General features: G+C 64.8%; 50 protein-coding genes and 3 pseudogenes. 19 read left to right on the forward strand and 34 right to left on the reverse strand.

Annotation, left to right across the window (positions count from 1 at the left end; translation table 11 throughout):
* Nucleotides 1-307: 307 nt before the first annotated feature.
* Genes VJ811_RS17280 through VJ811_RS17325 form a run of 10 tightly spaced genes read right to left on the reverse strand, consistent with a single transcriptional unit; the run spans nucleotide 308 to nucleotide 10,942 of the window.
* Nucleotides 308-1,957, reverse strand: a complete 1,650-nt coding sequence (locus VJ811_RS17280) for an AMP-binding protein (RefSeq protein WP_324074661.1) — start codon at nucleotides 1,955-1,957, stop codon at nucleotides 308-310.
* On the reverse strand, nucleotides 1,954-3,546 hold the full coding sequence (locus tag VJ811_RS17285) for an AMP-binding protein (RefSeq protein WP_324074663.1): 1,593 nt from the start codon (nucleotides 3,544-3,546) through the stop codon (nucleotides 1,954-1,956). Before VJ811_RS17285 ends, VJ811_RS17280 begins: the two co-directional genes overlap by 4 nt.
* A complete protein-coding gene (locus VJ811_RS17290; protein WP_324074665.1) occupies nucleotides 3,543-4,952 on the reverse strand; it encodes an aldehyde dehydrogenase family protein in 1,410 nt (469 codons plus the stop codon). Before VJ811_RS17290 ends, VJ811_RS17285 begins: the two co-directional genes overlap by 4 nt.
* Nucleotides 4,953-4,964: 12 nt before the next feature.
* Nucleotides 4,965-7,193 carry a TonB-dependent receptor gene (locus VJ811_RS17295; protein ID WP_324074668.1) on the reverse strand — a complete coding sequence of 743 codons (2,229 nt, stop codon included), beginning with the start codon at nucleotides 7,191-7,193 and terminating at the stop codon, nucleotides 4,965-4,967.
* A gap of 18 nt (nucleotides 7,194-7,211) precedes the next feature.
* On the reverse strand, nucleotides 7,212-7,679 hold the full coding sequence (locus VJ811_RS17300; protein WP_324074670.1) for a cytochrome C: 468 nt from the start codon (nucleotides 7,677-7,679) through the stop codon (nucleotides 7,212-7,214).
* Complete coding sequence (locus VJ811_RS17305; protein ID WP_324074672.1) at nucleotides 7,676-8,122, reverse strand: cytochrome c; 447 nt, start codon at nucleotides 8,120-8,122, stop codon at nucleotides 7,676-7,678. Before VJ811_RS17305 ends, VJ811_RS17300 begins: the two co-directional genes overlap by 4 nt.
* Nucleotides 8,119-8,679: a methylamine dehydrogenase light chain gene (locus VJ811_RS17310; RefSeq protein WP_324074673.1), complete on the reverse strand. Its 561-nt coding sequence runs from the start codon at nucleotides 8,677-8,679 to the stop codon at nucleotides 8,119-8,121. Before VJ811_RS17310 ends, VJ811_RS17305 begins: the two co-directional genes overlap by 4 nt.
* Before the next feature lie 30 nt (nucleotides 8,680-8,709).
* Nucleotides 8,710-9,300 (reverse strand): redoxin family protein, encoded by a 591-nt coding sequence (locus VJ811_RS17315; protein WP_324074674.1) that lies wholly within the window; start codon nucleotides 9,298-9,300, stop codon nucleotides 8,710-8,712.
* Nucleotides 9,297-9,815 carry a MauE/DoxX family redox-associated membrane protein gene (locus VJ811_RS17320; RefSeq protein WP_324074675.1) on the reverse strand — a complete coding sequence of 173 codons (519 nt, stop codon included), beginning with the start codon at nucleotides 9,813-9,815 and terminating at the stop codon, nucleotides 9,297-9,299. Before VJ811_RS17320 ends, VJ811_RS17315 begins: the two co-directional genes overlap by 4 nt.
* Entirely contained in the window at nucleotides 9,815-10,942 is a 1,128-nt protein-coding gene (locus tag VJ811_RS17325) for an amine dehydrogenase large subunit (protein ID WP_324074677.1), read from the reverse strand. The genes VJ811_RS17320 and VJ811_RS17325 overlap by 1 nt, the downstream gene beginning before the upstream one ends.
* A 188-nt stretch (nucleotides 10,943-11,130) precedes the next feature.
* On the opposite strand from VJ811_RS17325, the gene VJ811_RS17330 reads away from it, so the two are divergent.
* From VJ811_RS17330 to VJ811_RS17345, 4 genes and pseudogenes are all read left to right on the forward strand, one after another.
* Nucleotides 11,131-11,799 (forward strand): TetR/AcrR family transcriptional regulator, encoded by a 669-nt coding sequence (locus tag VJ811_RS17330; protein WP_324074679.1) that lies wholly within the window; start codon nucleotides 11,131-11,133, stop codon nucleotides 11,797-11,799.
* 43 nt (nucleotides 11,800-11,842) lie between these two features.
* Nucleotides 11,843-11,917: pseudogene (locus VJ811_RS17335) on the forward strand (transcriptional regulator); the annotation flags it as partial.
* Between the two features lie 10 nt (nucleotides 11,918-11,927).
* On the forward strand, nucleotides 11,928-12,356 hold the full coding sequence (gene arsC / locus VJ811_RS17340) for an arsenate reductase (glutaredoxin) (RefSeq protein WP_324074681.1): 429 nt from the start codon (nucleotides 11,928-11,930) through the stop codon (nucleotides 12,354-12,356).
* Between the two features lie 3 nt (nucleotides 12,357-12,359).
* A pseudogene (locus tag VJ811_RS17345) lies at nucleotides 12,360-12,995 on the forward strand (arsenic resistance protein); the annotation flags it as partial.
* Here the strand turns inward: VJ811_RS17345 and hemA are convergent.
* The 11 genes and pseudogenes from hemA to ccoN all read right to left on the reverse strand — a co-directional run.
* Nucleotides 12,994-13,754: pseudogene (gene hemA, locus VJ811_RS17350) on the reverse strand (5-aminolevulinate synthase); the annotation flags it as partial. The pseudogenes VJ811_RS17345 and hemA overlap by 2 nt on opposite strands.
* Nucleotides 13,755-13,880: 126 nt before the next feature.
* On the reverse strand, nucleotides 13,881-15,236 hold the full coding sequence (locus VJ811_RS17355; RefSeq protein ID WP_324074683.1) for a radical SAM protein: 1,356 nt from the start codon (nucleotides 15,234-15,236) through the stop codon (nucleotides 13,881-13,883).
* Nucleotides 15,237-15,295: 59 nt separating this feature from the next.
* The gene (locus tag VJ811_RS17360) at nucleotides 15,296-15,529 is read right to left on the reverse strand and encodes a hypothetical protein (protein ID WP_324074685.1); all 234 of its coding nucleotides are present in this window, start codon (nucleotides 15,527-15,529) and stop codon (nucleotides 15,296-15,298) included.
* Nucleotides 15,526-15,681, reverse strand: coding sequence for a cbb3-type cytochrome oxidase assembly protein CcoS (ccoS, locus tag VJ811_RS17365; RefSeq protein ID WP_056369349.1), 156 nt, complete (start codon nucleotides 15,679-15,681; stop codon nucleotides 15,526-15,528). The genes VJ811_RS17360 and ccoS overlap by 4 nt, the downstream gene beginning before the upstream one ends.
* Nucleotides 15,678-17,792, reverse strand: a complete 2,115-nt coding sequence (locus VJ811_RS17370) for a heavy metal translocating P-type ATPase (RefSeq protein WP_324074689.1) — start codon at nucleotides 17,790-17,792, stop codon at nucleotides 15,678-15,680. Before VJ811_RS17370 ends, ccoS begins: the two co-directional genes overlap by 4 nt.
* Nucleotides 17,789-18,259, reverse strand: coding sequence for a FixH family protein (locus VJ811_RS17375; protein ID WP_324074691.1), 471 nt, complete (start codon nucleotides 18,257-18,259; stop codon nucleotides 17,789-17,791). The genes VJ811_RS17370 and VJ811_RS17375 overlap by 4 nt, the downstream gene beginning before the upstream one ends.
* On the reverse strand, nucleotides 18,256-19,713 hold the full coding sequence (gene ccoG / locus VJ811_RS17380; protein WP_324074693.1) for a cytochrome c oxidase accessory protein CcoG: 1,458 nt from the start codon (nucleotides 19,711-19,713) through the stop codon (nucleotides 18,256-18,258). The genes VJ811_RS17375 and ccoG overlap by 4 nt, the downstream gene beginning before the upstream one ends.
* Nucleotides 19,700-20,623: a cytochrome-c oxidase, cbb3-type subunit III gene (gene ccoP, locus VJ811_RS17385; RefSeq protein ID WP_324074694.1), complete on the reverse strand. Its 924-nt coding sequence runs from the start codon at nucleotides 20,621-20,623 to the stop codon at nucleotides 19,700-19,702. Before ccoP ends, ccoG begins: the two co-directional genes overlap by 14 nt.
* Nucleotides 20,616-20,774, reverse strand: coding sequence for a cbb3-type cytochrome c oxidase subunit 3 (locus VJ811_RS17390; protein ID WP_324074697.1), 159 nt, complete (start codon nucleotides 20,772-20,774; stop codon nucleotides 20,616-20,618). Before VJ811_RS17390 ends, ccoP begins: the two co-directional genes overlap by 8 nt.
* Complete coding sequence (ccoO, locus tag VJ811_RS17395; RefSeq protein ID WP_324074698.1) at nucleotides 20,771-21,535, reverse strand: cytochrome-c oxidase, cbb3-type subunit II; 765 nt, start codon at nucleotides 21,533-21,535, stop codon at nucleotides 20,771-20,773. The genes VJ811_RS17390 and ccoO overlap by 4 nt, the downstream gene beginning before the upstream one ends.
* Nucleotides 21,536-21,545: 10 nt before the next feature.
* The gene (ccoN, locus tag VJ811_RS17400) at nucleotides 21,546-23,204 is read right to left on the reverse strand and encodes a cytochrome-c oxidase, cbb3-type subunit I (RefSeq protein WP_324074700.1); all 1,659 of its coding nucleotides are present in this window, start codon (nucleotides 23,202-23,204) and stop codon (nucleotides 21,546-21,548) included.
* 171 nt (nucleotides 23,205-23,375) lie between these two features.
* Between ccoN and VJ811_RS17405 the strand changes: the two genes are divergently transcribed.
* Nucleotides 23,376-24,047, forward strand: a complete 672-nt coding sequence (locus tag VJ811_RS17405; RefSeq protein ID WP_324074703.1) for an OmpW/AlkL family protein — start codon at nucleotides 23,376-23,378, stop codon at nucleotides 24,045-24,047.
* An 18-nt stretch (nucleotides 24,048-24,065) separates the two neighbouring features.
* Here the strand turns inward: VJ811_RS17405 and VJ811_RS17410 are convergent, their stop codons facing one another.
* Both VJ811_RS17410 and VJ811_RS17415 read right to left on the reverse strand, forming a co-directional pair.
* A complete protein-coding gene (locus VJ811_RS17410) occupies nucleotides 24,066-24,755 on the reverse strand; it encodes a Crp/Fnr family transcriptional regulator (protein WP_324074705.1) in 690 nt (229 codons plus the stop codon).
* A gap of 31 nt (nucleotides 24,756-24,786) precedes the next feature.
* Nucleotides 24,787-25,596, reverse strand: a complete 810-nt coding sequence (locus VJ811_RS17415) for a universal stress protein (RefSeq protein WP_324074707.1) — start codon at nucleotides 25,594-25,596, stop codon at nucleotides 24,787-24,789.
* A gap of 346 nt (nucleotides 25,597-25,942) precedes the next feature.
* On the opposite strand from VJ811_RS17415, the gene VJ811_RS17420 reads away from it, so the two are divergent.
* Nucleotides 25,943-26,488: a GNAT family N-acetyltransferase gene (locus VJ811_RS17420; RefSeq protein ID WP_324074711.1), complete on the forward strand. Its 546-nt coding sequence runs from the start codon at nucleotides 25,943-25,945 to the stop codon at nucleotides 26,486-26,488.
* A 52-nt stretch (nucleotides 26,489-26,540) separates the two neighbouring features.
* Nucleotides 26,541-27,149: an alcohol dehydrogenase catalytic domain-containing protein gene (locus tag VJ811_RS17425; RefSeq protein WP_324074713.1), complete on the forward strand. Its 609-nt coding sequence runs from the start codon at nucleotides 26,541-26,543 to the stop codon at nucleotides 27,147-27,149.
* On the opposite strand, the gene VJ811_RS17430 is transcribed toward VJ811_RS17425, so the two are convergent.
* The 4 genes from VJ811_RS17430 to VJ811_RS17445 all read right to left on the reverse strand — a co-directional run bounded on the left by VJ811_RS17430 (nucleotide 27,121) and on the right by VJ811_RS17445 (nucleotide 30,392).
* A complete protein-coding gene (locus VJ811_RS17430) occupies nucleotides 27,121-27,528 on the reverse strand; it encodes a response regulator (protein WP_324074714.1) in 408 nt (135 codons plus the stop codon). The two genes, VJ811_RS17425 and VJ811_RS17430, sit on opposite strands and share 29 nt — an antisense overlap.
* Nucleotides 27,529-27,664: 136 nt before the next feature.
* A complete protein-coding gene (locus VJ811_RS17435) occupies nucleotides 27,665-28,459 on the reverse strand; it encodes a universal stress protein (RefSeq protein ID WP_324074716.1) in 795 nt (264 codons plus the stop codon).
* Between the two features lie 267 nt (nucleotides 28,460-28,726).
* Nucleotides 28,727-29,704 carry a L,D-transpeptidase gene (locus VJ811_RS17440; protein WP_324074718.1) on the reverse strand — a complete coding sequence of 326 codons (978 nt, stop codon included), beginning with the start codon at nucleotides 29,702-29,704 and terminating at the stop codon, nucleotides 28,727-28,729.
* Between the two features lie 4 nt (nucleotides 29,705-29,708).
* Nucleotides 29,709-30,392, reverse strand: coding sequence for a Crp/Fnr family transcriptional regulator (locus VJ811_RS17445; RefSeq protein WP_324074720.1), 684 nt, complete (start codon nucleotides 30,390-30,392; stop codon nucleotides 29,709-29,711).
* Between the two features lie 279 nt (nucleotides 30,393-30,671).
* Between VJ811_RS17445 and VJ811_RS17450 the strand changes: the two genes are divergently transcribed.
* The 3 genes from VJ811_RS17450 to VJ811_RS17460 are packed head-to-tail and all read left to right on the forward strand — an operon-like array spanning nucleotide 30,672 to nucleotide 32,549.
* A complete protein-coding gene (locus VJ811_RS17450) occupies nucleotides 30,672-30,920 on the forward strand; it encodes a YdcH family protein (protein ID WP_324074722.1) in 249 nt (82 codons plus the stop codon).
* Nucleotides 30,920-31,249 (forward strand): TraR/DksA family transcriptional regulator, encoded by a 330-nt coding sequence (locus VJ811_RS17455; protein ID WP_324074724.1) that lies wholly within the window; start codon nucleotides 30,920-30,922, stop codon nucleotides 31,247-31,249. The genes VJ811_RS17450 and VJ811_RS17455 overlap by 1 nt, the downstream gene beginning before the upstream one ends.
* A gap of 22 nt (nucleotides 31,250-31,271) precedes the next feature.
* Nucleotides 31,272-32,549 carry a DUF4010 domain-containing protein gene (locus VJ811_RS17460; protein WP_324074726.1) on the forward strand — a complete coding sequence of 426 codons (1,278 nt, stop codon included), beginning with the start codon at nucleotides 31,272-31,274 and terminating at the stop codon, nucleotides 32,547-32,549.
* A 109-nt stretch (nucleotides 32,550-32,658) separates the two neighbouring features.
* On the opposite strand, the gene VJ811_RS17465 is transcribed toward VJ811_RS17460, so the two are convergent.
* The 3 genes from VJ811_RS17465 to VJ811_RS17475 form a co-directional block, all read right to left on the reverse strand.
* On the reverse strand, nucleotides 32,659-32,982 hold the full coding sequence (locus VJ811_RS17465) for a response regulator transcription factor (RefSeq protein WP_324074728.1): 324 nt from the start codon (nucleotides 32,980-32,982) through the stop codon (nucleotides 32,659-32,661).
* Nucleotides 32,983-33,055: 73 nt separating this feature from the next.
* Nucleotides 33,056-33,670 carry a response regulator transcription factor gene (locus VJ811_RS17470; RefSeq protein WP_324074755.1) on the reverse strand — a complete coding sequence of 205 codons (615 nt, stop codon included), beginning with the start codon at nucleotides 33,668-33,670 and terminating at the stop codon, nucleotides 33,056-33,058.
* Nucleotides 33,660-35,528 carry a PAS domain-containing sensor histidine kinase gene (locus tag VJ811_RS17475; protein WP_414711970.1) on the reverse strand — a complete coding sequence of 623 codons (1,869 nt, stop codon included), beginning with the start codon at nucleotides 35,526-35,528 and terminating at the stop codon, nucleotides 33,660-33,662. The genes VJ811_RS17470 and VJ811_RS17475 overlap by 11 nt, the downstream gene beginning before the upstream one ends.
* Nucleotides 35,529-35,856: 328 nt before the next feature.
* Here VJ811_RS17475 and VJ811_RS17480 point away from each other — a divergent pair, with 328 nt between their 5' ends.
* The 7 genes from VJ811_RS17480 (at nucleotide 35,857) to VJ811_RS17510 (ending at nucleotide 40,912) form a co-directional block, all read left to right on the forward strand.
* Entirely contained in the window at nucleotides 35,857-36,441 is a 585-nt protein-coding gene (locus tag VJ811_RS17480; RefSeq protein WP_324074730.1) for an NAD(P)H-dependent oxidoreductase, read from the forward strand.
* Nucleotides 36,442-36,493: 52 nt separating this feature from the next.
* Nucleotides 36,494-38,110, forward strand: coding sequence for an MBL fold metallo-hydrolase (locus VJ811_RS17485; RefSeq protein WP_324074733.1), 1,617 nt, complete (start codon nucleotides 36,494-36,496; stop codon nucleotides 38,108-38,110).
* A gap of 93 nt (nucleotides 38,111-38,203) precedes the next feature.
* A complete protein-coding gene (locus tag VJ811_RS19425) occupies nucleotides 38,204-38,383 on the forward strand; it encodes a hypothetical protein (RefSeq protein ID WP_414711971.1) in 180 nt (59 codons plus the stop codon).
* Between the two features lie 4 nt (nucleotides 38,384-38,387).
* Nucleotides 38,388-39,269 (forward strand): zinc-binding dehydrogenase, encoded by an 882-nt coding sequence (locus tag VJ811_RS19430; RefSeq protein ID WP_414711972.1) that lies wholly within the window; start codon nucleotides 38,388-38,390, stop codon nucleotides 39,267-39,269.
* Nucleotides 39,266-39,919, forward strand: a complete 654-nt coding sequence (locus VJ811_RS17500) for a hypothetical protein (RefSeq protein WP_324074736.1) — start codon at nucleotides 39,266-39,268, stop codon at nucleotides 39,917-39,919. The genes VJ811_RS19430 and VJ811_RS17500 overlap by 4 nt, the downstream gene beginning before the upstream one ends.
* 73 nt (nucleotides 39,920-39,992) lie before the next feature.
* Entirely contained in the window at nucleotides 39,993-40,550 is a 558-nt protein-coding gene (locus VJ811_RS17505) for a hypothetical protein (RefSeq protein ID WP_324074737.1), read from the forward strand.
* On the forward strand, nucleotides 40,538-40,912 hold the full coding sequence (locus VJ811_RS17510) for an STAS/SEC14 domain-containing protein (RefSeq protein WP_324074739.1): 375 nt from the start codon (nucleotides 40,538-40,540) through the stop codon (nucleotides 40,910-40,912). The genes VJ811_RS17505 and VJ811_RS17510 overlap by 13 nt, the downstream gene beginning before the upstream one ends.
* A gap of 95 nt (nucleotides 40,913-41,007) precedes the next feature.
* Here the strand turns inward: VJ811_RS17510 and VJ811_RS17515 are convergent, their stop codons facing one another.
* The 4 genes from VJ811_RS17515 to VJ811_RS17530 form a co-directional block, all read right to left on the reverse strand.
* Entirely contained in the window at nucleotides 41,008-41,376 is a 369-nt protein-coding gene (locus VJ811_RS17515; protein WP_324074741.1) for a hypothetical protein, read from the reverse strand.
* Between the two features lie 70 nt (nucleotides 41,377-41,446).
* Nucleotides 41,447-42,562 (reverse strand): O-antigen ligase family protein, encoded by a 1,116-nt coding sequence (locus VJ811_RS17520; RefSeq protein ID WP_324074743.1) that lies wholly within the window; start codon nucleotides 42,560-42,562, stop codon nucleotides 41,447-41,449.
* Between the two features lie 62 nt (nucleotides 42,563-42,624).
* On the reverse strand, nucleotides 42,625-43,659 hold the full coding sequence (locus VJ811_RS17525; RefSeq protein WP_324074745.1) for a phosphatase PAP2 family protein: 1,035 nt from the start codon (nucleotides 43,657-43,659) through the stop codon (nucleotides 42,625-42,627).
* A 53-nt stretch (nucleotides 43,660-43,712) separates the two neighbouring features.
* Complete coding sequence (locus VJ811_RS17530; RefSeq protein WP_324074747.1) at nucleotides 43,713-44,507, reverse strand: DUF2569 domain-containing protein; 795 nt, start codon at nucleotides 44,505-44,507, stop codon at nucleotides 43,713-43,715.
* Nucleotides 44,508-45,041: 534 nt separating this feature from the next.
* On the opposite strand from VJ811_RS17530, the gene VJ811_RS17535 reads away from it, so the two are divergent.
* Both VJ811_RS17535 and cpaB read left to right on the forward strand, forming a co-directional pair.
* A complete protein-coding gene (locus VJ811_RS17535) occupies nucleotides 45,042-45,239 on the forward strand; it encodes a Flp family type IVb pilin (protein ID WP_324074749.1) in 198 nt (65 codons plus the stop codon).
* Between the two features lie 127 nt (nucleotides 45,240-45,366).
* On the forward strand, nucleotides 45,367-46,238 hold an 872-nt coding region (gene cpaB, locus VJ811_RS17540; RefSeq protein WP_324074751.1), incomplete at its 3' end, for a Flp pilus assembly protein CpaB.

Consider the following 46,238-nt stretch of genomic DNA (forward strand, 5'->3'; position numbering starts at 1 on the left):
CGCGCACGTCTGCTTTTGGGCAGCACCTGGCTTCCCCACCATCAGCGCAAAACAGCTTTCCCCATAGCCCAGCCCATGACCACCGCGGTTCGGGCACCGAAGACTTTCCGACGCCTATCGGCGTCCGAAACTCTCAACGATAGCGGCCGGTCAGCTTTGGTGCGGTCGAAGGCGTAAAGCGTACGTCGGACTGCCACAGACAGATTAGGCACGCGACGAGGAGCAACCCACGTTCAGCCGGTCGGCATGACAATAAAATTTCGGTTTCATCGCCTAGCGCGGCTACAGGGCGCAGCTGCTCGATGGTTCAGCCCTTGAGCAATTCCAACGTGCGCTCGCGCATCGCGAATTTCTGGACCTTTCCGGTCACCGTCATCGGAAAGGCATCAACGAACAAGATGTGCCGCGGGATCTTGTAGTGCGCGATCCGCCCCCGGCAATGCGCCCGCACCTCATCCTCGCTCAGCGTGACGCCGGCGCGGGCGATGATCCAAACACACAATTCCTCGCCATATTTCGCGTCGGGAATGCCGACTCCCTGGACATCGGCGATGCCGGGGTGAGTCATCAGATATTCCTCGATCTCGCGCGGGTAGATATTCTCGCCGCCGCGGATCACCATATCCTTGATCCGGCCGACTATCTGGCAATAACCATCCTCGTCGATCGCCGCGAGGTCGCCGGTGTGCATCCAGCCGTCGGCATCCAATGCCTCTGCGGTGCGGTCGGGATCATCCCAATAGCCGAGCATAACTGAATAACCACGCGTGCAAAGCTCGCCGGTCTGGCCGCGCGGCACAACTTCGCCGGCGAGGTCGATCAGCTTGACCTCGAGATGCGGCTGGACGCGTCCCACCGTCGATACGCGCAGATCGAGCGGATCGTCGGTATCGCTCTGGAAACTCACGGGGCTGGTTTCGGTCATGCCATAGGCGATCGTGACCTCGTCCATATGCATCCGTTCGATCACCTGGCGCATCACCGCCATCGGGCACGGTGACCCCGCCATGATCCCGGTGCGCAGCGACGACAGGTCAAAGCGCGCGAAGTCTTGATGGGCGAGCGCGGCGATGAACATCGTCGGCACGCCGTACAGCGCAGTGCAGCGCTCGGCCTCGACCGTCTCCAGCACCGCCTGTGGGTCGAAGGCTTCGGCGGGATAGACCATCGTCGCGCCGTGCACCGCGCAGGCGAGATTGCCCATCACCATGCCGAAGCAATGATAGAGCGGCACCGGAATGCACAGCCGGTCCATCGCGGTCAGCCCGATGCGCGCGCCGACGAAAGCGCCGTTGTTGAGGATGTTGCGATGCGACAGCGTCGCGCCCTTGGGAAAGCCCGTCGTGCCGCTGGTGAACTGGATGTTCACCGGCATGTCGGGATCGAGCCGGATGTCGGCAAGCCCGCTTGTGTCATCGCTCGCTAGTGCCGCGAACGGCAGGCAGCCGGGATGCGCGCGTTCGCCGAGCACGACGACGAGCCGCAGATCGGGCAAGCGTGCCGCACGCAGCATGCCGGGCGCCGCGGTCGCGAGTTCGGGCGCCAGTTCGCCGATCATCGCGACATAGTCGCTGCTCTTGTGCGACGGCGCGAGGATAAGCGCGGTGCAGCCGACCTTGCCCAGCGCATATTCGAGTTCGGCGATGCGATAGGCGGGGTTGATGTTGACGAGGATCAACCCCGCCTTCGCGGTTGCGAACTGGGTCACGACCCATTCGGCGCAATTGGGGGCCCATATCCCGACGCGGTCGCCGGGTTTCAGCCCGCGCGCGAGCAGCCCCGCCGCCGCCGCATCGACCCGCGCCTTGAGCTCGCGCCAGCTCCAGCGCACGTCCTGATGCCGCACGACGAGAGCATCGCCATCGGGGTGGCTCCGCACCGTCTGGTCGAACCGCTCGCCGATCGTCATCTCGATCAGCGGGGCACGCGTGTCACCGCGAACGATGCTGTCGGTCATGCGTCGGCTTTCCTGAACTCGTTATCGCGCAATTCCTTGCGCCGGATCTTGCCGCTGACCGTCTTGGGCAGGCTGCCTACGAACTCGATGCGGCGCGGATATTTATAGGGCGCGGTCGTCCGCTTCACATGATCCTGCAAAGCCGCCGCGAGCTCGTCGGAGGGGCTGTGACCCGCCGCCAGCACGACGAACGCCTTCACCACTTCGCCGCGCGTCGGATCGGGGCTGGCGACGACGGCGCTTTCGGCGACCGCCTCATGTTCGAAGAGCACGCTCTCAACCTCGAACGGCCCGATGCGATAACCTGACGAGAGGATCACGTCGTCAGCGCGGCCGACGAACCAGAAAAAGCCGTCGGCATCGACAGTGGCGCGGTCGCCGGTCAGGTACCAGCCGTCGCGATACACGCTGGCGGTGCGGTCGGGATCGCCGCGGTAGCCGAGGAACAGGCCCGGCGGCCGGCCGTCGCCGACACGCAGCGCGATATCCCCCTCCTCGCCCGGCGGCAGGATGGCGCCGTCATGGCTGATCACTGCGAGCTCGATGCCCGGCGCCGGACGCCCCATCGCGCCCTGCCGCGCCGCGCCCGCGCGGTTGCAGCACAGCAGCACGGTCTCGGTCTGGCCATAACCGTCGTGGATGTCGAGGCCTGTGGCTTTCCGCCACAGGTCGATGACCTCGGGATTCAGTGGTTCGCCGGCGCTGACGCAGTGGCGCAGGTGTGGAAAGGCGCGCCCATCCAGATCGGCACGCACGAACATGCGATAGGCGGTCGGCGGCGCGCACAAGGTCGTCACCGGATGGTGTTCGAGCAGATCCATCGAGGCGTCCGGATCGAACCCCTGCGCATGATTGACGAAGATGGCCGCACCCATCAGCCAGGGCGCGAACAGGCTGCTCCACGCCGCCTTCGCCCAGCCGGTGTCTGACATGTTCCAATGAAGGTCGCCTGGGCCGAGGTTGAGCCAGAAGCGGCCGGTGATTTCGTGCGCGAGCGGATAACCCGCGCCATGGATCGTCATCTTGGGTTGGCCGGTCGTGCCGCTGGTGAAATAGCAGAGCGCGGGATCGTCGAACGCGGTGTCGGCGATATCGGCGAGCGGCGATGCTGTCGCCTTGGCCGCACCATAATCGGTCCATCCGGCGCGCGGTCCGCCGATATGGATGCGCGTGACTGCTTCGCCCGCCAGCGCATCATCGACGCGCGGCGCGACGTCAGAGCCCGCAATCACGCAGCGTGCCTCGGCAGCGCTTCGGCGATAGGCGATATCCTTGGGAGTCAGTTGCACCGTGCCGGGCGAAGCGATCGCGCCGAGCCGCAGGCAGGCGAGCATCAGCTCCCACCATTCGATTTCGCGTGACAGCAGGATCAGGACCGTGTCGCCCGGACCGACGCCCGCCGCCTGCAACACGGCGGCAGCGCGCGCGGCGTAGTCTGACAATTCGGCAAAGCTACGGTCGATCACCGCTCCCGATCCGTCGGTCCACAACAGCGCGCGCGCGTCGGGCGTTTCCGCTGCCCGCCGATCGATCGCGTCGCGCGCGAAATTATAATGCGTCGGGGGATTCCAGTCGAAAGTCTCGCTCATCCGCCGCGCGCCACGTTGATCACCGACAATTGCGTATATTCGGCCAGCCCCTCATCGGATTGCTCGACCCCGAGGCCGGAAGATTTAACCCCAGCCATCGGGATGTGCGGGCCGATCGCGATATGCTGGTTCACCCAGACCGATCCGCTTTCGATCCGGTCGGCGACCGCGATCGCCCGGTCCACGTCACATGACCACACCGACGCACCGAGGCCGTAGGGCGAGGCGTTGGCGCGCGCGACGACATCGTTGACGTCCGAAAAGCGGATGACGGGAAGGATCGGCCCGAACTGTTCCTCGTCGACGATCTGGTCGCCGTCGGTGACATCGCGCACGATCGTCGGCCGCAGGAAATAGCCGGCGCGGTCGATAATCTCGCCGCCCGCGATGATCGTCCCGTCGGTCGCTGCGCGTTCGAGGAAGCCTTTCAGTTTTTCATATTGCGCCTTGTTCTGAATCGGCCCGATCTGCGCGCCCTGCGCCAGCCCGTCGTCAACCACCGCAGCCTTCGCGAGGCGCGCGAGTTCGTCGCACATCGCGTCGTAGATGCTGTCATGGACATAGGCGCGCTTGATCGCGAGACACACCTGCCCGCAATTGAGGAAGGCCGCGTTGAAGATGCCCTGCGCGGTTTCGCGTACGTCGACATCGTCGAGCACGATCCCTGGATCGTTGCCGCCAAGCTCGAGCGTGAGCCGCTTGAGCCCGTCGGCGGCATTCGCGATGATCTTCTTGCCGGTCGCGGTCGACCCGGTGAAGCCGACCTTGGCGATCCGCGGATCGGCGGTCAAATAGCCGCCTAGATCGTTAGCGTCGGTGATGATATTTACCACCCCCGCTGGGAAGATGTCGCGGCATAACTCACCGAGCATCAGCGCCGTCACCGGCGTCGTCGGCGCGGGCTTGAGCACGATCGTGTTGCCGGCGATCACCGCCGGGCCGATCTTCCAGCACGCGACGAGCAGCGGAAAATTCCACGCAATGATACCCGCGACGACCCCCAGCGGCTTACGCCGGACCTGGATCAGCCCGTTCGCGTCGTCTTGGATCGTCCGCTCGGCGATTTCGAGCGTGGTATAGTGACGCAGATAACCCTCGGCCCACGCGATCTCGCCCTGCGCCTCGGCGAGCGGCTTGCCCTGTTCCTGCGTCAGCGCGCGCGCGAGCTTGTCGGCATTCGCCACGATCGCATCGGCGAGCGCGCTGACCTTCGCCTGTCGCTCAGCCATCGGGGTTTCGGCCCATGGCGGGAAAGCGGTGGCAGCGGCCTCGATCGCCTCGTCGGCCTGTTGTTTGGACGCGCGGGCGACGGTCGCGAAGACCTCCTCGGTTGCGGGGTTGATGACGTCCATCCGGTGGTCGCCGTCGACCAGCCGTCCGCCGATCAGCATTTTATAGTCAGACATGCCTCTCTCCGATCAGAATTTCGTGCCCACAGTCACGCCGTAGGTTCGCGGAGTCCCGACATGGTTATAGTCGAAACCGAAGCCCGCGAGCAGGTCGACGCGCGAGGTGAAGTAGAATTTATTAGTGAGATTCTTGCCCCACACCGACGCGTTCCAGCGGCCGTCGGCTGATTCCCAGTCGATATGCCCCGCGAGCAGGACATAGCTGTCCTGCCGCAGCCGGGGGATGTTGAGCACTTCGAAATATTGGCTGGACGAATAGTTGATGTCGCCGTGCAGGCTGAGCTTGCCGCTGGCGTTATCCATCACCGTCGCGTCGACCCCGCCGGTGAAGGTGAATTTGGGTGCGTTCGACAGATTGTTTCCGCTGACATCGACGCCGCTGACGATCCCGCGCTTGATCTTGGTGTCGAGCAGGCCGACGCCAGCGCGCAGCGTAATCATGTCGGTCGCGCGGACGGTGAGTTCGGCCTCGCCGCCCAGAATACGCGAGCGCGGGATGTTGAGCAGGGTCTGCGCCGCGGTCGCGGGATCGATGTTGATGAATTGCTGGTTGCTGTAGCTATAGTGGAACGCCGCCAGGTTGAGTGTTACGCGGCGGTCGGCAAACTGGCTTTTCAGACCCAGCTCGAAAGCCTCGATCTTTTCGGCTTTTGCCACCGACAGCTCGGACGGATCGAAAAAGGCCTGCGCGTTGAAACTCGGCGCGCGATAGCCGCGGCTGTAATTGCCATAAACCATCACATCGGGATTGATCTTGTAGTCGGCGCCGATCTTGCCCGACAGATTTTCGGTGTTGTAGTCGAGCTGCGACGGCGGGATCAGGTTCATCACCAGCACGCCGTTCGGGCCAAGCGCATTGGATTCGAAATTGCTCTGCGTACCCTTGTCATAGGTGAAGCGGAGACCGCCGCGCAGCGTCAGCTGATCGGTAAGTTCGAAACTCACGTCCGAATAAACCGCATAGCTCTTCTTGAGCTGGTCGAAGCTGTTGCGGAACAGGCAGCCCAAGGGAAAGCCGGCCGCGCAATCGCCGTCGGTGACGCCCGGCAGGCCGTCGGAATCGATGTCCTTGCCGATTTCGAAGGTCGTCTCGTTATAGACTTTCTCGCGGTTGAAATAGGCGCCGAGAATGAAGTTGAATGGCCCGTCGAAGTCGCTCGTCAGGCGCAAATCCTGCGCGAATTGCGTCGCCCGGTCGGTATAGGGGATTTCGAGCAACTCGGTCGCCGTGCCATCGGTATCCTCATAGAAGTTCAGCCGTCCCTTGTCCCATGAGGTGACGCTGGTGATCGCGAGCGAGTCGCTCAAATCGATCGTGCCGGTCAGCGACACCGACCATGTGCGCGCGCGGCGGCGGTCGGTGACGTTGGCCTCGATCTGTCGCCGCCCGAGTCCGGGCCGGTTCACCGCTTCGGGCTGGGCATAGATCCCGTAATTGCGGGGGTTCTGGTAACTGGTCGACGCGCGGAGGACGAACCGCGCGCTGTCGCTCGGTTCGAACAACAGACTGCCGCGCACGCCATATTCGCGCACACTCGCGAGGTCGGGCTCGCCCGGAAGCTGGTTCTTGAACCAGCCGTCGGCGCGCGCGAAGGTGAAGGCGACGCGGGCCGCCAGCGTTTCGCCAAGCGGGACGCTCACCGCGCCATTGGCCTCGTAGCGGTTATAATTGCCATAGCCGAGGTTCAGATACCCTTCGGTATCGCCCAGCACCGGCGTCCGGCTGATCAGGTTCACGGCGCCGCCGGTGGTGTTCTTGCCATAGAGCGTGCCCTGCGGCCCGCGCAGCACCTCGACGCGTTCGAGATCGTACATCGCGACGCCGAGAAAGGCAAAATTGCCCTTGTAAACCTCGTCATAATAGGTCGCGACGGGGCTCGCCTGGTTGAGGCTGTAATCCGACATCGACACGCCGCGCAGCGCGAAGATCGGGGTGTTGTCGCCGACGGTCGAGGTAAGCTGGAGGTTGACGATCTTGCTCGCCAGTTCGTCGGCCTGCGTCACGCGCTGCCGTTCGAGCGAGTCCCCTCCGATCGCGCTGACCGCGATTGGCACGTCTTGCAGGCGCTCCGACCGTTTCTGCGCGGTAACGACGATGTCGGTGCCGCCCACTGTTTCGGCCGCCGCGACTTCGGCGGCGGTTTCCGCTGCCGTTTCCTGTGCAAGTGCCGACGTGGATGCGCCCGCCAGCAGAAGGGTCAAAATCGGACGTGTGACGCGCGTTGGTATCTTGGTCATCGAAAAACTCCCCTGTTTTTACTTCTGTTGTTTGTTCCCGCGGCCAAAGCCGGCGACCATGCCCGCCCGCACCGTCGTCGCTTCCGCCCGCAGCGGTTTCAGCCGCAGCTGCCCCACCTCGGTCGGCGTATATGGTTTGAAGTCCGCCGGAACATTTGCGGGATCAAATCGCATCAGCGACCAGTTCACCACTTCGGCCAGATCGGCGTCGGACAGCGCGGCGGTCGCGACGCCCGGCACCCGAACCAGATATTCGCGCCCGCCCGGCACGCGCAGAAATCGCGCGACAACGCCCGCCATCGCCGGCGTCGTCTGCGGCGTCCCCGTCGCGTCGGCGCGGTGGCAACCCTGACAGGACAATATCCAGTTCTGCCGCGCGCGCGCCGGGTTCGCGACGCCAGGTATCGCCTCCGGGCCGCTCCACGCCGGGGTCGTAATGGCCGCTCCGGTCGCCATGATCAGCGCGGGAACGGCCAGCCATTTCATTTGCCGGGCGCGGCCGGCTGGAGACGCCCCACAGCGGCGGAATTTAGCGCCGCGCTGCCTGCCCGGTATCCGGCGATCTCGCGGGGGGTGAAAGCCTTGGCCGATCCGCCGCGGACCACATGGTTGAGCACCGCCGCCACCTGCGCATCGTTAAGCCCGGCCTGCGCGGGCATCATCCCGCGATAGGCCTTTCCCTCGACGGTAATCGGTCCCGACACGCCGCGGATCACGACCAGCGCGAGGTAGCGGCGTCCGGCGGCGGTTCCCGCCAGCGCCCGGACATCGGTCTTCAGCGGAGGAAAGGCACCGGGAACGCCCGCGCCGTTCGCCAGATGGCACGCGGCGCAGCGCTTGTAGATCGTCGCACCATCGTCAGCCGCCGTTGCCGGCCCGGCGACCGCCAGCCCGGCCAGTGAAAAAAGGATCGCAATACGCCGCATCATGGCTGCTCCAGCGCGACGCCGAGGATTACCGCGGTCGAGCAATTGTAGATCGCGCTCGACGTGCCGAGGCACCAGTTGATGTCGTTGTTCGCCTGCGGCCGCACCATCGGTCGGTCGCGCTCGTTGCGGTTGCACAGGCAGCGCCCGCACGACGATTTGCCGCAGCAGTCGTTGTAGCTGACGATATAGGCGCGGTTGTCGGCGGGGTTCTGGCAGGTGCCGATCCAGGTGATCGGCGACATCTCGGTACCCGGCGGGCAACTGCTCGCGGTGCCGCCGCAGCAGCTGCAGAGGAAGCCGTCGATCGCGCAATAGCGCCAATAGTCGCATTGCGTCTGGTCGCCCGGATCCTGCGGGTTGCCCGTGGTTTGCGGCGCGATCGGGTCGCCGCCGCCACCGTGTCCATGGCCCTGCGCCTGCGCACGCGACACCGGCAGCACCGGGATCACCGCCGCCCCGGTCAGCGCGCCGCCGATCAGCGTCAGCAGGCTGCGCCGCGACGTCGCGCGGGCAACGCGGCGCGTCACCTTTTCCGAAAATTTGTCCAGTCCCGACATATGTGTCCCCTTCTTGTCGCGGTGGCGGGATCAGCCGCGCGCGAGATATTCCTGGATCGAGGCGACGCGGCGTTCCTTGGCCTCGAACAGGCTTTCCAGATGCTCGCGATTGTTGACGAGGCCCAGCGAGGCGATGCGGCCCTCCTCGTCGATCAGCACCGCATAAGGGAGCTTGGAGACTCCGAGCGCGCGACCGATATCTTCCGAGAGCACATAGTCGAAACCCGCGAGCCCCTCGGCCATCACCAGCCGGCGGTGCGCTGCAGGATCGCCGTCGCTGGCCAGCACGATATCGAGCCAGCCGCGCTCGGCGCCGCGCGCCGAACGGACGACGGGGAGCAGATTCTTGCAGACGGGGCAGTCGGGCGAGAGGAAGAAAATCAGCTGTCCGCGCCGTTCGCGCTTGCCGCCGATCGCGACCTCTTTGCCTTCGAGCGTCTCGAGCATCATCGTCGGTGCCGTGTCGCCGACATTGACCTTCTGGTGCAGCGTTAGCGCGCCCGCAGGGGCGATACGTTCGTGCAGCACCCCGACCTGCCGCGCGAGCGCAGCGACGAGGACGCCGAGCACCGCGGCGGCGATCCAGAGCAGGATTTGCGAGGCAAGGAAGAATCCGGTCATCGGGTGGAACTCCGGCTGGCTGCGGGAAGATTGGCGATTTCACCGGTGGCAAAAAGCAGTGCGACAAAAGCGAGGGCGGCGAAGACCGACGAAATGTCGATCGCGCCGCCCCCCGTGGGAGAGAAGCAGAGGGACAGCGCCACCGCGCCAAGCGCGACGGCGCGGCCGATGGCGAAGCTGCCGATCCCGTGGCGTGGTGCCCCGAAGTCGCAGCCGCAGTCGATGCCGCCGTCGCCGCGGCGCCGCGCCGCGAACAGTGCGGCGCCATAGCCCGCCCACAGCAGCGCGGCGAGCAAGGCGCCGGCAGGACGCGACGCCGGGAAAAGCAGCGCGAGCGCGGCCGCGAATTCGGCCGCCGCCGCCGCCATCGTCAGCGGCATCGCAATCGGGGGAGCAAGCCGCAATAAATCTGCTGTCGCTTGCGTCAGCCGCACACGGTCGGCGAGCTTGTGGACCGACGCCGCCGCGAGCACGGCGGCGAGGAACAGCGCGAGTATGGGTTCGACGACCGACATCAGCGCACCGCAGTCATCGTCATCGGATCGTGCGCGACGCTGGCGATCGTGCGCACGAACGCACCGCTCGTCGCGTCATAGACGTCGAGCGATCCGTCGGGGCGCGATGCGACGAGCAACGGCTTTGCCTGTTGCGTCGCTTCGAGCGACAGGCTGTGATTTTTGAGCGCAATGCGGCGCAGAAGCGTTTTCGCCTTCGGGTCGATCACCCAGGCTTCGGTCCCGCCGTCCTTGTGCGACCCTTCGGCACCTTTCGGATTCATCAACACATAGAGCAGCCCAGCGCGGTCGGCCGAGATGACCTGCCAGCCGCCGGGGCGCCATTCGGGCGTCCCGCCCGCCTGCGCCGGGATTGCGAAGCCGCCGAGATCCTTGGCGGCCGCGCCCGTAAAGTCGATCGCGCGCAACGTCCCCTTGAAGCTGACGAACCAGCCGATCCTTCCCACCATTGCGGGGGTCATGAAGAGCGGATCGGCGTCGATATCGTTGAACGCCGCGCTGGTGACCGCGGGCCCGGCCTTGCCGGCAGCGTCGAGCGCGATGCTCGTCATCGTCCCGTCGGCGCAGAGGGAGGTGAAGCCGCGCTGCCCCGTCGGATAGACGAGCGAGCAACCGGGCAGGTCGATGTCCGACAGGATCTTGCGACCGTCCAGATCGACGACGGTCACCGACGAACCCGGGGTGAAGTTGAAGACGAGCGCCCATTTCTCGCCGTTGGTCAATTGCAGGCTGTTGCGTAGCGTGACGAAGAGCCCGCGCTTGCCGCCGGGCAGGACGATTTCGTCCTTCGGCGCCAGCGTCTTCGTATCCCAGATCGTGATGACGTCGGTGCGTTCTCCGCGCGTCAGGCGCGAATAGAAGGTTTCCCCGACATAGATTTCGCCGCGTGCCGTCGACGGGACGATGTTGCCGAACTGGGCGACGGGGATCTGGCCGAGAAGATTGCGATTGTCAGCGCCGACGTCGACGATCGCCGCGCGCCCGTCGGGCAGGCTGTTGAAGTGGAGGTCGTGCACGAAGACCCAGCTGTCGGGATAGCGTTCGGGCAGTTCGGCAACCGTCGGAACCGGCTCTTCGGGCAACGGCTGCGGGAAGTCCGCGGCGCCCGACGCGCTGGCCGATATCATCAATGCGGCAAAAACCGCCCCTCTCGTGATGCGCAGCATCGCGACACTCCCTGTTTGGCTGACGACGGGCTCTGATGGCCGATTCGAGATGATATTGTTCGACTGTCCAATTTTAGTCAAGTGTCAAAATTAGGGCACTTGTCCAAAGGGGGCCGGGCGGTTACCAAAGCCCCGGAGGCTTCTGAATCTTGACGAATTTCATTGTTCCCGACCTGAAAATCACCCCGCGCACGGGGGGCTATGCCCGCGGCCAGGATGGCTTCGAGCACATATTGCGGTCGGCACTGTCCCTGCTGGTAAACCAGGGTTCGGCCGCGCTGACGCTGCGCCGGATCGCAGCCGAATCGGGAATGAATGTCGGCAACCTCAACTATTATTTTCGGTCGAAGGAGGAGCTGATCCGCGAACTGCTCAACGCGGTGATCAGCAGCTACGAGGAATCGTTCGACGAGATCATCCACGAGCCGGGTGCGAGCGCCGAAGCCCGGCTTGAGAATCTGGTGACGCTCATCCTCGAAGATATCACGACCAAGAAGACGACGCGCTTCTTCCCCGAGCTCTGGGCAATGGCGAACCACGACCCTTTCGTCCACGACCGGATGAATGAGCTGTACGAACGCGCGCGCGTGTCGCTCAACGAGCTGATCGCCGAAATCAACCCCACGCTTCCAGCCGACGAGCGCGAGATATTGGCGCTGTTCTTTTCAGCCTCGATGGAGGGGATGACGATGTTCGCGGGCTATGAAAAACCATGGCGCGCGCAGATGCCCATGCTGGAGGCGATCGCGCGGCGCAGCTTCATCCAGCTCGTGAGCACGTTGCGCCCCGGCGAGATCAAGGGAGGCTCGATCCGCTAACGACGCGTTTATGGCAGGCAAAAGTGGCCGGGTTAGAAGGTACTTCCTCGCCAAGGATTGCTGCCAAGGACGACCCGGGCTTTGCGAACCGCTGCTCGCCGAACTTGCCTGCTGCTGAAGGACCTCACATGACCGACATCCTCATCTACCACAATCCCGATTGCGGAACGTCGCGCAACGCGCTGGCCATGATCCGCAACGCTGGTATCGAGCCGCACGTCGTCGAATATCTGAAGACGCCGCCATCGCGCGCGTTGCTGGAACAAATGATAGCGCGCGCTGGCATCGCGCCCCGCGCGCTCCTTCGCGAGAAAGGGACGCCCTTTGCCGAACTAGGTCTCGGCGACGAAAGTCTCGACGACGACGCACTCATCGATGCCATGATGCTGCATCCGATCCTGATCAACCGGCCGATCGTGGTCTCCCCGCTCGGCGTGAAGCTCTGCCGCCCCTCCGAGGAGGTGCTCGACCTCATCCCGGCGCAGCAGCGCGGCGGCTTCGCCAAGGAAGATGGCGAGCAGGTCGTCGACGACGCCGGCAATCGCGTCGGACGCTGATCGATGGCGGCCAAGCGCGAACGCCTGTCGTTCCTCGATCGCTACCTGACCCTGTGGATATTCCTCGCCATGGCCTTGGGCGTGCTGCTCGGCTCAACCTTCGCCGGACTTCCCGCAGCGATCGACAACCTCTCCTGGGGCTCAACCAATATCCCGATCGCGATCGGCCTCATCCTGATGATATATCCGCCGCTGGCTCGCGTGCGCTACGAAGAGCTGCCGCGGGTGTTCGAGGATAAGCGGATCCTCGCGATTTCGCTGATCCAGAACTGGATCATCGGTCCGGTGCTGATGTTCGCGCTCGCGGTCATTTTCCTGTCGGACAAGCCCGAATATATGACCGGCCTGATCCTCATCGGCCTCGCGCGCTGCATCGCGATGGTGATCGTGTGGAACCAGCTTGCGAAGGGCGACAATCAATATGCTGCCGCGCTCGTCGCCCTCAACTCGATATTCCAGGTTCTCTTCTTCGGCGTCTATGCCTGGTTCTTCCTGACCGTGCTGCCGCCGTTGTTCGGCCTCGAAAGCAGCGTCATCGACGTCAGCTTCTGGACCGTCGCTGAGGCGGTGCTGATCTATCTCGGCATCCCGTTCTTCGCCGGCTTCCTGACCCGCAAGATACTGGCCGGCGCCAAGGGTAACCGCCCATGACGCCGAAAGCCTTGGCGAGCGTGCCCTCGATCACGCTAACGCGGTGCGCCACTTCATCGCGCTCCGATATACCGCCCCCGCGCGGGCCATACATGCCAACGGCATGGACCTCGTCGAGATAGGTGAGAGCTTGATAGCGATCGGCCAGATCGCGGCGATCGGTGCGACATCGCCGTCCATCGAATAGACGCTCTCGAAGGCAATGAGCTTGGGCCGCGCGGGGTCGGTTTCGGCAAGCAGCGCCTCGAGATGCGCCAGATCATTATGGCGGAAAATCTTCCGTTCGCATCCCGCGTTGCGAATGCCGGCAATCATGCTGGCATGATTGAGCTCGTCCGAAAAGATCACGCAGCCGGGCAGGAGCTTGCCGAGCGTTGCCAGCGTGGCATCGTTCGACACATAGCCCGAAGTAAAGAGGAGCGCGCTCTCCTTGCCATGGAGATCGGCGAGCTCGCGCTCGAGTTCGATATGATAATGGGTGTTGCCACTGACATTGCGTGAGCCGCCCGAGCCGGCGCCGACATCGGCGATCGCGGCCTCCATTGCCTCGAGTACCGCCGGGTGCTGCCCCATGCCGAGATAGTCGTTCGAGCACCAGATGGTGATCGGCCTTGCTTCTCCGGCCGCATCGAACCAGCGCGCGCCGGGATAGGCGCCGCGGTCGCGCAGGATGTCGACGAATACCCGATAGCGCCCCTCGTCGTGCAGGCGCGCGATCGCATCGCTGAAAATCTTGTCGTAGCGCATAGGCCTGCCCCCAAAGGTCGAATAGCCGGGATCTCCTGGCTTCTATCTGCCAGGCGCATCCGCCTCCCATTAGGAACAACACCTACAGGCCGGCCGGAGATTTCGCCGGTTATCGGGCGATTTGTGTCATGCTCCGTTTGCTGTGCTACCTGCACAGATGGAAGCCATAGGATCGAGGTCGTCGCGCATGATCGCGCCGCGATGGCGGTCGAATTGCGCGGCGATCAGCCGGGCGTAGGGCAGGCCATCATCCTCGACGACGAGCCTGTCATCGTCCCAGCGAAGGATATGCAGGCGCTCGAAGGCTGCGAGCGCGGTCCTCCCAGACTGTAGCCAACCCGCCTCAAGACATGCGGTCCCCTGGCACAGCAACTCCCTGATGATCCGTCCGCGCTCGCGGTCATCGGCGTCGATCGCAGCGCCGCGAACGGCGGTTAGCTGGCCGGCCGCGATGAGGTCGCGATAGACGCCTGCGCGCTTTTCGTTCTGCACGATGAGATCGGGAAACCGGCTTATCGCACTGGCACCGATGCCGATCAGAACCGGGCTGTCATCTTCGGTAAAGCCCTGAAAATTGCGGCTCACCCGCCCCTCGCGCGCGGCGTCGGCAAGCGGATCGGAAGGCAGCGCAAAATGATCGAATCCGACGGGAACATAACCCGCATCGGTGAGGCGCTCATAACCGCGCCAGGCCTGCTCGAAGCGCAATTTATGATCGGGCAGATTGCTGGCGTCGATCTGGCGCTGGCGCGGAATCATGTGCGGAAGATGCGCATAGCCGAAAAGCGATATACGGCTCGGCGCGAGACGGATTGTTTCTTCGAGCGTGTCGTCGAGATCGGCGAGGGTTTGACCGGGCAAACCGTACATCAGATCGAAATTGATGGCGTTGATATCGCGCAGCCTCAGCCCGGCAACGACGCGTTCGATGTGCGACAGTGGCTGGATGCGGCCGATTGCCAGCTGGATGTGCGGCGCGAAGGTCTGGACGCCGAGGCTGACGCGCGTGACACGGGCGGCGGCGAGAACGAGCGCCCATTCGGCGGAGAAGCCGCGCGGATCGAGTTCGATCGATATCTCGGGACGATGAGCGTCGAATAGAGTGAGCAGAAGATCGAGCAGGCGCACGAGCTCGACCGGCGCGATCGCGTTGGGGCTGCCTCCACCAATGGCGATCCGCTGGACGCGCCCACGGCCTCCGAGCCGCTTTGCAACGATGGATATCTCCGACTGGAGCGCGGCAAGATAGTCGGCAAGGCGTTGCTTGCGGCCCGCGGCACCGGTGTTGCAACCGCAGTACCAGCAAATCTGCTCGCAAAAGGGAATATGGACGTAAAGCGAGATTGGCGTCCCGGCTCCGACGGCGTCGAGCGCCCGGCTATGGGCCTCGGCGCCAACCTCGTCGGCGAACTCCATTGCCGTGGGATAGCTGGTGTATCGCGGCACGGGCCGGGCGAGCAGATCGGGATGATAGGACCACATGCGGGGACTTTAGGCGTTGCCGGGAGCGGCGACATTGACCGGGATCAACGTCGGCGACCTCAGCAGCATCGCCCCTTTTTGCCGGCCGATTTTTCGCGGCGGTCATTGACGGCATGACAGGCCTTGGCGCAGGCGCTGCCATCGTTTCGCGGAGCGGCAGGATCGGCGGGCAGGAAGAGATTATGGGCGCCGCCGCCGCATGCCGGTATGCGCATCACCCGTGCGTCGGTCGCAAGCGGCGCGAGCGCTAGTCCGGCGACGACGGCGACGGTGCTGATCCGGCGTGCGATCATGACGGCCGGTCCTCTTCTTCCTCGACGAAAATGCGCAACGCAGCGCCATCCAGATCATCGAACTGTCCTTGCCGCAGCGACCAGAAAAAGGCGGCAAGGCCCAGCAGGCCAAGACCGAGCGCGATCGGAATGAGGACGAGAACGCCGTTCACCGCAGGGCTCTTTTGAGACGCAGCGCGTTGCCGACGACGATCAGCGACGAGCCCGACATCGCAATGGCGGCAACCAGCGGCGTCACGAGTCCCAGGAAGGCAAGCGGCACCGCGACCGCATTATAGCCGATCGCAAGGATGAAATTTTGCCGCACGATCGCTTGCGTTCTTCGCGCCATACAGATCGTCTGCACCACCGGCATCAGGCGGTCGCCGAGGAATATGCAATCGGCGGCATTTTTGCCGACGTCGCTCGCCGACCCTGGCGCCATCGACGCGTGCCCGGCCGCAAGCGCCGGTCCATCATTGAGACCGTCGCCGATCATCAGCACCCTGCGGCCTTTTCCTGCATGGCGCGCGATGGCCGCGAGCTTGTCTTGCGGACTCATGCCGGTCTGGGCCGTCAATCCCAGTTCACGCGCGACAGGCGCAACCGCTTCGGGGCGATCGCCCGAGAGAATCATGGCCGGGATGCCTTCGGCGCGCAGCGCATCGACCGCCTCGCGGGCATCGGGACGCAGCCGGTCGGCAAATCGGATGATCGCAGCCGACTGGCCATTGACAGCGAGTTCGGTAGCCAGCGCATCGCCGCTGATCGAACCATGCGGCCGTCCCAGGGTCACTCGGCTTTCGGCCCAGCGCGCCTCGACCCCGAAGCCCGGCGTTTCGCGAAGCGACTGGACGTCGGCCGGCCGCACGTCATAGCCCTTGAGACACCGGGTCAGCGCCTCGCTCAGGGGATGCCGACTGGCTTGCGCAAGCGCGAGGATCAGCGTCTTCAAGCCAATACCGAGCGTCTCGAGCCCCAGAGCCTCCGGCCGCCCCAGCGTAAGCGTGCCGGTCTTGTCGATGAGTGCGAGGTCGACCTCGGCCAGCCGCTCGAGCGCGGAGCCGTCCTTGATCAGTACGCCCCGGCGCATCAGCTCGCCCGCCGCGACGATCTGCGCCGCGGGTACCGCGAGACCGAGCGCACAGGGACAGGTGATGATGAGGACCGCGGCGGCGATCAACAGGCTATGGTGCCACCCTGCCCCCGCGATCATCCAGCCTGCAAAGGCCATCAGGGCAAGGCAGTGGACGGCAGGGGCGTAGAGGCGCGCCGCACGGTCCGCGATACGGACATAGCGCGACTTCCCCTGTACGGCCTCGCCCATGAGGCGGGCGATATCGGCGATCGCCGTGTCGGCGCCCCCTGCCGTGACGCGAACCTTGAGGGGTGCATCGATGTTGAGCGTCCCCGCATGAACGGGATCGCCGAGGCGAACCGCCTGCGGAGCGCTTTCGCCCGTCAAAAGCGAAAGGTCGATGCTGCTCGATCCGCCCGCGACGACGCCGTCCGCCGCAAGCCGTTCGCCGGCGGCAATGAGCATGACCATGCCCGGCTCGAGCGCGGTAGCATCGACCCAGTGCGTAGACCGTTCGTGGCGGAAGACCATCGCGCCGGTGCCCATGTTGCGCAAAAGGGCCGTAACCCCGCCCCGCGCGCGGTCGCGCATCACGCTGTCGAGCCACCGGCCGCACAAGAGAAAGAAGAGAAGCATGACCGCGCCGTCGAAATAGGCGTGTGCGCCGTGCGTCAGCGTTTCGTAAAGGCTGATCGTGCTGACGAGCAGGACCCCGATGCTGATCGGGACGTCCATGTTGGTCTGGCGGTGGCGGAGCGCACGCCAGGCCGACCGGAAAAAAGGCCTCCCGGCATAGGCGATCGTCGGCAAGGCGATCAGCGCCGAAAGCCAGTGGAACAGGTCGCGGGTGGTGCCCGTCGCGCCCGACCAGACCGAGACCGAGAGCAGCATGATATTCATCATGGCAAAGCCCGACACCGCAACGGCGCGAAGGAGCGCGCGGCTGTTTGCGGCGGCGGCATCGACCTCCTCAGGCCCCTTGCCGATCGGATGCGCGTCGAAGCCGAGGGTCGCGAAGGCGCCGACGAGGTCCGGGATCTGCGCGTCGGGCAGGCACGAGAGATGGACGCGCTTCTCGGTGAAGTTCACGCGGGCGGCGGCGATGCGACGGTCGCGCACCAGCCCCTGTTCGAGCTTGGCGATACATCCAGCGCAGCGGATGTCGGGAACGGCGAAATCGCGCTCGATCAAAGCGGTGGCGCTCATTGCACATCCTTCCGATAACGCGCTTCTTCCACGCTGTGCCGGACGATGAGGTCGAGCCGCCAGCGCCCCAACGCCAGCGGCTCGACCGAGCGCATCACGCCGCTCGCCGCCGGCTCGAATTGAAGCGCGGCGGGCGCGGTGCGCCCAACTGGGTGACTTACGGTCGCCGACACGACAAGGTCGCCGAGCGGCTTGTCATTTTTCCGTACCGTCAACAGGACATGCCGCGCGGGATCGAGGCTGACCGTCTCGTTCCATGCCAACCGGTCCTGCGCATCGGCACGTTTCAGCCACTCGTTATAATGCTGGCTCGCGACGTAGCTGTTGTCGACGACCGTCCCCCCGAAGGTCGAGGAAGCGAGCCGTGCCATCGTGAAATTGACGGTCATCACGACGGCGAAGAAGGCAACGAGGATCGCGGTCATATGCCAGCCGGTAAAGGCCTTGGCGGCGGGGCGGTCGGTCATGGGACAGTCTCCGGTCGGTCGAACTGGATTGTTTCGGCGTCGCCGCGGGGGTTGCCATCGAGCCCGCGGGTCGCGATGGTGAAATCCTGGCGCGCCGATCCGCCGGCGGGCGCGGCAACGAAGAGTTTGACGCGGGTGACGCTGTCGGGCGCAAGCGCCACCTCGATCCGCTGTCCCGCGGCCTTGCGCGACCCGGCTTCGGTCCACAAAGCGGCACCGCCGAGGCCGCTGACGGTTACCGCAACCCGGCGCGGCCGCGTCTCCATATTGCGAAGCTTCAGCGTATAAGTGTTGCGGATATGGCCATCCGAGAGCTGGACATAGAGCGGGCTGCGCTCGTGCTGGACGGCAAGATCGAGCCGCGTGCGCTGGCCGAGCGAGAAGAGCATCGCCGCACCGATCGCGCTCCACACGCCAAGATAGACCAAAGTGCGCGGACGCATCAGCGTCTTGCGCACCGGCTGCGACTGGCCGCCGGCCTTTTCGATCGCCGCGTCGTCGAGCGTGCAATAATCAATCAATCCGCGCGGGCGGCCAACCTGCTTCATCACACCGTCGCAGGCGTCGATGCACAGCGCGCAGGTAATGCAGCCGATCTGCGGCCCCTCGCGGATGTCGATCCCGGTCGGGCAGACCGCGACGCACTGGCTGCAATCGACGCAATCGCCAAAGCCACCGGGTTGCGCGGCGGCCTTCTTGACGCTTCCGCGCGGTTCGCCGCGCCAGTCCTTGTAGGTGACCAGCAGCGACTTTTCGTCCATCATCGCAGTCTGGATGCGCGGCCAGGGGCACATGTAGATGCATACCTGTTCGCGCATGAACCCGCCGAGGATGAAGGTCGTCGCGGTGAGGACAGCGACGGTGCCATAGGCTACCGGTGCCGCCTGCCCCGCCCAAAAGTCGCGGGTCAGCGTCGGCGCGTCGGCGAAATACATGATCCACGCGCCGCCGGTCCAGAAGGCGACAGTCAGATAGATGCCATATTTGATCGCCCGCTTTGTGATTTTCTCAGCCGTCCATGGACCATTGGCCAACCGGATCTGCGCATTGCGATCGCCGTCGACCAGCCGGTCGACATGCTGGAACAGGTCGGTCCACACGGTCTGCGGGCAGGCATAGCCGCACCAGGCGCGTCCGACCGCGCTGGTGACGAGGAACAGCCCGATCCCTGCCATGATGAGCAGGCCCGCGACATAATAGAATTCATGCGGCCAGATCTCGATCTGGAACATGTAGAAACGTCGATTTGCCAAGTCGACGAGCACCGCCTGATCGGGCGCATAGAGCCCGCGATCCCAACGTATCCACGGCGTGCCGTAATAGATCGCCAGCGTCACCGCCATGATCGCCCATTTGAAACGGCGGAAGGAGCCGTTCACCGCTTTCGGGTAAACGCCCTTCCGCGCTACATAAAGCGGCGCGGGCTGGCCGGAGAGATCCTCAGGGCTGGCCATCGGCTCCCGCCCCTTCGGCTACAGGCGCCAAGCCCTTTTCGCCGCCGCCCAGCGAATAGACATAGGCGGACAACATCTTGATCGTCACCGGATCGAGCCGTCCGCCCCAACGCGGCATCACGCCGTTACGCGGCTGCGTTATCGTTGCGGTCAGGCTGTCGCGGTCGCCGCCATAAAGCCAGATCGCGTCGGTCAGTTTCGGGGCGCCGACCTGCCGCCCGCCTTCGCCGCCCGCGCCGTGGCAGACCGCGCAATTGTCGGCAAACAGCGTCTCGCCGCGCGCCGACGATGCGCTGGTCTTTTCCTGGCGGCTCAGCGTGCGAACGAAGCTGACGACATCGCCGATCTGCGCCGCGTCGAGAATGCCGTCGCGGCCAAAGGCTGGCATCAGGCTGGTGCGTGTCGCCTGGTGGTCGGGGTTCCGGATGCCGTGGGTCACCGTATATTCGATGGTCGCCAGATCGCCGCCCCACAGCCAGTCGTCGTCGGTCAGGCTGGGATAGAGCTTCTTCACCCCCGCACCGCCCGCGCCATGGCACTGGACGCAATGGACACGGAACGCCGCGCCGCCGCCCTGCACCGCCGCCTGCATCAGTTCGGGCTTCGCTGGCAGATCGGTAATCGCGGTCGCGGCGATGGCATCGACCGTCGGCGCACGACGTTTGGCATCCGCCGCCATTTCCTTTGCGAGGTCGCCGCGGCTTGACCAGCCGAGGACGCCCTCGGTCGCGCTGTTGACGAGCGGCCAGGCCGGATAGAGCGCGACATAGGCGAGCCCCCAGACGATCGTCGCGTAGAAGGTCCAAAGCCACCAGCGCGGCATCGGCGTGTCGAGTTCCTCGATACCGTCCCATTCATGGCCGACCGTGCTGGTGCCGGTGGCTTCGTCGATACGCTTGTGCTCAGCCATGCTCGTCGTCCTTGAAGATCATGTTCGCAGCCTCTTCGTTGCGCGCGCGCGCACTCGGCCGGAACGGCCAGGCGATGAGGGTGAGGAACAGCAGCGCCATGGCGAGCAGGCTCCAGCTGTCGGCAAAATGCCTGAGGTCGTTGTAACTCATCGGGCCGCCTCCGTTTCGGACGGACGTTCTTGGGGGGCGGCCTTGTCGACATCGACCAGCGTGCCAAGCATCTGAAGATAGGCGATCAGCGCATCCATTTCGGTCACGCGCGCCGGGTCGCCGTCGAAGTCGCGGACCTGCGCCTTCGGATAGCGTTTCTGGAGATCGCCCGCGCCGGCGTCGGGATCGACCTGCGCCTTCAGATCCTCGTTCGCCGCCGCGATCGCGTCCTCGGTGTAAGGCACGCCGACGCGGGACAGTGCCCGCAGGTCACTGCGCATATCGCCGGTGTAGAGGTCCTTTTCGGCGAGGAAGGCGTAGGGCGGCATGATCGATTCGGGCACGACGCTGCGCGGATCGATCAGGTGCGCACGATGCCATTCATCAGAATAGCGGCCACCAACGCGCGCGAGGTCGGGGCCCGTACGCTTGGACCCCCATTGGAAGGGATGGTCGTACATGCTCTCGGCGGCAAGGCTGTAATGGCCATAGCGCTCGACCTCGTCACGGAACGGGCGGATCATCTGGCTGTGGCAGGTATAACAGCCCTCGCGCATATAGATGTTGCGGCCGGCGAGCTCGAGCGGCGTGTAGGGCCGCATGCCGTCGACTTTCTCGATCGTGTTGTCGATCCAGAAGAGCGGCGCGATCTCGACGATGCCGCCGATCATCACCGCGACGAGCGCTAGCAGGCCAAGAAGAGTCACATTGCGCTCGAGCTTCTTGTGGCTGAAGCGCTTTTTGGCGGGTTCGGTGGCCATCTTCGGCTCCTTATTCGGCGGGCACGGTCACGAGCGGGCGGTCCGCTGCGGCATTGTGCGGGGTTTCGGTCATCGGCTTTTCGGCGCGGATCCTGCCCGCGAGCGTCGCCCAGACATTGACGATCATGATCAGGAAGCCCGCGAGATACATTGCCCCGCCCGCGGCGCGGATCAGGTACATCGGGTGCATCGCCGCGACGCTTTCGGCAAAGCTGTAGACGAGGTAGCCGTCGGCCCCATATTCGCGCCACATCAGCCCCTGCATGATGCCGGCGACCCACATCGAGGCGGCGTAGAAAACGATCCCCACGGTCGCGAGCCAGAAGTGCCAGTTGACCATGCGCAGGCTGTAGAGGCGCGGCCGGCCCCACAGACGCGGGACCAGATAATAGACGCTGGCAAAGGTGATCATGCCGTTCCAGCCGAGCGCGCCCGAATGGACATGGCCGATCGTCCAGTCGGTATAATGCGACATCGAATTGACCCATTTGATCGACATCATCGGGCCTTCGAAGGTGCTCATCCCGTAGAATGCGAGCGCCATCACCATCATGCGGATGATCGGATCGGTGCGGATCTTGTCCCACGCGCCGTTAAGCGTCATCAACCCATTGATCATCCCGCCCCAGCTCGGCATCCACAGCATGATCGAGAAGACCATGCCCAGCGTCTGCGCCCAGTCGGGGAGCGCGGTGTAATGAAGATGGTGCGGCCCTGCCCAGATGTAGAGGAAGATCAGCGACCAGAAGTGGATGATCGAAAGGCGATAACTATAGACCGGGCGCTCGGCCTGCTTGGGCACGAAATAATACATCATCGCGAGGAAGCCCGCGGTCAGGAAGAAGCCGACCGCGTTATGGCCGTACCACCATTGGGTCAGTGCATCCTGGACGCCGGCGAAAGCGGCATAGCTTTTCGATCCGAAGATGCTCGCGGGCATCGACAGATTGTTGACGATGTGGAGCATCGCGATGGTGATGATGAAGCTGAGGTAAAACCAGTTCGCGACATAGATATGCGGTTCGCGGCGCTTCACGATCGTGCCGACGAAGACCGCGAGATAGGCGACCCAGACGATGGTGAGCCAGAGATCGACATACCATTCGGGCTCGGCATATTCCTTCGCCTCGGTGACCCCCAACAGATAGCCGGTCGCGGCAAGCACGATGAACAGCTGGTATCCCCAGAAGACGAACCGCGCGAGGTTAGGAAAGGCAAGTCGCGCGCGGCAGGTGCGCTGGACGACATAATAGCTGGTCGCGATCAGCGCATTGCCGCCAAAGGCGAAGATCACCGCCGAGGTGTGCAGCGGGCGCAGCCGTCCGAAGGTCGTATATTCAAGATTGAGGTTGAGGACCGGGAAGGCGAGCTGCAGCGCGATGAAGAGACCCGCCGCCATGCCCGCGATGCCCCAGAAAAGCGTCGCGATGACACCCCAGCGGATCGGGTCGTCGTCATAGACACCCTGATCGGCGGGTATTTTGAGGATGCCGCGAGCGATCGCGCCGTAGTCGGCGCGCGAAATCGTCACCCACAGTATGATCAGGCAGGCGATCGCGACGATCATCATATGCACCGCGAAGGGCGCATCGACCGCGACCGCCGCCATCACCAGCGCGAGCAGGGCCAGGCCGAGCCAGCCCCCCGCCTTTGCTACCAGAGTGTCCATAACGCTTGCCCCTGTCATCGCGCGGCTTCGCTGCCGCATGGTTCGAGACCGCTCTTGGCCGCGCGGCGGGGCAAAAACATTGACCAGGATCAACGAATAGATTGCGCAGCATCAATGCCCCGCGGCCGCGCCGGGTGCAGGGAGCCCAGGTCAACGCAAGGAGCAACGACCATGAAAAAGCAGCATCTCTCCCTGATCGCGCTGGCCGCCGCCACCGCGATTCCCGGCCAGGCCGCGGCCAAGGCCGGCGATATCCAGTTCAAGATTTTCGCGACCTATGTCGCACCCGACGGCAAGATCGGCGACGTCAAGCTCGACCGGATCGGCCTGCCGGCCGGAACGCAAACGAAGGCCGACGACAATGTGACGCCGACGGTCGCGATCGAATATTATGTCGCCGACCATATCTCGCTCGAGACGATCGCCGGGGTCACCCAGCATGACGTGAACGGCCGCGGCGCGCTGAACGGCGCGACTTTGGTGTCGAACGCGAAGATCGTGCCCGCGACGCTCACCCTCAAATATCATTTCGGCAAGGAAGGCGGGATCCAGCCCTATGTCGGCGCAGGTCCGAGCTATTTCATCTTCATCGACGAGAAGCCCGGTGCAACGACCCGGTCGCTCGGCGCGACGCGGCAGAAGATGGGCGACAAGCTCGGCGCCGCACTCCAGGCCGGGGTCGATATTCCGGTGAACGACAAGGGACTTGCGCTGTCCTTCGATGCCAAGCGCTATTTCCTGCGCCCGACCGCGACCTGGTATGCCGGGACGACCGAGGTGCTCAAGACGCGGCACAAGCTCGATCCCTGGGTGGTCAGCGCTGGTGTCGCCTTCCGCTTCTAGCCTCGCGCCGGTGGCCGGTCAGCCTGCCATCTCGTTCAGAGCCGCAAGGTCGTTGATGACGACCTTGCGGCGGGATGGAAGGTCGATCAGGCCATCGGCGCGCATTTTGGTGAGTTGGCGGCTCGTGGTTTCGATGGTGAGGCCCAAAATGTCCGCGATCTGCTGGCGACCGAAGGGCAGCTCGAAGCCGCGTGAGATCACCGCCGCACTGGGCTCCCCCGGAAGGCGCTCAGCCATTTCGAGCAGGAAAGAAGCGACCTTCTCGGACGCCGACTTGCGGCCGAGAAGGAGCATCCAGCGGCGTGCGCGATCGAGCTCGCCGAGCGTGCGGCGCAGCAATTTCTGTTGCAGGTCGGGATGGTTGCTCGCGAATTCGTCGAACTGGTCGCGATGGAAGATGCAAAGCTCGGCCTCGCTGATCGCGCTGACGCTATAAGGGCTTTCCTTCCCGAACGGCCGCCCGATGAAGTCAGAGGGAAAGACGATGCCGACGATCTGCTCGCGGCCGTCGGCGGTGGCGGCGACGAGCTTCAGTACACCTTCGAGGACATTGGCGACGACCGGCGCGTCGTCGCCCTCCCACAGGAGCGTATGCCCGCTGCTTACGCGCTGGCGCCGGCCCATCCGGCCGAGCAACAGGAGCTCGTCGGGCCGCAGGCTCGCACAGATGGCCCGGTTGCGCACGATGCAGGACAGGCAATCGGTCATGCGCCGGGCGCCCGGCAGCCATGCATCGCGGTCAATGGGCGAGCAGGAGCGGCGCCGGCGCGGCTTCGAGCAGATAGCGCGTCACCCCGCCGAACAGGGTCTCGCGCAGTCGCGGACGCCCATAGGCGCCCATCACAATGAGCCCCGGCGCCAGCTCTTTCGCAGTACGCTCAAGAATCTCCTCGGGCGTAAGCGCCCCGCGATCGAGGCGGCGAAGCTCGCCATGAATGCCGTGCCGCGACAGATAGCAAAGCGCATCCTCGGCGGGCACCCGTCCCTCGTCCGGACCGACCTGAACCATCGTCACCGTCCCCGCGCTCCCCATCAACGGCGCCGCGGCGCGCAAGGCGTGCGCGGCTTGCGGGCTGCCGTTCCACAGGATCATCACCGGGGCGTCAAGATCGAGCGGCTGGCATTCGGCGGGCAAGGCGAGCACGGGCGCCGGCACGGTCATCGCGAGGTCGCCCGCCAGCGTCGGCTGCGCGAGGCCGCGCCGGTCACGGGGGCCCAGCGAGACGATGGCCAGATCGGCGAGCGTCGCGGCGAGCGAGAGCGACGCGAGCGCATCGCCGTCGGCGATTGCGACGTCCCAGGGCACATCCTCGCGCGCGAGCTGCGCCGCGAGCCGGGTCTCAAGCTCGGCATCGGCAAGCTGGGCCGCGGCGAGTTGTTCGCGCGCCAGATACATGCCGCCAAAGGGGTCCGAGGCGATGAACTGCTGGAAAGGCGAACAGATCAGGAAACTGAGATGGGCGCCGAGGCGGCGTCCGATCGCGAGCGCGGTCTCGGTGCGCCCGGCCATGGCCGGGCTCGAGTCGGCGTGAATCAAAAGATTTCGCATATCTGGCTCTCCTTCAAAGTGGCAGAGATGGAAGCCCTTATGCTCGCCGCCTTCATTGACCCAGGTCAATAACGTCGCGCTTTCAGGCTGAGCGGCAGCGCGTCGCAAAGAGGTCGTTCCGTATAATTACGAAATGCGCCGACCGCTCTGTGCGTTAGCCTGTCTTCGCAAAGGAGCAGGCGATGCAGAAACCCCGTCCGTTGCCCCCAATTCGCGCGCATCCGCGCCGGACTCCCGTGAACCGCGCGCCGGCCGACCCGCGGCGCGAGAATAGCCGCATCATGGGCACGCTCACCCTTCGCACTTCGCCGCTCCGGCGGTCCGGCCCACATCAAGGAGACAGATGATGACACTCACCAACGCGCCCGACACCACGCTGAGCGAGGCGACCGAGACCTGCCTGCAGACCCGCAGCGGCGTCGATCTTCGCCTCCGGCCGGTCGCCGACAGTGACGCCGACAGCGTCAATCATTTCTTCGACGGCCTGACGGCCGACGACATGCAGTTCCGCTTCCTGAGCGGCCAGTCGCACCTTTCGAGCGCCCAGCTCGCGGCGATGATCGGGGTCGATCACCGGCACCGCGAGCATCTGCTCGCGTTCGATGCGGCGACGTCGGAGCTGATCGGGAGCCTGCTGATCGCCGCCGACGACGCTTTTGTGACCGCCGAGGTCGCGATTTCGGTCTCGCCGGCGTATAAGACGCGCGGCGTCGGCTGGACCCTCCTCAACCATGCCGTCGATCTCGCCCGCGCCCGCGGCCTCAAGACACTGCGGTCGATCGAGAGCCGCGCCAATCGGGGCGCGATGGAGGTCGAACGGACGCTGGGGTTCAAGTCGAGCGACTATGATGGCGACGCCACGCTGGCGCTGCTCGAACTCGAGCTTGGCTGACCTGGGCCATCGGGTCGGCCCCCCGACAGGCAGCCGGCTGGAGACGCACCAAATGGACCAGGGTTTTCATGCCATGCAACTCGACGCGCCGGGGGCGTCGCTGCGCCGCGTCGAGCGGACGATGCCGACACCGGGCGACGGCGAGATCCGGATCGCGGTCGCCGCGTACGGCGTGTGCCGGACCGATCTCCATATCGCCGATGGCGATATCAGCGGTCGGCTTCCGATCATCCCGGACCATGAGATCGTCGGCCGCGTCGATGCGCTCGGCGCGGGCGTCACGCGGTTCGGGCCTGGCGACCGGGTCGGCGTGCCCTGGCTCGGTCGAAGCTGCGGGGTCTGCCCCTATTGCACTGCGGGCGACGAAAATCTCTGCGACGCGCCCGAGTTCACCGGCTTCACGCGCGACGGTGGCTTCGCGTCGCACGTCGTCGCCGATGCGCGCTTCTGTCTCACAATCCCTGCCGCCTTCGACGATGTTTATGCGGCGCCTTTGCTCTGCGCCGGGCTCATCGGCTACCGTGCCTATCGCATGGCGGACGGCGCGAAGACGCTTGGCCTCTATGGCTTCGGCGCCGCCGCGCATATTCTCGCGCAGATTGCGATCGCCGACGACGCCGACGTCTATGCCTTCACGCGGACGGCGTGCCGCTGCGCGTGAGCCTCGTCACGGCGTCGACGAGCATATGCTCGCGCAGCGGCTTTTCGAAAACAAGCGCAAAGCCCGCCTCGCGCGCCCGGGCGCTCAATTCCTCGGACGGATAGGCCGAGATCAGAATGGCAGGTCCATCCCAGCCCTGCGCGCGCAGCGCGCCGAGCATCGCGATCCCGTCGCTGCTCTCGAGCCGGTAATCGACGATCAGGCAGTCGGGCGCGGCGCGCGCCGCCTCGGCGAGCGCGGGATCGGCGGCGGACCAGGCCTTCGCTGCAAATCCGCGTCCCTGCAAAAGCAGGAGGAGCGAGCGGCGCACTGCCGGGTCATCCTCGACGATAAGGATGGTCGGCGGTGCCTCGCTCCAACCCGATCGGGCGATCAACATGTCCATGGTCCCGTTATCGAAGCTTTGGCATGGCGACCGGGTCCCGACCGCCACATGCAGATTCTTGTAAAATCGTCGGGCTCGCGCCGTTGGGGGTGCGAGCCCGAAGCCGGAGAGCAAGGCCAAAGGCCATCGATCAATGGCTCATGAGCAGAGTAAATTTGCTCTTCGAAAGCAGATTCTTCGTGGTACCGCCGAAGGTCTCGCGCAGCCGGCCGCGGCCGTAAGCGCCCATCACGATATAGTCCGCGCGGAACATCGTGGCTTCGTCCGAGATCAGGAAATCGGCGTGGAACGTGCCGATGTCGGTCTTGCGAACATTCGCCTTGATGCCGTGGCGCGATAAATAGGTTGCTGCTTCCTCGGGCGCGATATGATTGTCGGATCCTTGCGCGGTGAAAATCTCGACCTCCTTCGCGAAGGCGAGGAGCGGCACCGCGGCGCGGAGCGCAGCCGCCGCCGAGGGGCGGCCGTCCCAAGCGACGAGCGCGCGCTCGAGCTCGAAGCGCTCGAGCGTCTCGGGCACCGCGAGCACGGGCGCGCTCGCGCGCGCCACGATGCGGCTCGTAATGTCGCGCATATCGGGCATCGGAAAGCCGTCGAGCGCGCGATTGAGGATGATGAGATCGGCGAGGTCGGCGGCATCGAGCACCGCGTTTGCGATCTCGTCCATCGCGTCGACCCAGCTCCAGCTTACATCCTCGCGCGACAGCCGGTCGCTGATCACCGACTTGTTCTTCGCTTCGCTTTCGCGCTCGTCGAGGACGACGACGGCCTCGGCAAAGCCGAACCCGTCGCCAGCGAGGAGCGGATAGGGGGTGACGTCGATACAGGTCAGGTGACCTTCGACCGCGCGGGTAATGTCGAGCGCCGCCTGCAGACGGGCTTCCTGGCCATGGTCATCATGCACGAGCAACAGGATATTTTTCATGAGCCGTCTCCTTTTTGTCTTCGACGAATTTATGGGCCGCACGCCCCGGCCGATATGCGCAATGATACGGATAGAAAGGCGGCCACCCGGATGTCCGGACGGCCGCAGGGACTCGCCCCTTCCCCAAGGCGAGCGGGATCGCTGTCGACCGCGAGATAATCCTCGACATCGGTTACGCCCGGCGCCGACCAGGCCGCGAGCTCGACCATGCGCCGTCCGCCCCAGGTCTTGCCCCGGCCGCGCAGCGTGGCCCGATACTATCGCGTCTTAGCGTGTTGGCGCGGCACTCTCGTCGCCGCCGAGAATCTCAACCGGCGCCGGGCTCGCGGTGCGAAGCGAATCCGGCGTCACGATGACGCTGGTTCCCGCGGTCATGAGCGGGGCAAGCAGCGCGCGCAAATCGGCTGCGATATGAACGCGTCCGGAAAAGGGCGCGGGCGCCTTGTCCGCAATTGCGCCCGGGATGGCGACCTCGAGCCAGGCTGCCGCGCCCGATGCGCCCGACTGGCGGACGAATGCCGAGGTGCCGGTGACCGGACCTTCGATGCGCGCGGGCGCCGATCCGATCATGATCCCGTTGCGCAGTACCAGCAGCCGCTGGTCGGCGGCACTGACAATGATCGACACCGGGCCGCTTGGTGCCCGTTCCGGCTCCCATAGCACCGCGCCCTCTGCCAGCGCCGGCCCGGTCCGGAGCAGGGGATCGCCGGGAGCCGCGCGCGGCACGGCAGCGGCCTTGGTGACGATGACCGTCATCCCGAGCCGGGTCACGCCATAGAGGAGGCGGGCAAAAGCCTGCGGCAGCCGGATGCAGCCATGCGACGCCGGATAGCCCGGCAAGCGTCCGCCATGCAGCGCCACCCCGCCCCAGGTCAGCCGCTGCATATAGGGCATGGGCGCATCGTCGTAGAGGTTGGAGCGATGATCGATGTCGCGCTGGAGGATCGTAAAGATGCCGGTTGGAGTTTCATGGCCCGCCTTGCCCGTCGAGACGGTGGTGATCGCGATCGGCACACCGTTGCGATAGAGGGTGCCGCGCTGGGTCGCGAGGCTCACGATCATGAGCAAAGGTCCGCGCGGCGCGATCTCGGGCGCCCAGATATAATCGCCGGGCGCCAGCCGCTTGGCCGCTTCGAGAACGCTCCCCTGCGGGCTGGCGGCCTCGGCCGACGCCGCGAGGGAAAGCCATAGGGCCGCCCCCAGGAGGATCGTTCCCTTTCGGGCGAGCTTCGCGTACCCTGCCATCGGTTCAGCCGGCCATGGCCGCCACGCGGGCGCGGTCGTTGATCCGCACCGCGCGCCGCGAAGGAAGGTCGACGAGACCGTCGCTGCGCATGCGCGTGAGTTGCCGGCAGGTCGTCTCGATGGTTAGCCCCAATATGTCGGCGATCTGCTGGCGGCCGAAGGGCAGTTCGAAGCCGCCAGACCCACCGCCGGCATCGCCAGGAAGCCGTTCTTCCATATCGAGAAGAAAGGAGGCGACCTTCTCGGGGGCCGATTTGCGGCCGAGCAGCATCATCCAGTGCCGCGCACGATCGAGTTCGTCGAGGGTGCGGTGCAGAAGCTTTTGCTGCAAATGCGGATGGCGGCCCGCGAAGTCGTCGAACAGCTGCCGATTGAAGATGCAGACCTCGGCGTCGGTCATCGCGGTGACCCGGTAAGGGCTTTGCTTGCCGAACGGACGGCCGATGAAATCGGAAGGGAAGACCAGGCCAACGATCTGCTCGCGACCATCTGCGGTGGCGACGACGAGCTTGAGAACGCCCGACAGGACATTCGCGACCGTGGGCGCTTCGTCGCCTTCCCACAGCAGAGTGTGACCTGACTTTACGCGCTGGCGCCGCCCCATGTGGCCGAGTTCGGCGGCTTCGTCGACGGCAAGGCTGGCGCAGATGGCGCGGCAGCGGACCGCGCAGGAGGCACAATCGCTCATCGCCGTCCTCCCGCAAGCGATGCGGGCACGGCGTACCGGCCCGGTGCCGGGCGGTTGCCGCCATGGTGGCGGAATGGATGTGGCTGACCCCTCATGCGGTCCAGATAGCGGAGCGCCGCGCAGAGGCGATTACGCAACTGTACGTATGCCCCTTGCGCGGCGCGTTGCGGGGCAGCGTCGGCCGCCCGGCCGACGCCGGACGTAAGGGCTATTGCGTAACGACAGACGGCGCGTCCCGGCGCAATCCGGCGCGACAAATCCGCGACGAAAGGACCGAAGATGAGCGAAGCCCGCCACGACCTTCACACGATGTTTCCCGACCATGGCCCGACGCTCCATGCGCTCAAGCTCGACAACGCCCATTTCCGCAAGCTCGCCGAAGATCATCATGACCTTTCGAGCCGGATCCAGCGCTTCGAGGCCTCCCTCGCCGCCGTGCCCGACGACGAACTGGAGACGCTGAAGAAGCGGCGCCTGTTCATTCTCGACGAGATCGCCGCACTTATCGCGCACGAGGCGGCGGCGTGATGCACGATCTGACCGAGATTCGCGCCGACCTCGTTGCGCGGCTCGATCGGCTGGCTGCGCTGGTGGAGCGGGTGGAAAGCGAGCAGCGCGCGCCGCTCGATGATGATTCGGCCGAGCAGGCGGTCGAACGCGAAGATGACGAGGCGCTCGGCGCGCAGCAACGCGCCGCGGACGCGGAGATGAAAGCGATCCGGCATGCGATCGCGCGGCTCGACGGCGGTCATTATGGCATCTGCACCTCATGCGGCACGCCGATCGATGCCGCCCGCCTCGAGGCCTTGCCGGCCGCGACGCATTGCATCGCATGCGAACGCGAGCGCGGCGGCTGAGCCGCAGCGCCGCGCGAGCGACATGACCGACGCAATTTCAGGCGCTGGACTCGAAGGGCTCGCCGGATTGGGGCTCGCGCTCCTCCTCGGGCTGCTCGTCGGCGTCCAGCGCGGCTGGAGCCTGCGCAACGAGGCGGCGGGCAGCCGCTTCGCCGGCGTGCGGACCTTTGCCCTGTTCGGCCTCGCGGGCGGTATGGCGGCGGCCACCGCAGCCCAGACCCCGGCGATTGCCGCGACCATCGCCGGCGCCGCGGCGATCCTCACCCTCATCGGCTATGCGAAAAGCGCGCGTCCGCCCGACCAGCTCAGCGGGACGACAAGCCTCGCCGCGCTCATCACGCTCGGCTGCGGTTATCTCGCCGCGAGCGGCCGGTCCGAGATGGCGGCGGTGATCGCTGTGACCATGACGATGGTACTCGCGCTCCGCGATGAACTGCATCGCTGGGTCGCGGGACTCAGCGATGTCGAGGTCGGGGCGATCGTTCGCTTCGCGCTCATCGCGCTCGCCATCCTGCCCTTGCTGCCCGACCAGCGCTTCGGCCCTTATGACGCCTGGAATCCGCGCCAGCTCTGGTTGGTCGTCGTCTTCGTCTCGGGCTTCTCCTTTCTCGGCTATATTGCCGCAAAGCGCTTCGGTGCGTCGCGCGGCACGCTCGTCATGGCCGCGACCGGCGCCATGGTCTCCTCGACCGCGGTCACCGCGGCGCTCGCGATGCGCGTGCGCGACGGCGAGGAAAGCGAGGCGATGGCGATCGCCGGGATCGGTGCCGCGTCGGCGGTGATGCTCATCCGCGCGGCGATCCTGACGGCGGTGCTGGCGCCGGCGGCCATGCCCGGATTCGCCTGGATCGCTGCGCCCGCGGCGCTGGTGAGCGGCGGTGCCATTTTCTTTGCGTTGCGCAGCCGCCGCGGCACCAGCGCCACCGACCGCCCCGTCGAACTCAAGAACCCGTTCCGCCTCGCGCCGGCGATCGGGCTGATGCTGCTCGTCATGCTGCTGACGGTCGCCGCCCGCTGGATGATGGCGCTGGTCGGCGAACAAGGCCTCGCGCTCGTCATCGCACTCTCGGGACTGGCCGACGTCGACTCGGCGATCATCGCCGTGGGCTCGCTTCCCCAGGGCCTGCTCAAAGGCCAGCTCGCGACGATCGTGATCGTCGCACCGGTTCTTGCCAACACCTTGTTCAAGGGCGCGACCGTCGTGGCGATCGCTGGCTGGCGGAAGGGGTGGAAGCTCGCGCTGCCGCTCGTCCTGGGCGTCGCGGCGAGCCTGACGCTCGTCCCGATCCTTCTCTTCTGAAGCCTGAATACCGATCATTGTCCTCGCGAGCGCGAAAGTTGCCAAAAAAGAAGGGCATCCATGTCGATAACAAGTGACGAGAACGCACGGCCTTCCCATCGGAGAAGGTCTAGGCTCCCGCCCTTGCCTGTTCGGCGATCAGCGCGTCGATCCGGTCGCGGTGCGGCAGGACGATGCCGAGAAGCCCGGCAAGCGTCGAGGCGCCGAGCTTGCGCATCAAGCGCGCGCGATGAATTTCGACGGTGCGGTGGCTGATGCCGAGCTCGTCCCCGATCTGCTTGTTCGTGAGCCCGCGCACCAGCCCGGCCGCGACCTCCATCTCGCGATGCGTCAGCAGATCAACCGGAGGCGCCGTGCCCCGCTGCCGCACGGCAGCGGCCAGCGCCGAGCGGCGGGTTGATGCCATGGGGTATTCGCCGCGGCCTGTGGTCATGCGGTGCATCCTTCCGAAGGACAAAAGTCTATCGGAGAGGCAGCAGGCGGTCGTTACGTAATGTCCGCAGATGTCATGTGCCGAGTCCGGCCGCAAAAGCGAGCCGCAAGGCATCCGAGAGGCTGCGAACGTCGAGCTTCGCCATGAGGTTGGCGCGGTGCACCTCGACCGTGCGCGGCGAGATACCGAGGTCATAGGCGATCGTCTTGTTGGGCAGCCCCTGCGCGAGACCTTCGAGAACCTCGCGTTCGCGCGGGGTCAGGATGGCGAGAACCACTTCGGCCTCGGCGGAGCGGGCCACCACAGTGTCCGCGGCGGCCATGCGAGCGAATGCGGTCTCGATCGAGCCGATCAGCACCGCCTTTTCGAAAGGCTTTTCGAGGAAGTCGACCGCGCCGGCCTTCATCGCGCGCACCGCGATCGAGACGTCGGCATGGCCGGTGAGCACGATCACCGGCATGGTGACCCCGCGTTCGAGCAAGGCCTGCTGGACTTCGAGCCCGTCCATCTCGGGCATGCGCACGTCGAGCAGGATGCAGCCTTCGGGGACATGCCGTATTTCCTTGAGAAACTCGGCGCCATTGGCCCAGGTCTCGACGGCATAGCCCGAGGTCTTGAGCATGAAGCTCGCCGACCGCCGGATCGCCTCCTCATCGTCGACGATATGCACAAGCTTCCTATCCGACATCATCTTCCTCCGCTTTCGCGCTCACCAGCGTAAAATGAAACTCGGTCCCGCCGCCGGCGCGCTTCTCCATCCAGATGCGGCCGCCATTGGCTTCGACGATGGTCCGGCAGATCGAGAGACCGAGCCCCATGCCTTCGGCCTTGGTGCTGACGAACGCCGTGAAGAGTTGCTCGGCGACCTCGGGAGTGACGCCCGGGCCGGTATCGGCGACGATCACCCGGACAAAGCCGCGCTGGTCGGGACGGCTCGTGACGGTCAACTGACGCACCGGGCTGTCGGCCATCGCTTCGACGGCGTTGCGGATGAGGTTGATCAATACCTGCTGGATCTGGACCTTATCGACGAGCACCGGCGAAGCATAGGGATCGAGGTCGAAACGGGGCTCGACGCTCTTCTCGCGCGCGCCCATCAGTCCGAGAACCGCCGCCTCGTTGATGAGCAACGACAGTTTCTCGATCGTTTTCTCGACCTCGCCGCGCGCGACGAAATCGCGCAGACGCCGGACGATATGGCCGGCGCGCAGCGCCTCCTTCGCCGTATCGTCGAGCGCGTCGCGGATCATCGGCATATCGGCGGGATCGGGACTGGCGAGCAGGTCGCGAATGGCCTCGACATAATTGGCGACGGCTGTAAGCGGCTGGTTGAGTTCGTGCGCAAGCGTCGAGGCCATCGTCCCCATCGCGCTGACGCGTGAGACATGGGTCAGTTCGGACTGGAGCGATTCGAGCCGCGCCTCGGTCCGCTGGCGCTCGGTGAGATCGCGAATGAAGCCGGTAAAGAGCGGATGACCGTCGCTCGACGCCTCGCCGATCGACAATTCCATCGGAAAGGTCGAGCCGTCCCTGCGCTCGGCGAACACCACCCGTCCGATCCCGATGATGCGTTTCTCGCCGGTTTCGAGGAAGCGGCGGATATAGGCGTCGTGGCGTTCGCGATCGGGCGACGGCATGAGCCGGCTGACATTGACGCCAAGCAGTTCGGCTTCCTGATAGCCGAACAGGCGCTCGGCGGCGGCGCTGAACGAGACGATCAGCCCCTGATCGTCGATCACGACCATCGCGTCGGGCACCGTCGACAGGATCGACCGGAGATGGCTTTCCTGCGATCGCAAGGCTTCCTCGGCGGCGCGGCGCGCGGTGATGTCCGAGACGATCTTGGCGAAGCCGCGAAGGCTTCCGTCGTCGTTGCGAAGTGCGGTAATCGAGACGTCGGCCAGAAACTCCGAGCCGTCCTTGCGCACGCGCCAGTCTTCGGCCTCGAGGCGGCCCTCGCGCGCGGCCCTCTCGAGATCCTCGGCGGGCTTGCCCGCGGCAACCGCGTCGGGCGGATAGAAGATCGCCGATGCCTTGCCGACGACCTCGTCTTCGCACCACCCCTTGAGGCGCTCGGCGCCCTTGTTCCAGATCGTGACCCGGCCATCGGCGTCGAGCAGATAGATCGCATGGCCCTGCGCGCCGTCGATCAGCAGATTGAGCTCCTCGGCAACGAGCGCCGCCTCGGCATCGCGCCGTGCGGCGTGGCGGTCGTTTTCGTGCATGCGCTTGCGCATCCGCTCGAAAGCCTGCGACAGCGCGACGATGCCGGCCGCGGTGAGCAGGAAGACCGCGGCCTCGACCAGATTATAGGTTCCGTCGCCGCGATAGCCGGCAAAATAGAGGCCGAGAAGCAGAGCGGGACCGGTGGCGATCGATGCCGCGAGCGGTCCGGCGAGGACGGCGGCGGCGAGGATCGCGGGCGCGAACAGCAGGAAGGGTGAATTGCCGGCGAGCCAGGGCTTGAGCGCATAGCGCAGCAGCGCCGCGGCGGCGACGAGAGCCAGCGCGCAGGCGAGACGCGCCGCGAAAGAGCGTTGCAACATCGACATCGACCGCGCGGCCTCCGCCCGCGCTGCAAAAAAGGCGCCGCCATCCTCAAGGTGCGCCTTCCCCCGGTCGCGATCCATAGCGATTTTCGGGCGAGAGCGAAACGCTCGCTGCGTGGGCGATCCGTATTGATCCTTAAGGGGCATGCCGCTTCGCTAAGGCCGGACGCGCGGCGGGATCATGCGGGAAACTACGGATAGGAGGAATGCGTCCGCGATCCCAAAAGCGGCAGGCGGATCGCCGCGCCTCGCCTATCCGTCCAGCTCGGCCCGGCGCGGTGGTCCGTTCCGGCCGCGCCATCGCGCGCACCTTTAGGAATTCTCCATGAAGGCCAGACGGATCACGCTCATCGACGGACACCCCGACCCCGATCCGGGGCGGTTCGTCCATGCGCTCGCCGACGCCTATGCGGCGGCGGCGCTGGCGGCGGGTCATGACGTCCGCCGCATCGCCGTCGCGGGCCTCGCGTTCGACCTGCTCGAAAGTCGCGCCGAGTGGGAAGAGGGTCCGCTGCCGCCCGCGATCGCCGAGGCGCAGGACGATATTGCCTGGGCCGAACATCTGGTGATCTTCTACCCGCTCTGGCTCGGCGACCTGCCCGCCCGCCTCAAGGGCTTCTTCGAACAGGTCATGCGTCCCGGCTTCGCCTTTCAGCCCAAGGCGAAGGGTTTGCCCGAAAAGCGCCTCAAGGGCCGGACGGCGCATATCGTCGCGACGATGGGGATGCCCGCGCTCTTTTACCGTGTCTATTTTCGCGCGCACAGCCTGCGCAGCCTCGAGCGCAACATTTTGGGCTTTGTCGGCATCACGCCCACCGAGCGAAGCATCGTCGGCAATGTCGAGGGCGATGCCAAGCACCGCACGACGTGGCTCGAGACGATGACCGAATATGGCGCGGCCGGGCGCTGAGCGCGATGCAAGGCCGCGTCCCCTTCCACCTGCGAACGAAAGAGAGTTTGTCATGGCCGACGCCGAAACGCAGCTGAAGATCGCCTTTCATGGGGCCGCGGGCACGGTCACCGGCTCGTGCATGGAACTCACGCTCGGACAGCGAAGGCTTCTGATCGACTGCGGGCTGTTCCAGGGATCGCGAAGCCTCGAGACGCTTAATCACGGCGCCTTCGGGTTCGACGTCGGTACGATCGACGCGGTCCTTCTTACCCATGCTCATATCGATCATTGCGGATTGTTGCCGAAGCTGGCGAAGGAAGGATATCGTGGCGGCGTCTGGTGTACCGCGCCGACCGCCGACCTACTCGAATATATGCTCGCCGACGCCGGCCGAATCCAGGAAAGCGACACCGCGCGGCGGAACCGCCGCTACGACCGCGCGGGCGAAAAGATCTTCGAGCCGCTCTACACCGAGGCCGATGGACTGCGCGCGTGGCGCCTGACGCGGCCCGCCGAGCTTGGGACCTGGTTCGAGCCCGCACCGGGCTTCAAGGCGCGACTGTGGAATGCCGGGCATATTCTGGGTTCGGCCTCGGTCGAGCTTGAGGCGGGCGGGGTTCGCCTGCTCTTCTCGGGCGATCTTGGACCCGACAACAAGGCATTCCAGAGCGATCCCGATGCGCCCACGGGCATGGACTTCATCATATGCGAATCGACCTATGGCGACCGGCCGCGGCCGAAATTGACGATCGAGGACCGCCGTCAGCTCCTCGAAACCGAAGTGAAGGCCGCGCTCGCGCGCGGCGGCAATCTCATCATCCCGACGTTCGCGCTCGAGCGGACGCAGGAGCTGCTGCTCGACCTCGCTCACCTCGCCGAGGCGAACCGCATCTCGAACGTCCCCATCTTCGTCGACTCCCCCCTTGCGAGCCGGGCAACGAAAGTCTTCGCGGCGCACGCGGCCGAGCTCGAGGATGTCGCGGGCAGCGACATCTTCCGTCACCCCTCGATCCGCTATGTCGAGGATGTCGCCGAATCGATCCGCCTCAACAGCGTGTCGGGCGCCATCATTCTCGCTGCCTCGGGCATGTGCGAGGGCGGGCGCATCCGCCACCATCTCGAGCATAATCTGCATCGGCGCCAGTCGACGATCTTGTTCGTCGGTTTCCAGGCGCGCGGATCGCTCGGGCGGGTCATCCTCGATGGGGCCGAGCGCGTGCGGCTTTCGGGCAAGGACATCAATGTTCGCGCCGCCGTCCGGCGCATCGAAAGCTATTCGGCGCATGCCGACCGGGACGAACTCGCGGCCTGGATTCGGGAACGTCATCCGATCCGCGGCGGACTTTTTCTCGACCATGGCGAGAGCGAAGCGATCGAAGCGCTTCGCTTCCTCGTCCAATCCGAAACGCCGGGCCTCGCCGTCGTCGCTCCTGCGATCGGCGAGAGCTTCGCGCTCACCTCCGGCGCAGCCCCGAAGCGAATCCGGACCGGACGCGTCGATCTTGCCCAACTCGCGGGCGACGACTGGCAGAACGACTATGCCGATTTCGCCGCCAATCTGAAGCACAACCTCGCCCATATTCGCAGCGAGAAAGGTCGCCGCAAGGCGCTCGACGAGATGCGGCGGATCCTCGCCGGCTTTGAGGCGGCGCGCTCCGAACAGAAGCGGCGCCGCCGTGCGGCATAGGCAGAAACCTCAGATCTCGCGGTGCCGGCGCGACGATCGAGGCCGTCCAGGCAAAGGTCCAGGCGCCCTTCCATCCACAAAAGGAGACTTCGCATGAAAGCCCTCGTCTATCACGGCCCTGGCCTGAAGGCCGTCGAGGAGCGGCCCGTCCCCAAAGTGCAGGATGCGGGCGACGCGATCGTGCGCATCACCAAGACGACCATTTGCGGGACCGACCTTCACATTCTCAAAGGCGGTCCCCAGCTGCGAGCCGGGGCGCATCCTCGGACATGAGGGCGTGGGCATCATCGACAGCATCGGGGCGGGCGTGACGGCTTTCGCGCCCGGCGATCATGTTCTGATCAGCTGTATCACCGCGTGCGGGCGCTGCGAATATTGCCGCCGGGGCATGCAATCGCATTGCGCGACGGGCGGTTGGATTCTCGGCAACATCATCGATGGCACCCAGGCCGAATATGTTCGCATCCCGCATGCCGACACGAGCCTCTATGCCATCCCCGAGCAGGCCGACGAGGATGCGCTGGTCATGCTCAGCGACATCCTCCCGACCGGCTTCGAATGCGGCGTGCTCAACGGCAAGGTCGCCCCGGGATCGACCGTAGCGATTGTCGGCGCGGGGCCGATCGGGCTTGCCGCGCTGCTCACCGCGCGACTCTTCTCGCCCGCCCGGATCATCATGATCGATCTGGACGAGGCACGTCTCGCTGTCGCGCGCCGGTTCGGCGCCAGCGACACGATCAACAGCGGCACGCGCGACGCCGCAGCGGCGCTGATAGAGATGACCGGCGCGCGCGGCGCCGATACGGTGATCGAGGCGGTCGGCATCGCCGCCACCTTCGAACTTTGCCAACTGCTCGTCGCAGCCGGAGGAAGGATTGCGAACGTCGGCGTGCATGGCACCAAGGCCGATCTGCATCTTGAGCGCCTGTGGTCCCACAATATCACGATCACGACGCGATTGGTCGACACCGTTTCGACGCCGCAGCTGCTGCGGATGGTCGAGGCGAAACAATTAGACCCCGAACAGCTTGTCACCCACCATTTTGCGATGGCCGACATGATGGAGGCTTATGACGTTTTCTCCCGCGCACCTGAGACGAAGGCGCTCAAGGTCATCATCGAAGCGGCCGATCCGCGCGCGGCGAGGTCCGCCGCGTGACGCAGCGCATGCACGAGATCGCGCGGACCATCGTCGATCTGCAGGCCGAACTCGATCGCGAGATCGAACATCGGCGCCGGGCGCTGGGCGTGCGGGTCCATGACCGGCTTGTCGAATTCGAGCGCGGCATCGTCATCGAACAACGGAAACTCAAGACCAGCGTGCGCGCTTTTCTAGCCCGCTCCTCCTTCGGTGCTGTGATCAGCGCACCCGTCATCTACTCGATGCTCTTGCCGCTGCTCCTCCTCGATATCTGGATCAGCGTCTACCAGGCCATCTGCTTTCGCGCCTATGGGATCGCCCGCGTCGAGCGGCGCGATTATATCGCGTTCGACCGGGGACGCCTCGCCTATCTCAACTGGGTCGAAGCCCTGAACTGTGCCTATTGCGCCTACGCCAATGGCGTGATCGCCTACGCCCGCGAGATCGGAAGCCGGACCGAGCAATATTGGTGCCCGATCAAGCATGCGCTCAGGATCAGCGACCCGCACCAGCGCTATTATGAGTTTCTCGAATTTGGCGATGCCGAGGGGTATCGGACGCGCCTTGCCGCATTCCGCGCGTTGCTGAGCGCGGATGGCGACGACAGCTCCGCCGAGTGCGGCGCCGCATCGCGGCGGACGGAAGCGCAGGAACGGACGGGTCCGTAGAATCCCGCAATGCGGCGCTTCCAGCGCTGCGTTATGCATGCTCCCAACGCCATTTCCGCAAGGGAGACAATTGATGATTGCGACCAATGTGCCCGCCCGCCCGGTGCAGAGCAGCCTCTGGAAAGAAATCTCGGTGCTCGAGATCGGCGTGGCGGCGTGTCTGCTCATCCTGTTCGTCCTCTCGCGCACCTTTCTCGAGACGATCGCCGCCATCTATATGCTGGTCGCCGCGATGCTGTTCGCCGCGATCGTGCAGGGCCGCATGGCGGCGACCTGCAATGACCGGCTGGACCGGCGGCTCTGGCTCGCAAGCGCGCTCGCCTGCCTGATTCAGGCGATCATCCTGTTCGTCGATCCGCTGCTCGGCGGTTATCATACCGCAATGGCGATGGCGGGCATTCTCGCGGTTGGAGCGGCGGCGCGGCTGACGCTCGCCCTCGTGCGGGGCCATGCGGGCCGCGGCTGGCTCTATCTCTCGGGCGCGGTCAGCATGATGGTCTCGCTCACGATCGGGTTCGCCTGGCCGTTCGCCTCGATCCTCCCTGCAGCGCAGAGCCTCACGCTCGACCTGCTCGCCGTCGCGGCGATGCTGGCGAGCGTCACCGGAAAGGCCAAGTCATGTTCGAAATGATCCACACGAGGGATGATGTGCTCGCCGTCCGTGTCGAGGGCAAGATCACGGGAGAGGATCTAACCTCGATCATGGACCGGCTCGACACCGCGATGGCGGCAAACGAGACCGTCCATGTCTATGCCGAGACGCGGTCGATCGACGGTATCGAGATCAGCGGGCTGGCCGCGCATATCGCGCGGGCCGTACCGCTTTTCGCAAAGCTCGAGCGGTTCGGGCGCGTCGCGGTCGTCGCCGATCAACTATGGATCCGGGCCCTCACGCGGATCGAAAGCGCCCTTCTGCCGCATATCGGCTATCGGGTGTTCAAGCCCGAGGATCGCGGCGCGGCGCTGATGTGGGTCGAAGGGCGCGGCGAATGACCGCACCCGCCCGCTGGGTCCCTGGCCGATGGCGTCCGGGTCGCCGCCCGTGGCATGCCTATGCCCCCGGCCGGCCTCGCGGCGCGGCCACGCCATCAGGCTGTAATTTCCGTACCGGTGCGGGCCGACGTCGCCGGGAACTCGCCGTCATAGACGAACTCCGCTTCGCGCAGGTCGATCCGCGGGAACGCGTCCTTACCGGCGCCGACGATCAGCACATCGACATGAAGAGGCGGAACCCGACCCCAAGGCCCTTTGATGTTGCTTCCAGACATCTTCCGCTCCCTCTTCGCTGATAGGTTCAAAACATGGCGACCGAACGCGCGGCAGGCATTGATCTTGGTCAACAGGCGCAGGAACTCCTGCGAGGCGCGGCGGTCATCAATCGCGGGCACGTAGTCAAATTCTGACCTTCCCATGATCGTTCTCCTGAGGCCAACATGGCCGAGGAAGAAACGCTTCAAATTCTTTGGTCGCAAGCATTCGCGAAGCAGACTGTCTTATCGGTGGCATCGCGTGGAAACCGGCGCGCAGCTATCGCATTTCGGTTGCACTTCCTTCGCCGGCTGCAAGCAAGGCTGCGCAAAGCGCAAATACCGACACCGAATGGATGTGAAACAGGCTTCCGTCGATCAGCGAAAAGGCTGCGATGTTGCATATCGCAAATATCAGCGGCGCGTTTTGCCGATTGGCATTCCGACGCCCCCTGTCGGCGAGCAGAGCGGCCAGAACGGCAATCAGGCCAAAGCCGACAACTCCCCAAGCCAATAATATCTGCAACACGATGTTGTGTGGTTGCGCAAAACGGGATTGGAGCAGCGTGCTGAACTGGGCCTCGCCCCAGCCGAGCCAGGGCCTTTGACCGATCAGGGAGGCGGTCTGCCGCCAAATCTCGGTCCTGCCGCTGTCCGTCTGATCGAACAACAGGCGTTCCGCACTTCCTTGATCCAAAGGCCAGACTTGCGAGGCGGCCAGCGCCAATAATGTGGACAGCAAAACCGCACCGAGAAAGCGGGGCGTCGCCTTGGCCGCGACGGGAACGAAGAGCACGGCCACGACATATCCTCCGATCACAGCGGTCAAGCTGCCCCGCGACCCCGTCCATAGCGCGAGCGCGAGCGCGAATATGGCTATGGCCAGCCCCACCCTGCGGCTCTCCAGCCACCCCCCGGCGCACAATCCAAAAATGACGGCGCAATAATAGCCGAGCCACCGGATGTTATTGAACGATGGCGAGTCTTGATACCAGTTGTGACCATGTTCAGAATGCAGCGCATAATAGGCAATCAGCACCGCCCCGAACAAGGCGAACGCAATCGGCATTGCGCGCAATATCTGCGGCACGGTCAGCAGCCCGTGCCGGGCGAGCTGGTAGATCCCGAAGCCGAAGAGAAGGTGATTGACCCATAGCAGGGTCATGAAAAGGCTGGTGGCCGGATCGGGCGCACGCGCGGCGCTGAAAAAAGCGACCGCGACGAGAAAAAGAAGCAGCGCCGCAGGAAACCGCGGCACGCGTGGGAAACGGCGCGTCTCGACAAGGGCCACGATGGCGATCGCCAACTCGACTGCAACGATCGGCAGCGCATAGGACCGCGCCAAGCTCCGCGTCGGCGAAAGTTCGTGTCCCCAGCCGATCGCGAGGAGCAGCATAGGGGCCAGCGCAATCGACCAGGCGAGATACCAGCCCCGAGGGCGCGACGCAGCAGTTGCGCTCATCGGGCGCGGTCTGGGAGCAGGCCCGGCACGGACGGCTGCTGCACGCCGTTCGTTGCCGCCGCGCGCCGCCGAAACGCCCCCCACAAGAGCAGGGTCGTGACGATCGATAGATACCCGTCGATCGCATAGTGATAGGCGAGGTGGACGGAGCCGATCAGGATTACGGCCGCGTAAATACCGAAAAAGACGCCCATCGCGCGATTGATCCGCCGGGCAGCGAGAAAGAAGAGGACAGCGAGCGAAACATGCATCGATGGCATTGCCGAGATGCCGCGGCCGAGCTCGGCCGATCCCCCGCCATGCCATCGAATGAGCTGTTGCTGCACCTCGATCGACATGATGGGCCAATGCATATTGGCGCGATGCAGATAATCCATCTGCTCGGCAAAATGATGATTATCCAGCATGGCGCCTGCGAAGCAGGGCCCAACCGATGCGAAGGCGATAGCCAGGAGCACACCATTGACCGTCCAGATGGCGAAAAACGACTTGAAGTAGCGCAGCCGCAGGTCGCGGTCGCCAACATGGAGCGCGACAAAAATCGTGCCCATGTAAATGAGGAGGATCCAGATCTGGTAAAGAGTCGAAATCGCAAAGGTCAGGATCGGGAAACCGAGGACGGGTTGAAGCATGCGCCAGGCATCGGTCCCGTGAATCAGCTGGTCTAGATCGATGAAGCTCTGGTCCCACCGATAGTCCTGGAACAACGGAATCGCGCTTTTCATGGCCGAAAACGTCGGGAGGAAGATGATCGCGGCCAGAAGAATCGGCCATGAGTGCATCAACCGCGCGCGGTATTCATGGCCGAAATCATGTATCCAGAGATAAGCGAGGGGATACGCCGGTCGGTCGCGAAGCAGGTGCCAGACCAAGCGAACCGAAGACATGACAAACCAGGCCGCAACGAACAGGATGAGATTTGCGGCATAACCCGCCAGCCTGAAGGGATTGACCCCGACCGAATGAAGCGCGACCGCGAACAGGGCGACAACAAGCAGGATGACCAGGGAAAGCCGGATTTCCGCTCTCATTGCCTTCCCCCATTCAAGCCGCGCGCCCCCGCGCGCCGGCACCCTCGCCTCGTTTAGGCCGGCTGGCGCCAGCGATAGGTGACGTTTACGCGTTCCGATAGCATCAGATAGGGCATCCAGACGATAATGCTGATGAACGCTTTTTCGAGATTGCCTTCGATCAGGGGTGCGAGCGCCGCGGCGACGGCGGCGGGCAGGTGCGGAGCGCCGCTGACATATTGGGCTATTGCCAGCTGCGAAGCGACATCGATGCACCAGGTGAGCAGCAGCAGGCGCGGGAAAAAGGGCATGCGGCGCAGAGCCATGAAGAAGCACAAGGTATAGAGAAAGTTCATCACCACGATGTCTGTCGCCATCGCAAGGTAGATCATTTGCCCCCACGGCGGCGCCGCCGCGGTCATCGCCGGCACGCCCGCCATGAATTCGGCCGTACGGAGGGGCAGGTTGAGCAACATGCCGACCAGCAGCGAGGCCATCATGCCCGCCGGGCCAAACGCGCGGTGTCGACGCGCCGCCACCGGATCGAGCGCGCGCCAGTTGCCGAAGCGCGCTAGGCGTATTTCGGGCTGGGTGAAATCGATACCGCGCGGAAAAAGGCAGTTGGCGACCCAGTAGCCGAAAAAGGGACTGGCGAGGACCAGCATGTGCGGGACAAAAAGCATCAGCGCCGATGCGAGGCCGCCAGATGGAAGCGACGAGGAAAGGATGCGGCCGGCCGAGAGAAGCGCGATAACGATAACCCAGCCCAGCAGCATTCGCCGGACGCTGTCTTCGAGCGCCGCAACAAAGTGACGGCTGCGGTCGAGCAGTTTCAGCCTTACTCGCTCGAAGGCGGCATTTGCGATCATGATCGACACCTCTCGTGGCCTTGCACCAGTTTAAAGCAATTATGGTTAAGATAATGTTCCGCTGGATTCGTAAGGTCCGCTTTGCGGAAAAATAGCGATGCCTCTCGAAGTGCCAGTCGGCATGCGAAATATTTTTTAGCGACATAGAGCCTAGATAACCGCTTCGACGATAATGCGAGTTATTTGCAGATAATAATTAAATTAGCCATGATTAAACCAAATTACGAATCGGAGTCGAATCGATCGGCAGTTAACCATTTCACGGCCCGCATTCTGAAAATAGTTAATCAGACAATGAATATTAAGACTTTATAAACAAAAGTTAATATTTTGTTGACGGTTTGCCGGAAAAGGTTTTGAATCAACCTGTTCCTTGCTGAGGGACCGCATTGACAGGTTGAACCGGCGCCAGCCGGATATTCTACACCGGGTCGCGTCGGTTCCACTGCACTCCTTCAGCAGGAATGTCTGCCGACTCCATGGGGGGGGAGGACAGACATCAACCGCTCTCGATGCGGTTACAGGAGTCTGACCATGAAGAATTTTCTGAAGAATTTCGTGCGTGACGAAAGCGGCGCCTCGGCCGCCGAATATGCCCTGATCCTCGCGATCGTCGGTACCGGCATTGCGCTTGCGGCGTGGAACCTCGGCGGCGCCATTCGGGGCGCCATGAGCAATGCGACCGACTGCATTCCGACCACAGCGGGTCAAGCGCCGGCAGCCGGTTGCTGATTAAGGTGGAAATCCCTGCCGGAACCTTGGTTCCGGCAGGGAATTTTACTTGGCCAATTCCGGGGGGACACGGGCCATGCCGTCGAATCGGACACCATATATCGTAGGGATCGCAGTCCTTTTGGGCTTGATCGTCGTATTCCTCGCCAACCGTTATTTCAGCGGCATTGAAGAACGCCAGCAGCGGCAGGTCGAGCAACTGCAACTCGTCCAGGTGCTCGTCGCGTCGCAGCCGCTGGCCTTCGGCACCGTGCTGACGGCGCAGAATACGAAACTGGTCGGCTGGCCCGCCAATTCGCTACCGCAGGGCGCGTTCAAGACGTCGATCGGCGTCGTCAACAATCCGCGGGGGCCGCGCGTCGCGCTGCGCCCGATCGCGGTGGGCGAGCCGATCCTCGCTTCCAAGATTTCCGGCGACGATGGCCGCGCCAGCATTTCGGCGCTGTTACCCGAAGGGATGCGCGCCGTTGCGGTGCGCGTCGACGATGTGACCGGCGTTGCCGGCATGATCGCGCCGGGCGACATCGTCGACATCCTGCTGACGCGCCAGATGGCGGGCGAGAGCGCCGACCGCGGCGACCAGGTCACCGACGTCCTGCTCGAAAAAATCCGCGTCATCGCGATCGACCAGATAGCCGACGAGAGCAAGACCGATCCCAAACTCGCCAAGACGGCGACGCTGGAAGTCGACCCGGTCAGCGCACAGAAACTGGCTCTGGCCCAACGCGTCGGCGCACTGTCGCTCGCGCTGCGCAATGTCACGAGCATCGAAGACGGCGCCAACATGTCCATCACTCAAAGCGACCTGGGTGGCGGTTGGCGTTCGGCTCCGGCGCGGCGGGCCCGGTCCCCGGGTTTAGAGGGCCTGCCGCCCGGTTTCTATTCCGAAAATCCCACCTTGCCGTCGCGCGCCGCGCCCGCCGGGCCGCGCCTGCCGCTTCCCGCACCGCGCCCCATCGGCCCCTCGGTCGAAATCGTCCGCGGCACCGCGCCGACTGT

The organism is Sphingopyxis sp., assembly GCF_035250425.1.
In the GTDB taxonomy this organism is placed as follows: domain Bacteria; phylum Pseudomonadota; class Alphaproteobacteria; order Sphingomonadales; family Sphingomonadaceae; genus Sphingopyxis.

Excerpts from the sequence above, each read along its gene's own strand:
- VJ811_RS17505 (WP_324074737.1), top strand. The coding sequence starts at position 39,993 with ATGATTGCGACCAATGTGCCCGCCCGCCCGGTGCAGAGCAGCCTCTGG.
- VJ811_RS17390 (WP_324074697.1), bottom strand. The coding sequence starts at position 20,774 with ATGAGTTACAACGACCTCAGGCATTTTGCCGACAGCTGGAGCCTGCTC.
- VJ811_RS17430 (WP_324074714.1), bottom strand. The coding sequence starts at position 27,528 with ATGTTGATCGCCCGATCGGGTTGGAGCGAGGCACCGCCGACCATCCTT.
- VJ811_RS17525 (WP_324074745.1), bottom strand. The coding sequence starts at position 43,659 with ATGAGAGCGGAAATCCGGCTTTCCCTGGTCATCCTGCTTGTTGTCGCC.
- ccoG (WP_324074693.1), bottom strand. The coding sequence starts at position 19,713 with ATGGCCAGCCCTGAGGATCTCTCCGGCCAGCCCGCGCCGCTTTATGTA.
- arsC (WP_324074681.1), top strand. The coding sequence starts at position 11,928 with ATGACCGACATCCTCATCTACCACAATCCCGATTGCGGAACGTCGCGC.
- VJ811_RS17435 (WP_324074716.1), bottom strand. The coding sequence starts at position 28,459 with ATGAAAAATATCCTGTTGCTCGTGCATGATGACCATGGCCAGGAAGCC.
- VJ811_RS17420 (WP_324074711.1), top strand. The coding sequence starts at position 25,943 with ATGACACTCACCAACGCGCCCGACACCACGCTGAGCGAGGCGACCGAG.
- VJ811_RS17325 (WP_324074677.1), bottom strand. The coding sequence starts at position 10,942 with ATGATATCGGCCAGCGCGTCGGGCGCCGCGGACTTCCCGCAGCCGTTG.
- VJ811_RS17285 (WP_324074663.1), bottom strand. The coding sequence starts at position 3,546 with ATGAGCGAGACTTTCGACTGGAATCCCCCGACGCATTATAATTTCGCG.
- VJ811_RS17320 (WP_324074675.1), bottom strand. The coding sequence starts at position 9,815 with ATGTCGGTCGTCGAACCCATACTCGCGCTGTTCCTCGCCGCCGTGCTC.
- VJ811_RS17295 (WP_324074668.1), bottom strand. The coding sequence starts at position 7,193 with ATGACCAAGATACCAACGCGCGTCACACGTCCGATTTTGACCCTTCTG.
- VJ811_RS19425 (WP_414711971.1), top strand. The coding sequence starts at position 38,204 with ATGAAAGCCCTCGTCTATCACGGCCCTGGCCTGAAGGCCGTCGAGGAG.
- ccoO (WP_324074698.1), bottom strand. The coding sequence starts at position 21,535 with ATGGCCACCGAACCCGCCAAAAAGCGCTTCAGCCACAAGAAGCTCGAG.
- VJ811_RS17450 (WP_324074722.1), top strand. The coding sequence starts at position 30,672 with ATGAGCGAAGCCCGCCACGACCTTCACACGATGTTTCCCGACCATGGC.
- VJ811_RS17460 (WP_324074726.1), top strand. The coding sequence starts at position 31,272 with ATGACCGACGCAATTTCAGGCGCTGGACTCGAAGGGCTCGCCGGATTG.
- VJ811_RS17480 (WP_324074730.1), top strand. The coding sequence starts at position 35,857 with ATGAAGGCCAGACGGATCACGCTCATCGACGGACACCCCGACCCCGAT.
- VJ811_RS17520 (WP_324074743.1), bottom strand. The coding sequence starts at position 42,562 with ATGCTGCTCCTCGCGATCGGCTGGGGACACGAACTTTCGCCGACGCGG.
- VJ811_RS17445 (WP_324074720.1), bottom strand. The coding sequence starts at position 30,392 with ATGAGCGATTGTGCCTCCTGCGCGGTCCGCTGCCGCGCCATCTGCGCC.
- VJ811_RS17410 (WP_324074705.1), bottom strand. The coding sequence starts at position 24,755 with ATGACCGATTGCCTGTCCTGCATCGTGCGCAACCGGGCCATCTGTGCG.
- VJ811_RS17375 (WP_324074691.1), bottom strand. The coding sequence starts at position 18,259 with ATGACCGACCGCCCCGCCGCCAAGGCCTTTACCGGCTGGCATATGACC.
- VJ811_RS17315 (WP_324074674.1), bottom strand. The coding sequence starts at position 9,300 with ATGACCGGATTCTTCCTTGCCTCGCAAATCCTGCTCTGGATCGCCGCC.
- VJ811_RS17510 (WP_324074739.1), top strand. The coding sequence starts at position 40,538 with ATGTTCGAAATGATCCACACGAGGGATGATGTGCTCGCCGTCCGTGTC.
- VJ811_RS17530 (WP_324074747.1), bottom strand. The coding sequence starts at position 44,507 with ATGATCGCAAATGCCGCCTTCGAGCGAGTAAGGCTGAAACTGCTCGAC.
- VJ811_RS17470 (WP_324074755.1), bottom strand. The coding sequence starts at position 33,670 with ATGTCGGATAGGAAGCTTGTGCATATCGTCGACGATGAGGAGGCGATC.
- VJ811_RS17310 (WP_324074673.1), bottom strand. The coding sequence starts at position 8,679 with ATGTCGGGACTGGACAAATTTTCGGAAAAGGTGACGCGCCGCGTTGCC.
- ccoP (WP_324074694.1), bottom strand. The coding sequence starts at position 20,623 with ATGGCTGAGCACAAGCGTATCGACGAAGCCACCGGCACCAGCACGGTC.
- VJ811_RS17440 (WP_324074718.1), bottom strand. The coding sequence starts at position 29,704 with ATGGCAGGGTACGCGAAGCTCGCCCGAAAGGGAACGATCCTCCTGGGG.
- VJ811_RS17405 (WP_324074703.1), top strand. The coding sequence starts at position 23,376 with ATGAAAAAGCAGCATCTCTCCCTGATCGCGCTGGCCGCCGCCACCGCG.
- ccoN (WP_324074700.1), bottom strand. The coding sequence starts at position 23,204 with ATGGACACTCTGGTAGCAAAGGCGGGGGGCTGGCTCGGCCTGGCCCTG.
- VJ811_RS17425 (WP_324074713.1), top strand. The coding sequence starts at position 26,541 with ATGGACCAGGGTTTTCATGCCATGCAACTCGACGCGCCGGGGGCGTCG.
- VJ811_RS17455 (WP_324074724.1), top strand. The coding sequence starts at position 30,920 with ATGCACGATCTGACCGAGATTCGCGCCGACCTCGTTGCGCGGCTCGAT.
- VJ811_RS17290 (WP_324074665.1), bottom strand. The coding sequence starts at position 4,952 with ATGTCTGACTATAAAATGCTGATCGGCGGACGGCTGGTCGACGGCGAC.
- VJ811_RS17305 (WP_324074672.1), bottom strand. The coding sequence starts at position 8,122 with ATGATGCGGCGTATTGCGATCCTTTTTTCACTGGCCGGGCTGGCGGTC.
- VJ811_RS17300 (WP_324074670.1), bottom strand. The coding sequence starts at position 7,679 with ATGAAATGGCTGGCCGTTCCCGCGCTGATCATGGCGACCGGAGCGGCC.
- VJ811_RS17415 (WP_324074707.1), bottom strand. The coding sequence starts at position 25,596 with ATGCGAAATCTTTTGATTCACGCCGACTCGAGCCCGGCCATGGCCGGG.
- VJ811_RS17535 (WP_324074749.1), top strand. The coding sequence starts at position 45,042 with ATGAAGAATTTTCTGAAGAATTTCGTGCGTGACGAAAGCGGCGCCTCG.
- VJ811_RS17355 (WP_324074683.1), bottom strand. The coding sequence starts at position 15,236 with ATGTGGTCCTATCATCCCGATCTGCTCGCCCGGCCCGTGCCGCGATAC.
- VJ811_RS17465 (WP_324074728.1), bottom strand. The coding sequence starts at position 32,982 with ATGACCACAGGCCGCGGCGAATACCCCATGGCATCAACCCGCCGCTCG.
- VJ811_RS17485 (WP_324074733.1), top strand. The coding sequence starts at position 36,494 with ATGGCCGACGCCGAAACGCAGCTGAAGATCGCCTTTCATGGGGCCGCG.
- VJ811_RS17370 (WP_324074689.1), bottom strand. The coding sequence starts at position 17,792 with ATGAGCGCCACCGCTTTGATCGAGCGCGATTTCGCCGTTCCCGACATC.
- VJ811_RS17475 (WP_414711970.1), bottom strand. The coding sequence starts at position 35,528 with ATGTTGCAACGCTCTTTCGCGGCGCGTCTCGCCTGCGCGCTGGCTCTC.
- VJ811_RS17360 (WP_324074685.1), bottom strand. The coding sequence starts at position 15,529 with ATGATCGCACGCCGGATCAGCACCGTCGCCGTCGTCGCCGGACTAGCG.
- VJ811_RS17280 (WP_324074661.1), bottom strand. The coding sequence starts at position 1,957 with ATGACCGACAGCATCGTTCGCGGTGACACGCGTGCCCCGCTGATCGAG.